Consider the following 57,671-nt stretch of genomic DNA (forward strand, 5'->3'; position numbering starts at 1 on the left):
CTAGAAGCGCTAGATGAATATATGCGTACGCTGAAAAAAGAAGGTGATTCAGTCGGCGCGAAAGTAAAAGTCGTGGCGAAAAATGTGCCTGTTGGTTTAGGTGAGCCAGTGTTTGACCGTCTGGATGCTGAGATAGCGCACTCCTTGATGAGCATTAATGCCGTAAAAGGTGTAGAGATTGGTGATGGCTTTGATGTGGTTGAGCAAAAGGGCTCTGAGCATAGAGATGAGCTAACGCCACAGGGATTTACTTCTAATCATGCAGGCGGCGTTTTAGCGGGTATTTCTACAGGGCAAGATATTATCGCATCAATTGCGCTAAAACCGACTTCAAGTATCTCGGTACCGGGGCAGAGTATTGATACCCACAACCAACCACAAGAAGTTGTGACTAAGGGTCGCCATGACCCTTGTGTTGGTATTCGTGCCATTCCAATCGCAGAAGCCATGTTGGCTATTACGCTCATGGATCACTTATTACGTCACCGTGGTCAAAACCAAGACGTCAATTTGCCGCATAAGCCAATTCCTGGTCATATCTAGCCAGTAGCGAGTAAGCTAATTTTGGCACAGTGATTGCTTTTCTTGGACAAATCAAGGAGAGCAATCATGATCACTTACCAAACCCACTCCGCAATTCGTACCACTGAGTCTGTTTCGGAGCAGCAAAGCCTTGCCCAAACTAAACGAGCTAATACCGCTGCGCAGGAGCAAGACTATGTCGCGGCTGCTAACATCGCAACCCAATCATCCCCTGTACTGGATAATAAAGCCGACGAGCCATATAAATATGAAGTGGTGGAGCGTAATCAGTCATTTCTAGAAAAAATGAGAGAAGCGGTAATGTTTAGCCGCTTAGGGGCAAATAAAGAGAAAATAGACGAATTAAAAGAGAAAATGGCAGAACTTGAAAAGCTCGCGGCTGAGGGAAAAATTTCACCTGAAGAATTAGAAGAGCGGATGGCTGCCTTACAAGAAGCGATGAGAGAAGCGGTAACTCAGGAAGAAAACAAAGCGAACAAGGACACGCTAATGAGTTAATGAGGCTTAAAATAATAAAAGCCTCAACTGAGGCTTTTATTATAGCTATAAACTAACAGCGTTTAGCTGTGATATTTTTCACACGCTTCTAGCGTATTTTCGATTAAGCTCGCGACGGTCATTGGGCCCACACCACCTGGCACTGGGGTAATAAAGCTCGCGTTTTGTTCTGCGATGTCGTATTGCACGTCACCTACCAGTTTGCCAGATTCTAAGCGATTAATGCCTACATCGATGACAATCGCGCCTTCTTTAACCCAGTCGCCTGGAATAAACTCAGGTTTACCAACCGCCACAACTAATAGATCGGCGCGACGAACGTGAGCTTCCAAGTCTTGCGTAAATTTATGGCAAACGGTTGTAGTACAACCGGCAAGTAATAGTTCTAGCGACATAGGACGACCAACGATGTTTGAAGCACCAACCACAACAGCATGCATGCCTTTATAACGCACACCGGTAGAGTCGAGTAGGGTGATGATCCCTTTTGGCGTACAAGGTCTCAGTGCTGGCATTCTTTGGGCAAGACGACCTACGTTATATGGGTGAAAGCCGTCGACGTCTTTATGAGGATCAATACGCTCTAACACTTTTTCTGCGTCTAGGCCTTCAGGTAGCGGCAATTGTACTAAGATCCCATCAACTTCAGGATCTGCATTAAGCTCATCAACAAGCGCAAGTAATTGCTCTTCGCTTGTGTCACCTGGTAAGTCGAAAGATTTAGAAACAAATCCGACTTCTTCACAGGCTTTACGCTTTGAACCAACATAAACTTGGCTCGCGGGATCCTGGCCTACTAATACCACAGCCAAGCCTGGCGCTCTTAGACCTTGCGCTAGTCTGTCTTGAACTCGTTGTGCAACAGTAGAACGAACTTGTTTCGCGATAGCTTTGCCATCAATGATGTTTGCCGTCATGATTGACCTATATTAAGGGTTAAAAAACTTGAACGATGATAGAGCCTTTAAATTCTTCTATACAAGCACTTTCATGTATTGATGAAATGATTGCTTAATAAAGATGAAAATGGGGTCGCTCTATTTGTATGTCCCTTTAGTTACAACAAAGGAGGACATTTGCCCGCTATTTTCTCAAAAAACAGCCAGCCCGCCAAGTTTGCATTGCGTAAAAGCAAAGGTTTTCATGATCGGTTCTACAAGAACCGCTCAAAAATTGTTTAAGTCAGCTGTTTTATCAACAATTTGTGGCAAAATTAGGCAGTTGAAACAAAAACTAAAAAAAATATTTGACCTACTTCGGGCAAATCACTATTATGCACCCCGTTGCCAACGAGGACTCACCGATAAAAAGGTTCTTAGTTCTCCAAGGTCACAGTCGGCGATTAGCGCAGCTTGGTAGCGCACTTGGTTTGGGTCCAAGGGGTCGCAGGTTCAAATCCTGCATCGCCGACCACTTTTAAAATAAGAATGTAGCATGAAGATGTTTACGAGTTTGCGCCCTTAGCTCAGCTGGATAGAGCAACGCCCTTCTAAGGCGTCGGTCGAAGGTTCGAATCCTTCAGGGTGCGCCATCTTATTTTAATCCACATGTAGTGGCGGCTGTAGCTCAGTTGGTAGAGCCCTGGATTGTGATTCCGGTTGTCGTGGGTTCAAGTCCCATCAGTCGCCCCATCTACATGCCAAAATTAGTCGGCGATTAGCGCAGCTTGGTAGCGCACTTGGTTTGGGTCCAAGGGGTCGCAGGTTCAAATCCTGCATCGCCGACCACTTCTACAAAATACATATGTTCGGCGATTAGCGCAGCTTGGTAGCGCACTTGGTTTGGGTCCAAGGGGTCGCAGGTTCAAATCCTGCATCGCCGACCACTTCCTCTCTAGTATTTCAGTCCTTTATTTCAAATTTACTAACTTTTAATCAATTAGCACCAATATGCCTAATTATTTAACCTGATTGCTCGACTCCGTCGTTGAATAGGTTATAATGCCGCGTCTATTAATTAACGTAGTGCCCGTAGGGCAGGCAACAAGCGTCACATGCAACGGAGAGTTTGGCAATTTAGCCGAAGGCCCATAAAAAGCATGATGGTTGTCTTGTTAGTAAGGAAGGCGCTTTGTCGCCCAAAAATGAAGATTGAGGTAAATCATGCAAGTTTCTGTTGAGACGACTCAAGGCCTTGAGCGCCGTCTGACCATCACCGTTCCCGCAGAGAACGTTGAGACTGAAGTTAAAAAACGCCTACAAAAACTGTCAAGAACACAGCGTATCGATGGCTTCCGCCCTGGTAAGGTTCCAGTGTCAATCATCACTAAGCGTTACGGCGCGGCTGTACGTCAAGAAGTTGCTGGCGATCTGATGCAGCGTAACTATATCGAAGCAATCATTGCAGAGAAAATCAACCCTGCAGGCGCACCATCTTTTGCTCCTAAGTCACTAGAAGCAGGTAAAGATCTAGAATTCGATGCAACTTTTGAAGTATACCCAGAAGTTGAACTTAAAGATCTAGACAAAATCGCGGTTGAGAAACCTGCAGTTTCTGTCACTGATGAAGACCTAGCGAACATGCTTGAAACGCTTCGTAAGCAACACGCTTCTTGGACTGAGAGTGATGCTGCAGCTGGCGAAAAAGACCGTGTAACGGTTGATTTCGTTGGTACAATCGACGGTGAAGAGTTCGAAGGCGGTAAAGCTGAAGATTTCCCTCTAGAGCTTGGTCAAGGTCGTATGATCCCAGGTTTCGAAGACGGTATCGTTGGTAAAAAAGCAGGTGAAGAAGTTGTTTCTGACGTAACTTTCCCTGAAGAATACCACGCTGAAAACCTAAAAGGTAAAGCGGCTCAATTCACAATTACTGTGAAGAAAGTTGAAGTTCAAGAGCTTCCTGAACTAACTGACGAGTTCGCAACTAAGTTTGGTGTTGCTGAAGGTGGTGTTGACGCACTTAAAGAAGAAGTTAAGAAGAACATGGAGCGTGAGCTAAACCAAGCGGTTAAAGCTAACGTGAAAGATCAAGCGATCAAAGGTCTTCTAGAAACTAACGAAGTTGAAGTGCCAAAAGCGCTAATCGACCAAGAAATCGACGCACTTCGTCAACAAGCAGCACAACGTTTTGGCGGCAACGCTCAAAACATGCCTGAGCTTCCTGCAGAGCTATTCCACGAGCAAGCGGTAACTCGCGTGAAAACTGGCCTACTACTAGGTGAAGTGATCAAAGCGAACGACATCAAAGTTGATGAAGATAAAGTTGCTGAACTAATCGATACAGTTGCTTCTGCATACGAAGATCCAAGTGAAGTAGTTGAATACTACAAAGCAAACGATCAACTAATGCAGCAAATGCGCAACGTTGCGATGGAAGAGCTAGCAGTTGAAGCTGTACTTGCTGCTGCATCTGTTTCTGATGTTGAAAAGTCATTCGACGACATCATGAATCCACAGGCTGCTCAATAAGTCTTTGAAGAAATCATTGACTTACAGCTAAGCTGAAGTTTAAATGGCTCGAGTTACTCTAATAGAGAATTCGGGCCATTTTTGTTTTTAAGCCTTGATATTGAAGCATTAAGTACTTATATCTTGAGGCATGGCTTATTTTATTAGCTATACTTATTTTACGAGTCAGGTTTCGTTGAGTATTACTGATACAGTTATATCTACTCGTTTCAATTCGCTCAAAAAAGTATTAGCCTAAACACCGATCACAGAATGTTTTTATGGACCGCGCTAAGTCCAATGAAAGTTGCAGCGAATAGGCAATAGATTCTGTGCTAATAAGGAATAAAAAACATGAATGATGGTATGATCGATCCAATCAATGCGTTAGTACCTATGGTCGTGGAGCAAACGGCTAAAGGCGAGCGTTCTTATGATATTTACTCACGACTGTTAAAAGACCGTATTATTTTCTTAACAGGTCAAGTCGAAGACCATATGGCCAATCTAATTGTGGCGCAGATGCTGTTCTTGGAATCAGAAAGCCCTGACAAAGATATATTCTTGTATATCAACTCGCCAGGTGGTTCTGTGACTGCTGGAATGTCAATCTACGACACGATGAACTTTATCAAGCCTGACGTTAGTACGGTTTGTGTTGGTCAGGCTGCGAGTATGGGAGCATTTTTGCTATCTGGCGGTGCTAAAGGTAAACGTTATTGCTTGCCGAACTCGCGTGTGATGATCCACCAACCTTTAGGTGGTTTCCAAGGTCAGGCTTCTGATTTTGAAATTCATGCTCGTGAAATCTTGGCGATCAAAGAAAAATTGAATCGCTTAATGGCGGATCACACCGGTCAACCTTATGATGTGGTTGCGCATGACACAGACCGAGACAACTTTATGACTGCAGATCAAGCGTTAGAATATGGTCTGATTGATGCGGTTCACTCTCGTCGAGAGCTTAAGTGATTATGAATTAGCCGATGAATTGAATTCATTGGCTTCTACTGTGCCAAAGCCAAATTTCTTTGGTATAGTTAAAAGAAATACGATGTTATCTAGAGATAACAGCAATTGAATGAGGTAGCTGAATGTCAGACACTCCAACAGACGGCGATAAGAATAGCAAGCTACTCTACTGCTCATTTTGCGGTAAGAGCCAGCATGAAGTTCGTAAGTTAATTGCCGGTCCATCTGTCTATATATGTGACGAGTGCGTTGAACTTTGTAACGACATTATTAGGGAAGAAATCAAAGATATTGCGCCTAAGCATGACGCGTCTGATAAATTACCTGTGCCAAAAGAGATCAGAAATCACTTAGATGATTATGTGATAGGTCAAGACCACGCTAAAAAAGTCTTGTCTGTTGCGGTTTATAATCACTACAAGCGCCTGCGTAACCAAGGTGGTAAAGGTGATGTAGAACTTGGCAAGAGTAATATTCTACTAATTGGTCCAACGGGTAGTGGTAAAACCCTTCTAGCGGAAACGCTTGCACGTTTACTTGACGTCCCATTCACCATGGCAGATGCAACGACATTAACCGAAGCCGGTTATGTGGGGGAAGATGTTGAAAACATCATTCAAAAGCTTCTGCAAAAATGTGATTACGACGTTGAGAAAGCACAGCGTGGTATTGTTTACATTGACGAAATCGACAAAATTTCAAGAAAATCTGACAACCCATCAATTACCCGTGATGTGTCAGGTGAAGGTGTACAACAAGCACTACTAAAACTGATTGAAGGCACGGTTGCATCTGTTCCGCCACAAGGTGGTAGAAAGCACCCGCAACAAGAGTTTTTACAAGTAGATACTTCTAAGATCTTGTTTATCTGTGGTGGTGCGTTTGCAGGCTTAGATAAAGTCATCGAGCAGCGCAGTACAAAAAATACCGGAATTGGGTTTGGTGCTGAAGTTAAATCTAAAGACTCTGAGCGCTCATTAAGCGAAACGTTTAAAGACGTAGAGCCTGAAGATTTAGTTAAGTACGGCTTAATTCCTGAATTTATTGGTCGTTTGCCTGTAGTTGCAACTTTGACTGAACTGGATGAAGAAGCACTAATTGAAATCCTAAATGAGCCGAAAAATGCACTCACTAAGCAATACGCGGCGCTATTTAAGATGGAAGGTGTTGACCTTGAATTCCGTGAAGATGCGCTACGAGCGATTGCTCATAAAGCGATGGAGCGTAAAACGGGTGCACGTGGTCTGCGTTCGATTGTCGAAGGCGTACTGCTTGATACTATGTATGAGCTTCCTTCACTAGAAGAAGTGAGTAAAGTCGTCATTGATGAAACGGTGATCAAAGGCGAATCAGACCCTATTATGATTTACGAAAATAACGGTAAAGAAAAGGCGGCGTCTGAATAGCTCAGTATGAGATTGAAAAAAGGAGCCTAGCGCTCCTTTTTATTTCTTAGTCCACATCAGATAGAAACCAATATAGTCAAATTGCTATAACAATAAAGGGCAATAGCGAGACAAGTTTTTAGGGTGAATATTTCATACATTTCACCACGGTAAATTGAGTGTCAAAACTAAGCTTTTTATACGTTAAATTGATCTCTACTTGATGCGGATTACTATAAACTATTGAACTTTATCTGCGTTATCCCCATATAGCTCAGTATTCCCAAAATTAATTGAAGTGCGAAGAGAACATAATGACGCTTGAAAGAACGGATCGAGTAGAAATTCCTGTGCTAGCGCTACGCGATGTAGTGGTGTATCCGCATATGGTGATCCCGCTGTTTGTAGGTCGAGAAAAATCAATAAAATGCCTAGAAGCTGCGATGGACAATGACAAGCAAATCTTTTTAGTTGCGCAAAAAGACGCCTCAGTTGATGACCCAAGCACTGATGATGTCTATCAGACTGGTACCATTGCAACGGTACTACAGTTACTCAAACTACCTGATGGCACAGTGAAAGTGCTAGTTGAAGGTACTCAACGCGCAAAAATAGATGAGTTTCTAATTACAGACGAATATTTCTTGGCGCAAGCTCAGTACATTCCATCTCAGGATGTGGATGAGCAAGAGCAAGACATATTAGTTCGCAGCGCAATTAGCCAGTTCGAAGGCTATGTGAAGCTAAATAAAAAGATCCCACCAGAAGTACTAACTTCAGTATCGGGTATCGATGAAGCTGCACGCTTAGCGGATACGATGGCTGCTCATATGCCAATTAAAGTACCTGAAAAACAAAAGGTGCTAGAAATTAACGATGTGACTGAGCGTCTCGAGTATTTGATGGCGTTGATGGAAGGCGAGATCGATTTACTTCAAGTAGAGAAGAAGATCCGCTCACGCGTTAAAAAGCAAATGGAGAAATCCCAACGAGAGTACTATCTGAATGAGCAAATGAAAGCTATTCAGAAAGAGCTTGGTGAGCTGGATGATGTTCCTGACGAATTTGAAGCCCTGAAAAAGCGTATTAGCGAAGCGAATATGCCGCAAGAAGCGGAAGAAAAAGCGCTTTCAGAGCTTAACAAACTTAAAATGATGTCACCTATGTCTGCAGAGGCGACAGTTGTGCGCTCGTACATTGAGACGATGATCAATGTACCTTGGAAAAAACGCTCAAAGGTGAAAAAAGACCTAGCTGGTGCACAAAAGATACTAGATGCCGATCATTATGGTCTTGAGAAAGTGAAAGACCGCATCATCGAATATCTAGCGGTACAGCAGCGCACCAATAAGCTTAAAGGTCCTATATTATGCTTAGTTGGTCCTCCAGGCGTTGGTAAAACCAGTTTAGGTCAATCCATCGCGCGTTCGACTGGCCGTAAGTACGTACGTATGGCGCTCGGTGGCGTACGCGACGAAGCTGAAATTCGCGGACACAGACGAACTTATATTGGCTCAATGCCGGGTAAATTGATCCAAAGCATGTCGAAAGTTGGCGTAAAGAACCCGCTTTTCTTGTTGGATGAAATCGATAAGATGTCATCGGATATGCGCGGCGATCCTGCATCGGCTCTACTAGAAGTGTTAGATCCAGAGCAAAATAGCAACTTTGCAGACCACTATTTAGAAGTGGACTACGATCTGTCTGATGTTATGTTTGTTGCGACTTCTAATAGCTTTAACATTCCAGGTCCATTATTAGACCGTATGGAAGTCATTCGTCTTTCTGGTTACACCGAGGACGAAAAGCTAAATATTGCCAAGCAGCACTTAATTCCAAAGCAAGTGAAACGCAATGGATTAAAAGAGTCTGAAATCAATATTGAAGACAGTGCGATCATTGGCATTATCCGCTACTACACGCGTGAAGCGGGTGTCCGTAATCTAGAGCGCGAAGTTTCTAAGTTATGCCGAAAAGCCGTTAAGAACATCTTGCTAGATAAAAATGTTAAGCAAGTTGTGATTAACCAAGAAAATCTTGAAGACTTCTTAGGTGTACAACGTCACGATTACGGCAAGGCGGAAGACGGCGATAGAGTTGGTCAAGTTACCGGGCTTGCATGGACGGAAGTAGGGGGTGACTTACTCACTATCGAATGTGCGGCAGTACCAGGTAAAGGCAAACTTGCTTACACCGGCTCGCTGGGCGATGTGATGCAAGAGTCAATTCAGGCGGCAATGACGGTTGTGCGCAACCGCGCTGACAAACTACGCATTAATGACGATTTCTACGAGAAACGTGATATTCATGTTCATGTTCCTGAAGGTGCAACACCGAAAGACGGTCCGAGCGCCGGTATTGCGATGGTAACGGGCTTAGTGTCAAGCCTCACTGGCAATCCAGTGCGTGCAGATGTCGCGATGACAGGTGAAATTACCTTGCGTGGTGAAGTTCTGCCTATCGGTGGTCTGAAAGAGAAATTATTGGCAGCGCACCGTGGGGGAATTAAACGAGTTTTAATACCGAAAAAGAACGAGCGCGACTTAAAAGAAATTCCTGAGAATGTTCTTGAAGGGCTTGATATTCATGCGGTGTCATGGATTGATGAGGTATTATCACTGGCGTTAGCGCACCCAATAGACAGTTTTAGTGTGGAATCGCAAAAAAACTAAGAAAAAAGCCAAAAAATTGAGTGAAAAGGCTTTTCAAATCTAAAAGGTGTGTTAAGTTAGGCACTGTATTCAAGCCTACTGGTTCGGAAGCCCCGTAATCACTAGGCTTGAGAAAGATTTCGAGAATTAGAGAGTCGCTGTGATGTCTCTAAATGAATAGCAAAAGTTACCAGTAAGAAGTAACTTTTGACAATAACTATGGAAGAGGATGATATTGTGAATAAATCTCAATTAATCGATCAAATCGCAGCTGATGCTGACATTTCTAAAGCGGCTGCTGGTCGTGCGCTAGATTCATTCATTGAGTCTGTAACGGGTGCACTAAAAGACGGTGACTCTGTTGCACTTGTAGGTTTTGGTACTTTCTCAGTGCGCGAGCGTGCTGCACGTTCTGGTCGTAACCCACAAACTGGTGAGACTATTCAAATCGCAGCAGCTAACATCCCATCTTTCAAAGCGGGTAAAGCGCTTAAAGACGCAGTAAACTAATTCAATTTGAATTAGGCGGTGCAGAGTCATCGCGAACTGCTTCAAGATAAAAGGCGTATCTGCTAAGATACGCTTTTTTTATACCATCACTAATCTGATTGGTGTAATGCTTAACCCAAATCTAGCAAACACAAAGTGCTTTAGTGCTTTGACTTAGATAAGAGAAACAATAAATGCTTGAAAAGATCAGAGAAGGCTCGCAAGGCCCGGCGGCTAAAATCGTATTAGGTTTAGTCATCTTATCTTTTGCGTTAGCAGGGATCGGTGGTTACCTAGGTCAAACCACAGAGCAGCCTGTCGCAGAAGTGAACGGAGTAAAGATTTCACAAACCAAGTTTTCTCGTGCTTACTCAAATGAACGCGCACGACTAGAGCAACAGTTTGGCGAATACTTTGCACAGATTGCAGCCGATCCTAATTATATGGCGCAAATTCGCCAAGGTGTTGTTGATCAATTAGTACAACAAGAATTACAAACTCAATTAGCTAAAGAGCTTGGTCTTCGTGTGAGCGATGAGCAGGTTAAAAAAGCGATTGTTGAAATGCCATATTTTCAAATTGGTGGAGAATTCAGTAACGACCGTTACTTACAAGTTATCCGTCAAATGAACTTCCAGCCAGATAGCTTCCGTGAATATCTTCGTGACGAGATGACTCGTGCGCAGTTAATCTCTGCAGTTGCTGGCACTGATTTTGTACTGAAAAACGAACTTCAGCAATCTATTGCGCTACAGCAACAAACTCGTGCTATCGACTATGCGGTATTAAGCAAAGAGTTGGTGAAAGATGAAGTGTCAGTATCAGATGAAGAAGTTCAGAACTATTACGACTTGAATCAAACTCAGTTTCAAGCTCCAGAATTGGTGGCGGTTAACTATATCGAGCTAAAAGCTGAAGATTTAGCGCCTGCAGAACCAGTTACTGAGGAAGCGTTAAAAACGTATTACGAAGAGCAAAAGAACCAATATCTTGAACCTGAAAGACGCCGCGTGTCACACATTCTTGTTGATGCAAGCGAAGATGCTGAAGCCGCTAAACAAAAAGCAGATGAAATTCTGGCTGAATTGAATAACGGTGCTGATTTTGCCGTTATTGCAGAAGAAAAATCTGACGACGTGGTGAGCGCTGAGCTTGGCGGTGATCTAGATTGGATTGAAAGGGACATGATGGATCCGGCGTTTGAAGATGCAGCATTTGCGCTTGCCGCGGTAGGTGATGTATCTGAAGTGGTTGAATCTGAGTTTGGTTTTCACATTATCAAGCTAACGGATATTCAACGCCAACAAGCGCAATCTTTTGAAGACGTAAAAGACAACCTTCGTGCAGAGCTTGAAAAAGCAGCTAAGATCGATGCGTTCTATCAAAAGCAAACCCGTGTAGCTGAACTTGCTTTTGAAATGGCTGACTCGCTACAAGACGCTGCTGAAGCCGCTGGCGTTGAAATCAAATCAACTGAGCTGGTAAGTCGTAATGCGCTTCCTGAGCCACTGAATTCACCAGCGATAAGCAATACTATCTTCACGCCAGAGCTGCTAGAAGACCGCGTAAACTCTGAAGTGTTAGAAGTTGCACCAGAGCATATCGTGGTGGTTCGTGTTGCTGAGCATAAAGCGGCAGCGACGAAGCCACTTGAGGAAGTCAGCGCGCAGATCAAAACGCAGTTGAGCAATGAAAAAGCGTCGACATTAATTGCAGAGAAAGCACAGTCACTATTTGAGCAACTACAAGGTGGTTCTACTTTAGCTGAGATTGCCAAAGCACAAAATATCGAAGTGAAAAGCGTGACTGAGCTTAAGCGTCGTAGCTACGACGTACCGCCAGCTATCGCAGCAGAAGCATTTAAATTGCCTCAGCCTGGTGTAGCAGAAACAGAATCTGCACTTGTAGAGCTTGGTAATGGTGACTCGGCATTTGTGGTGCTGAAGTCTGTAACCACGCCTGAAGTTGATGGCAAAGTTGATGCGCAGCAGAAGCAGTCAATCACGGCTTCTTATGCAAACAAAAACTATCTTGAGCTACTAGCAGCACTTGAAGCTAAGTCTGAAGTGAAAAGACCACAGTTACAGGTCACAGAGCAGCAATAATCGTTTTTAGATAGCAGAAAGGCGTCAACACGGCGCCTTTTTTATGCCTTGTGACAGGGATATCGGTATTATTGAATATGCTCAAGTACGGTGCTTGCAACCTCTTGTGAAGACTGATAATTCTGGCCCGTCACTATGCGGCTATCTACCTTGATAAAAGACGCATCCCGCTCTCCATATACAAAATTCCCTCCAAGCTCTTCCACTTTAGGCTGAATTTGAAAAGGAAAATGCTTGAAATACGCTCTATCTGGATTTTCAAATGCGGTAGGGTAACCGGTGATTTGTTTTCCTTTGATGAGATACTCGCCATTTTTCAAGCGCAAATTAACGATACCAGCTGTGCCGTGGCATACAGCGGCAACAACACCTTGGTTTTGTTCATATATATGCATAGCAATACGCTGTAGAGTAAGGTTTTCTGCTACTTCATACATGGCATTACTGCCGCCTACATAATAGATTGCCGCATATTGGCTAGGGTCGACTTCAGCTGGGCGCATTGTGTTGCTGAGCGCATACATATAGTCAGGTTGGTAAAGGTACTTTTTATGTTCACCGTTTGAAGTATTTATATAGCTCAGGTTTAGCGCGCCACCTTGTGTGCTGACAAAATCAACAATTAGTCCTGCTTGAGTAAATACGTCATAGGCACTGAGAAGCTCTTCGAAGCTCGTGCCAGCTGGCAGCTGACTATCGCCGTGAAAGGCCTTGCTTGACGCGACAATGAGCACTCGGCGACCTAAGTTCGTTACTTGCTCGGAAGTTAGCGTGGTTTGCTGCGCAGATTTACTGATGATTTTCCATGTGCCAGCTATTTTCTTTAGGAGTAGGTGATCGATGTACTGCACGTTTGACTTCAATATATCAATGCGGATTTTGGCCTGTGCAAGGTGATCATTCACGCTGATATTTAGAATTTTTGCGCGCCTGCCTGTGTCTTTTTTCGGACCTTTATACCAACTCAAATACTCTTTCAACGGGACTTGCCACATCGCTTGGTCTGACTTTTCTAAAATAAGCATCGCATCGGGATGAAACGCTTTTCTTATCATTTCAGGCTGGTTATTCGCGGTGCCACCGATGTAGTGGTTTAATGTAGCGGTAATTTTAGCGGTCTCATCCTCAAAAGCGATGGCGATGCTGGTTTGGATAAGTAGTAAAAATAACAATGGTACTAGTTTTGATAGGGTCATAAGCTTCTCCTGTAATGACTCAGAAGAAACATAAACTTATTTAATTAAAGCAGTCACCTAGAGTATATTTTAGGAGTCTGAGAGTATGTTCTCGGAGTGCTTAAAGCTATTTGGAGAGTACCCCGTGAGCTTCTTAAATGCGGCAAAAAATGTGGATGCAGAATTAAAACCACACTCCAGTGCAAGGTGTTCCAGCGGCATGTTGGTGCTCGAAAGCAAGTGTTTCGCATATTCAACTCTCAAGCCATTGAGATATTGTTTAAAGTTACAATGATAGTGGCGATTTACTATTTGCGATAATTTGTTGTGGCTCGTGCCTAATCGTTTGGCCAATCGGGGGAGCGTTAAATCCGGCTCAGTAAATAGCTTGCTTTCTGACATTAACGACTCAAGTTTGGCTATGAGCTGATTGTATTCATCGTCGCTTATGTGCGTATTGGCATATTTCTTTTCATTAGCAGTTGGTTTTCGTAGTAATTTGGGTGCGAAAAGGATGCTTAAATAGAGCACAAAGCTGAACGTGAGTGCTCCTGTGATGTAAGAAGTGAATGACGAAAAGAAATACGCGGCCCAAATGAGCCAGCAACCGCAGATCACAACCAAAGTTAGATGAAACTCAGCGTTGCCATTGGCGCTTTTGTCTGTAGCTAGACGATAAAAAGTATAAGAACTTATCAGTAAATAACCTAGCCAAAAATAGGATGTGCCTTTGTAACCCCACATTTGCCAAATTTCAGGGTGAAGCTGATAGGGCATAAGTATACCAAATCCAATAATAAAACCGCTTAATGCCAAAAAGTGTATTGTTAGATAACGATTTTTGGTTTCACTGTAGCTTGCAAGTACAAAATTAAGCAGGCAGGGGCCAAGCAAAAAGTAGGCACTCAAACCTATTTGCAGAATCGTTTTATCCAGCTCTGGGTTAAAGTAAAAAAGGACTGATTTGCCAATTCGAATACAAAGTAAAATGAGAAGCACCGACACCCAGCGCAGTGCTTTTGCCTCCTGAAATTTTATTAGCAGTAGGACGCTGAGAATAAAGCCATTAAACACCCCGATAAGTGAGAAGAAAAATAACAGATGGGCACTAAAATCCATTACTTATTCCCCGCGAAATTAAGCAGATAGCAGCTTCTGCATGGTTTTAGATTTTGGAGTATTGAACACACGTTCGGTTTCGCCATATTCGACGACTTTACCGCGATTTAATACCAAAATCTCATCACTCATGTGACGAACCAAACTCAAATGATGTGTGATAAGCACGTACGCAAGTCCCGTTGCTGCTTGTAGCTCTAGCAGCAGATTTACGGTTTGCGCCCGTACGGATGGGTCTAATGATGACAACGCTTCATCCAATACCAGCACTTTTGGGTCTAAAATAAGGGCCCGCGCTAAGGCAACCCGCTGTAACTGCCCGCCACTAAACATATGAGGATAATAGTCTATGTGTTCGCCAAGTAGCCCGACGCGGCTGAGTGTGATGCGGATTTTCTTATAACGCTGCTCTTCGGTGAGTTCAGTATTGTATTGTAGACAATCATCAAGCATATCCCCAATGGTGAGACCCGGGTTGAGCGAGCGAGTTGGGTCTTGAAAGATAAGGCGAATAGTACGACAGTCATGATTGCGAATACCAGCGTCTTCTACAATTTGGCCGTTTAGTAATATTTGTCCTGAGTCTGCCATGTCGGCACCGGCAAGTACTTTGGCGAGCGTACTTTTACCAGAGCCAGTCTCGCCTATGATTGCGAGGGTTTGTCCGGGAGCAAGCGCAAACGACACATCTCTGAGTACCTGCATCGAGCGGCGTCTGAGCAGCCCTTGACGAGAAGTGTAGGACTTGTTTAAGGACTGTACTTTTAAGACGGGTTGCATTTTTGCTTCACCTTAATTAACGGAAAGTGGCAAGCATAACTATGGCCATGCGAGCGACTTTGTCTTGGCGTGACGACACATTCTTTTTGTGCTTGAGGGCATCTCGGCCCCAAGCGGCATCCGATGGGTAAATGCTGTAATGGGGGAATAGTGCCTTTCAAGGCATAAAATGCTTCTTTATGGCCGAGCCCTTGACCAAAGTCAGGTAAACTCTTAACTAGCGCTTGGGTGTAGGGATGTAATGGCTGTTTAAAAATAGCCTGAGTAGGACCTGCTTCAACCATCTGTCCGCAATAGAGCACATGCATTGCGTGGGACCAGTCGGAGATCTCTTCTAGCTCATGCGAAATCATTAATATCGACATGTTCTTAAGCTGGTTTAATGCCTTGAGCAATCGAAATACTTGCGCGCGGGCGGTACTCTCAAGTGCGGTGGTTGGCTCATCGGCAATAAGTAATTTAGGGCTTCTGGCGATGGCCATCGCAATCATGATTTTTTGGCACATCCCCTCAGAAAGCTCATGTGGGTAACTGCTACAGATCTTTTTATCGTCTCGGATCCCAGCTTTGTGCAATAGCGCTCGGACCTTTTCTTTTCGTGCTTTTCTACGACCAAAAAAGCCACCTTTTAAGACGCTATCGGGAATAGATTCCGCGACTTGGTCGAAAATGGTAGCGGTTGGGTCAAGGCTTCGACTTGGCTCTTGGTAAATCATCGCAATATCTTGGCTGACGAGCTTTCTGCGCTTTTCTGAAGATAAACGCATAAGGTCAACGCCACGCCAGTGCATGCGGTCTGCGGTTACTGTCCAGCGCTGATTGAGTACCCCTACAATGGCTTTGGCGATCAGACTTTTACCAGAGCCAGACTCACCGACAAGTGCATGAACTTCGCCTTCTTTAAGGCTAAGGTTGACCTTATCAACCGCGCGAATAACACCGTCTTCGGTACGTAGTTCAATGGTGAGGTTCTTAATGTCTAGTAATTGCATTAATCTGCCTTACGTTGTTTCAGCGCTTCACGCAGTCCATCACCAACCAAGTTGGTAGACAGTACTGCCAAAAAAAGCAATACACCTGGGAGGCCTACAGTCCAAGGCGCGAGATAAATTAAACTTAAGTTTTCTTGGAGGATAGCACCCCATTCGGTCGATGGAGGCTGCGCACCGAGCTTTAAGAAACCAAGTGCCGCAATATCCAAAATAGCAGTCGACAGCGCCATGGTGAAGATAACCACGATATGCTCGTAAATGTTAGGCAGTATGCCACGGACGAGCAGTTTCCAGCGTGTTGCACCATCAAGCTTAAAGGCGATGATATAGTCTTTACTCAGCTCAGTGACCACTAAGTTTCTAATCGAGTGGATGTATTGTGGCAATAGCGCGAAGATAATCGCCCACACTGTATTCATCAAACCTGGCCCCAATATAGCAATGATGATAATGGCCAGCAATAACGAAGGAATGGCGAGCGTAATATCCAATAAGTGATTAAGAAAGCTGGATTTTAAGCCTCGACTGGCGCCAGCAAGCGTACCAAGTACGACGCCGAGCGCCGTGGTAACCAAGGCTGCAATGATAGATAAACCAAACGTGTAGGTTGCTCCATTCATTAAGCGCGATAAGATGTCTCGCCCTAAATCATCTGTACCGAGTATAAAGCGCACATCGCCATCGTCATGCCAAGAAGGTGGTAGCAACAGGGCATCAGCATGCTGCTGGTTAACACCATAGGGCGCGATCAGCGGCGCTGTTAAAGCCAACACCGTCAGAGCAACAAACAGCCATAAACCCACTAGCGCAACGTGGTTTGAGCGGAATTTACGCCATAACCTAAATAAAGGTGAGCGATTAGACTCTTCGGTAAATAGATTAAACTTTGCCATGAGCCTGATTCCTTGCGAGCGGATCGAGTATCGAGTGAATAAAATCAGACAACATGTTGGCAATGATAACAAAGAAAGACACCGCGAGCAGTCCCCCTTGGATGGCGGGGAAATCACGTTGATAGATGCTTTCAATTAACCATCGACCGATCCCAGGCCAAGAGAATATCACCTCAGTGATCATCGCAAGTGTGATGAGCGTGCTAAATTGGAGACCAATTTGTTTTATCACTGGAAGCAGCGCATTTCTCAGCGCGTGGTGGATGATAAGCTGGCTGCGATTAAGGCCTTTTGCTCTAGCTGTTTTAATATAGTTCTGGTCGAGGACTTCGAGCATAGAGTCGCGAGTAAAGCGGATCAAAACTGTCGTTGGGTACATAGCCAGCACAATTGTCGGCAGCGCTAAATGATGAAGTGCATCCCAAAATGCGGCACCACCATAGGGAAAATCTTCAAGATAAATATCAATCAGAATAAAATGAGTAACGGGCTGTATTTCATAAAGTAAGCCAATTCTACCGGACATGGGGAAAAGCCCAAGGCCCAGACAAAATGCCATAATAAGCAGCAGGGCTAACCAAAAAACTGGAATGGAAAATCCCATCAAGCTTAATGAGTTAATGAGCTTATCTGGCCACTTTTTATGATAAGCGCTGGCTATTACTCCACTTGGTACACCAATCAAGACTGCAACCGTCAAAGCATATAAACACAGCTCAAGCGTTGCTGGAAATAGATGTTTCACATGAGAAAGCACGGGCTGCCCTGATGATAAAGATAAACCCCAGTCGCCTTCAAACATACGAGTCATAAACGCGGCATATTGCACAAAGATATTTTCTTCAATACGATATTTTTCAACTAGCGCCTGCGTTTGGGCATAACTCGAGTTGACTTCACCACTGAAGTTAGTGATCAACTCACCAGGAAACAGATAATTGAGGGCGAAAGTAAAAATCGTTAGGGTAAACAACATAAAGCAAAGCAAGCTCAGTCGTCGATAAGCATATTTTGCGAACATGTTAGTCTCTCCTTGCCTCAGCGAGCGAAATACCACCAAATGGACGTAATGAGACGCCCTTGATATCAGAGCTAGTTGCTTGGAACCTTAGCCCGTGCGCAATTGGAACGAGAGGCAGTTGCTCAATGACCATTTTTTGTGCTTGCTGATAATAGTATTTTCTTTCTTCCATATTGTTGGTGTCTAACGCTTGAGTGAGCAATAAGTCAAACTCCGGATTACACCAGTTGGAAGGGTTTTTGCCACTAAATGTTGCAGTGCAGCTCAATAATGGGCTGAAGAAATTGTCTGGATCAGGTGTATCTGCTGCCCAGCCTAACAACACGCTATCATGCTCATGGCGGCCAACGCGTTCAATAAAGGTATTCCATTCGTACTCGACGATTCTGGCATTGACGCCAATATCACGTAAATCACGTTGAATAAGCTCAGCCATTTTCCGCGCGTTAGGATTGTAAATTCGCGACACCGGCATGGCCCATAAGGTCATGGAAAAACCACCCTCAAGACCAGCCTGTTTCAAATACTCTTTGGCTTTTTCAGGGTCATATGTTGGCATTTTTTGCTGTGCTTCAAATGCCCATGAAGAAGGGGGAAGCATCGAGCGGGCTAAAATTCCATTGTTGTAAAATACCGCTTGCATGATTTTTTCAAAATCTATGCTGTGCGCCAGCGCTTTGCGGACCAACGGATTATCAAATGGTGGCTTTTCGGTGTTGAATGCCCAGTAGCCTATATTCAGATTTGCGGCCTTTTCAACTTCTATGTCTTTTCTTTGCTCAAGCACGGTGAGCTGGGTAGCACTGGGGTGCGCCGTAATATCACATTCTTTAGTTAGCATTTTTGCGATGCGGCTAGTGCCATTGGTGGTGATATCGTAGACCAATTGTTCCATGTATACCGGGTGTTTCCAGTAATGCTCATGGCGATAATATCGGATCAGGTTATCACGTAAAAATTCACGGTACTTATACGGACCTGTGCCTACGGGCTTTTGATCAAAATCTTGCTTATGTTCAAGCTGTATAAGCTGATCGGCATATTCTTTAGAAAGAATGACAGCGAAGTCTGTGGCGATATTGGATAAAAAGCTACTTTCCGCGTTGAACAGATCAAAGCGAACGGTATGTTCATCCACTTTTTTTACTTGGCGGATCAGTTGGTCGAGTCCAATACTTTGAAAATAAGGATAATTTGCATCACCAACAAAGTGGTACGGATTGTAAACATCAAATAAACGGTTAAATGAGAATACCACATCATCGGCATTCATTTTTCTTGTTGGTGTGAAGTAGAGGGTATCGTGAAATTGGACATCATCCCTCAGGGTAAAAGTGAAAGATTTACCGTCTTTGCTGACCTGCCAAGACGTTGCCAACTCAGGTAAGAATTCGCCGTTTTCAGGATCAATACTGATCAAGGTGTCATAAAGCTGATTGGCAATAATATCAATCGTAGACCCTGTTGTGGTCACTTGTGGATTAAATGACACAGGGTTCGCTTCTGCACAATATACTAAGCCTTGTGACTTATCATTCACTTTATTTGGCGTCTGATCCGTACAGCCAAATAAAGCGGTACACAGCACACCAAAAAACAATTTACGCACCACTATGCCTCTTGTTTTTGGTTTTGGTCCAGTAGGTTGTATTTTTTCAAATAACCTCTAAGTTGATGATACGTCAAACCAAGGTTTTGTGCAGTTTTCTTTTGATTAAATTGACTAAATTCAAGCGCTTTTTGCAGCATTGTGATTTCATAGCCGTTGGAAAGCGATTTTAAATCACAAGGGAAGTCGAACTCGAGGGCTGGATCTGCCTGTTGTTCATTACTCGGTTGCGCCGTAGGCAACGGCTCAACTTTATGAGTGGCTGCAGTTGTTGGCTGGGCATTTGGTGCTTTGATCCGTTGGCTCGGCCTAAATGGGCTAGCAAAGGGGTCAAACACAATATCATGAACCGGAATTTGATCATTGCCATGACGATATAAACTACGTTCAACTACATTTTTGAGCTCACGGATATTGCCGGGCCACGGGTAATCAAGCAGCTTTTCGATGGCTTTGCGGGTAAAGCCGCTAAATAACTCCCATCCTAAATCCCGAGCCATATTTATCGCAAAATGTTCGGCCAATAATAAGATGTCTTCTTTTCTCGCTCTTAATGGCGGTAAGGTGATGACGTCAAATGCGAGGCGGTCCAATAAGTCGTGTCTGAACTCTCCAGCATCGGCAAGAGTGGGGAGATCTTCATTGGTAGCGCATACCAGTCGAGTATCTACTTTTACGGTTTGCTTGCCGCCAACTCGCTCGAACTCACCGTATTCAATTACACGCAAGAGCTTTTCTTGCACCATTGCAGAGGTATTAGCTAACTCATCCAAAAACAGTGTGCCACTGTTAGCGCGTTCAAATCGACCTTCATGGCGCTTGCTTGCACCAGTAAAGGCACCGCTCTCGTGACCAAATAATTCACTCTCTAAAAGGTTTTCGTTTAGGGCTGCACAGTTTAGTTTGACGTATTCCTGATCCCACCGCTCTGAGAGATAATGCAAACGTGCCGCAATTAACTCTTTACCTGTGCCACGCTCGCCAATAATAAGCACGGGCTTTTCTAAAGGAGCGAGCTGTGAAACCTTGTCTAGCACAGCTAAAAAGCTGTCAGATTGGCCTAATAAATTATCCTGTTGGCGAAAACGGCTCATATTGCCTAACTCTTAGTGGTTTTTACTAATAACTAGTGTATTTTAAAATAAGTGATAACTAAAGGCTTTTTAAAAATAAAATAACCTTATGATTTTATTATATTTTTAATTTTGTTAAAGTTGGCAAGCTATTTGATACATAGAAGTAAGCAATTTAGCTATTAACCAAAGAGGTAACCACTATGGGAATTTTTTCTCGTTTTGCAGACATAGTGAATTCTAATATTAATGCTATTTTGGATAAAGCCGAAGATCCAGAAAAAATGGTTCGCCTAATTATCCAAGAAATGGAAGATACACTAGTTGAAGTAAGATCGACCTCAGCAAAAACACTCGCTGAGAAAAAGGAGTTAACACGCCGTCTAGATCAGCTAAAAGCACAGGTAGATGATTGGCAAACCAAAGCAGAGCTTGCATTAAGTAAAGAACGTGAAGATTTAGCACGTGCTGCTTTACTTGAAAAGCAAAAGTCTGCGGAAGATGTTGCAGCCCTTGAAAAAGAGCTAGAGCATGTAGACACGCACATTGAAAAGCTGCAGCAAGAAGTCAGTACATTACAAGATAAACTGGCCGACGCAAAAGCGCGCCAAAAAGCGATTGTACTACGTCAGCGCTCAGCAGAATCTCGTTTAGAGGTGAAAAAGGCACTCGACAGCAGTAAAGTAGATGATGCCCTAAATCGCTTTGAGCGTTATGAGAGCAAAATCGATGGCCTAGAGTCGCAAATCGAATCTTACGATTTAGGTAAGAAATCTTTAGCGGATGAGATTGCTGATCTGCAAAAGAACGAAAAGATTGACGATGAGCTTGAACAGCTGAAAAAGAAAATGGCTGAAAAGTGAAAATAGTCGCACCTACTGTCAGGGTAGGTGCTAACCAACTACAATAATAACAGCCAGGTTGAAGGCAGGAGAAGATTATGTTTGACGCAGAAGTTTTAATGGCTCCGTTGATTATTTTTATGGTCATCGTGGCACCACTTTGGTTGATTTTGCACTACCGTAGCAAAAAGCAGGTAAGCCAAGGGTTAAGTGAACACGAGCATCGTCAGCTTATCGAATTAGCCAGCAAGGCAGAAAAAATGGCAGATCGTGTTGAAACGTTAGAAGCTTTACTTGATCAAGAGTCACCACAATGGAGACGCAAGTTATGAGTAGAGTAAAGCGAGAGCTATATCGTGACCCAAGTCGCGGCAAGATAGCAGGGGTATGCGCAGGTCTTAGCGATTACTTCAACATGGAGTTATGGCTTGTTAGGATTTTATTCATCACAGCCGTGCTATTATCTGGTGGCCCATTATTTATCGTCGTGTATGTGGCATGCTGGTTTATTTTAGATAAACGTGAAGTGACACCAAACCGTTCGCCTGATGCGAAAGATGAGGATAAAGTATCGGTGAAGTTTAAGGTGTGGCAAAAAGGCGAGCCGCCAAGACAGGCACTTTATGACCTAAAAGACAGATTATCACGACTTGATGGTCGCATTCAGAACATGGAACGCTACGTAACTTCCCCTGAATTTACGGTTAGCAGAGAAATTGACAAGCTATAAGGCGGTATTGGCCGCCTTGGCATTTTCTTGAGGGGCACTTTTCTACTTATGACTACGTCACGTTTTCGAACCCCATCTTCCCTAGATAAGTTAAAACAACAAGCCAAAAAAACGCTCCACCGCTCTTTTGATAAGCATATAAAGCTTGCCGTAACCGGGTTTAGTGGCAGCGGGAAAACCGCATTTATCACGGCTCTTATCAAGCATCTGACTACCCAAACGAGCACCGACAACTTACCGTTTTTAGATGTCGTGAGTGAAGGTCGTCTTGTTGCGTGTCGTCCTGAGCCGCAGAAGGCACTGGCGGTACCAACTTTTGACTATCAGCAAGCGATAACTTGTTTGTTGGAAGAGCCGCCAACATGGCCTGCGTCAACCAAACGTATCAACACCTTAACACTGGCGTTTAGGTATCATAGTGAACGCGGACTCAAACAGCACTTAGCGCAAACCCATACACTATACCTTGAACTATATGATTACCCAGGTGAATGGTTAATGGACTTGCCGCTACTTAAAATGACTTTTCCCGAGTGGTGTGAGCAGCAATTTGCATTATTAAATAAGCCTAAATACCAGCCATTTGCACAAACGTTTTTACAGCTCCTCAAGCAGTTTGATGGGACGGAAGCGGTGGATGAAAGTAAGCTGAAAATGCTTGCACAAAGTTACCATGCGCTTTTAGCGCAGTTGCAGCGGAATACTCGTTTATCTAACCTGCAACCTGGCCGAGCGTTGATCCCAGGTGACCTTGAGGGAGCGCCAATATTGCTGTTTTTCCCGGTACAAGTTCACCCAAACGACATTACCGAGCATTCACAATATCAACAGCTTGTGGAGCGTTTTGAAGCCTACAAAAAGCAAGTCGTCGCACCTTTTTACAAAGATTACTTTTGTCAGTTTGACCGCCAAGTCGTGTTAGTTGATCTATTGGGTAGCCTAAGTGATGGCTATGACACACTGAAAGAGCAAGAAGATGCGTTAAAGCAGATCCTCGCCATGTTTTCCCATGGTAAAAGTGGCTTTTTGTCTCGTTTATTTAACCCAAAAATAGATAAGGTGCTATTTGCCGCCAACAAATGTGATGGTGTCTTGAACGAGCAGCAAACCAATTTGACAAGGTTGTTAAATGAAATGCTGGTGGACAGTGCCAATGAGCTTCGCTTCAACGGGGTAACCGTGGATACGATGTCTCTTTCTTCGGTGAGAAGTGTTGAGTCAAGGGCGGTGAAAGAGGGGACGCAACATGTGCAATGTATCTACGGCAAGCCAGTCGGCGAGCAGCAGTTTATTAATTATGTACCACCAACCCCGCCTGATCACGTTCCAAAAGCGCAGGCTTGGCCCCAAAGTGGGTTTGAGTTTTTAGCGTTTGAACCGCTACCTGCGAGGCAAGGAAACTTATCGCATATCAGGCTTGATCATGCTTTGCAGTTCTTAATTGGAGATAAATTAAGATGACAGATCAGACAAAATCTTACCAAGGCTCGGGTAGGCGCTTAAACATCGATACTGAACGCCAAGATGAGTCTCAACATTTGGGTGGTGAAGGCAAAGTTCTCGGCAACGAGCTGGTTGTGAGTGAAAGCCTTGATGCTGTGCCTGAACCCGAGTTACCGAAAATTGAACGTATTTACGAATCGCCTTGGCGATTTGGGTTTAAGCAGTGCTTTTTGCTTGCGCTATTAATACTTATCATTGTGGAAACAGCACTGACCTTGATAGAGAGCTATGAGCAAAATATTCTGCTGTTTAGTCTATACACCACCGTGTTGTCTCTTGGTTTACTTGCGCTATTTAAGTTCTTATTTTCGGAAGTCATCGCACTTAGCAAGCTAAAACAACATCAGCAAATTAAGCATGATGCCCTGCGCTTATTACAGAGTGACCAAATTGGCGAGGCGCGAGCTTGGCTTGGGCCACTATTAAAAGCGCATCCAGAGCAAAAGGTTGCCGCATTTGAAGAGGCGTTACAGCCTCACCACACAGACAAAGAAGTCATCACTTTATATGAAAAAACTTTGCTCCGAGGCCAAGATGCTGAAGCTAAAAAGCTAATTCAGGAGCATGCAACAACATCGGCGCTCTTAGTTGCTTTAAGTCCACTTGCACTTGTGGATATGCTGGCGGTGCTTTGGCGCGGAGTCGTGCTGGTGGAAAAGATCAGCAAACATTATGGTATTCGATTAGCGTATCGTAGCCGCATCACCTTGTATAAAATGTTGTTGAAGCAAATGGTATTTGTTGGCGCAAGTGAACTGGTAAGCGACCTTGCTGCGACCAGTGTGGGGGCTGAATTACTTGGCAAGCTTTCTACCCGTTCGGCACAGGGCCTAAGTGCTGGGATATTCACAGCCCGCTTGGGCTATAAGGCGATGGAACTTTGTCGACCATTGCCACGCTTGGAGCACAAACAAAGTCTTTTAAAAAATGCGATTAGCTCAGTCGTTGATGTGCTATTAAGGCGTAGCAAAAAAGATTAAGCGGCAACAATTTTATACACCTCTTTAAGTAAAATTGGCTAGTCACAATAAGTGAACTAGCCGTCTCCCCATCTGGCATGCTTGTCTATTATTCTAAACTGCCCTACATATTGGTTATTACACAAAAACGACGCTAATCAATTCACTACCATGTTTATTTGGTTGGCAATAATAAAATCAGCAGGCAAGTATGAAAAAATTAAGAGATGACAGTCAGTGTATTCACGGACCCAATCATTTTGACGACCCACATGGGGCGTTAACCGCTCCTTTGTATCAAACCTCAACATTCCACTTTAAAGACGCAGCGCAAGGAGCCGCACGGTTTGCCGGTGAAGAGCCCGGCTATATCTATACTCGCTTAGGCAACCCTACGACGCGAGAGCTAGAAGAAAAAGTAGCTCGACTTGAGGGAATGGAAGATGCTGCGGCGACCGCCACTGGTATGGGGGCTGTGTCTGCATCGGTGCTGAGCTTTTTGCAGCAAGGCGACCATATGATTGCATCAAGCGCATTATATGGCTGTAGCTTCGCACTATTTGCGCATATGTTGCCTAAATTCGGTATTGAGGTGTCATTTGTAGACTTAACCGATGAGCACGCGTTACGTGATGCGGTACAGGAAAATACAAAACTATTGTTTGCCGAAACGCCGATCAACCCCAACATGACGGTATTAGATCTGACAATGTTAGGAGAGATCGCTAAACAGTACGAGCTCTTGTTTGTCGTTGACAATACCTTTATGACACCGCTTTTACAAAAGCCTGTGAATTATGGTGCTGATCTTATTGTGCACAGCGCAACCAAGTATCTAAATGGTCATGGGGATGTGGTAGCAGGGCTCGTGTGCGGTTCAAAAGAGCACATAGAACTTATCAAATTAACCGTGTTAAAAGACATTGGCGCTACAATCAGTCCGCATGATGCTTGGTTAATCAATCGAGGGTTGAAAACCTTAGCTTTGCGTGTACAACGCCACTGTCAAAGCGCACAAACGGTAGCAGAGTTCCTAGAAGCGCACCCTAAAGTAAATAAAGTCTACTACCCTGGTTTACCTTCGCATCCTGGTTACCAATTTCTTGGTGAACAAATGAAAGGGGCTGGTGGGGTAATTGCTTTTGAAATCAACGGCTCGCTAGAGCAGGGTGAACAATTTATCAATGCGACTGAGCTGTGTACGTTAGCGGTAAGTCTAGGTGATCCGGAAACGCTCATTCAACATCCGGCATCAATGACACACTCTCCTTATACACAAGAGGAAAGGTTAGCTGCGGGAATTTCTGATGGACTAATTCGGATTTCAGTGGGGCTTGAAGACGTAGAAGACATTATTGACGATCTTAAGCAGGCGTTTGATAAAATATCGCTGTAAGTTAATTTTTACAAAGGGGCTGGATTTAGCCCCTTTTTATTATGTGTGTAATTTTAGTTTTACAGGTGTGTATTTTATAGTTTACGAAAATGCTTGTTGTGCGAAATGTGATAAACGTGCGCACTATTAAACTTTCCTTCACTTTTACTTAGTATCAAAGTCACAAGTTGAAGCGCTCCGAACCATCAACAGGACGGCAATTGAAATTGCAAGATCATAAACTCGGGGTGAAGTAAGTGAGAATGTAAAATGGCTAAAGCAAGTAAATATGTATCTAAGCAGCCAGATGAAAATGGCGTTATTGCTTGGACAGATGAAGAGAACCAAATTTGGTCAGAGTTAGTTGCACGTCAGCTAGCGTGTATCGAAGGCAAAGCCTGTGATGAATATTTGGCGGGCCTTGAGAAAATTAACTTACCAAAAGACCGCATTCCACAACTAAGTGAATTAAACGAAGCACTAGCGAAAGAAACGGGTTGGCAGGTAGCACCAGTGCCGGCACTGATTGATTTTGATGAGTTCTTTCGATTACTTGCCAACAAACAGTTTCCTGTAGCGACCTTTATTCGCTCCAGAGAAGAATTTGATTACTTGCAAGAACCAGATATCTTCCATGAGATTTTTGGCCACTGTGCAATGCTAACAAACCCAGCATTCGCTGAGTTTACACACAAGTATGGTCAGCTAGGCTATGCCGCTGAGAAGAAAGATCGCGTATACCTTGCACGCTTATACTGGTTTACCGTCGAGTTCGGTTTAATGCAAACTGAGCAAGGTCTACGTATCTATGGTGGCGGTGTGCTGTCAAGCCCAGGTGAGACTCAATATGTTTACTCTGACAAACCAGAAATTAATCCGCTTAAAGTGTTAGATGTGTTACGTACACCTTATCGCATCGACATTATGCAACCTGTTTACTATACAATTAACTCAATCAACGACTTATTTGAGATCTCTAAAATGGATATCATGTCGCAGGTTGAACAAGCAAAAGAGCTAGGGTTATTTGAACCTAAGTTTCCGCCAAAAGAAAAACTAGCAAGTTAAGGAATTATCAATGTCTGATTTAAGTGCACAAAAATGTGAAGCGTGTCGTGCGGATGCGCCTAAAGTATCAGATGAAGAACTAGCGGTTCTGATCAAACAGATCCCTGATTGGGTACCTGAAGTACGCAATGGTATTATGCAGCTTGAGCGTGTTTACAAGTTTAAAAACTTTAAACATGCAATTGCGTTCACAAACAAGGTGGGCGATATGGCTGAAGAAGAAGGCCATCACCCAGGTTTACTTACCGAATGGGGTAAAGTGACGGTAACGTGGTGGAGCCACTCTATCAAAGGTCTTCATAAAAACGATTTTATTTGTGCCGCTAAAACTGACGAAGTATTCGCAGCGCAGTAGGTCGACATTTATGTCGACAAATATCGACAACCCCATGTCATATTTCGACCTACAAAATAAAAACGGCGCTAAACAAGCGCCGTTTTTATTCATCATTTAGGATAAAAGCCAAGAAAACGTTCGTCTTTTCATTTTCCAAGCAAATACAACTAGCGTTAGCAGACATAGATTAATCTATTTTTATCCCACCCTCAGGCTACGTAAACGTAGGGCTAATTATGCCATTAGTCCACAAGATAGCGGTTGCAGCAAGAATGATGACTAACAGCACTAGGCCACAAGTCACAACCGAGCTGGCATAAATAAACCCACGCTCCTCAGGAATATGCATAAGAATAGGCACGCCCGTATAAAGCAGGTAAACGGAGTACGCCAGTGCAACCATCCCAACCGATACGACAAACCAAAGCTCAGGATAAAATGCCGCAAAAGCCGACATAAACATTGGTGTTGCCGTGTAAGCCGATAACTCTAGAGTCTGTGTATAGGTCGGTGTTGAGCCAAAAGTGATGGCCATCCAGTGGGCGAGATACGCCAGAATAAAGACGCCTGCAATTAATGCGCAGTACATTGCAACACCAATTAATATTGCCGACTCATGAGTTAAATAGACAGCATCCCCAGTACCAACACTCCAGCCTAAGTAGACTGAAGAATAATACCCCATAATGCTTGGGATCAGCGCAACAAGTGCAATATGTGACAAACTGTAAAACATACTTTCGTGACGGTTATCAATTGTTTGCCACTCTTCGTGCGGGTGAGCATATAAGCCCCATAGATGATTAAAGATCATAGTTAGCCCCTCAAATATAGGTTTGTACTATTTTTGTACAATTCAATTAAGTTATGAGAGATGAGTTAATTTTTGTCAAGAAAATGTAGTTGAATAGCAATATTACTATTTTCAGAATGATCTAAAACTTCTTGGGGAATAGCCTAGTGGTGCACCTTGTAGCGAGAAGTTATGATAAAATGGCGCAAACACATTAGTCTTTTGTTGTTATGTTAGAAAAGTACACAGATTTACTTGCGCCTATTAACCAATTTTTAGGCTGTGAAACCCCGCAAGCTTGGATTGAAAAAGCAAAACAAAGCGAGCACTTACCATTGTTGCTTATCGATCATATGCATTGTGAGTTAAAAGCGGCACAAAGCGCGGCCTTCTTAATTCGTAAATATGCAATAGATGATGCGTCTGCAAAAACATTGTTAAGTTGGTTGCAACCTTACGAAGATTTTATTTATCGCAGTGTTGGTGATGGCGAGTTTTCAGGCAGTAAAAATGAATTGATTGGTGAGCTAACTGCACGACCTGAATATGCTTACAATCAAGATATTTTGAGTAAGATGGTGAGGCTTATCAAAGAAGAGCTACATCACTTCGAACAGGTGCTAGAAATCATAAGGGCACGTGATATTCCTGTTGATTACGTACAAGCATCTCGCTATGCGTCTGGAATGATTAAACACATTCGCACTTATGAACCCGCAGCTCTGGTTGATAAACTGATCATTGGTGCCTACATTGAGGCTCGTTCATGTGAGCGTTTCGCTAAACTTGCGCCACACTTAGATCAAGAAATTGCTAAGTTTTATGTGTCGCTATTGCGTTCTGAAGCCAGACATTACCAAGACTATATTGATTTGGCGCATCAAGTGGCCAACGCAACCGATCCTAAGCGCTGTGACGTAGCTGGGCGCATTCAACTATTTCAGCAAGTGGAAAACGAGCTTATCCGCTCACCGGACCTTGATTTCAAGTTCCACTCAGGTGCGCCTATTTAAGCACTAAATTTATTCAAAAGGGTGGCAAAGGAGCTGCTGTTTGCCACCGTCATCAACGACGATATATGAACTTTGTGAATACCAATCGCCAAGCACAGTGCGTACCTTACCGCCTTGGTATGTGTGCACCTTTGGTCTGTGGGTGTGGCCGTGGATCATATTGTCTACGCCATGTTTTGCGAACATGTCTGCCACTGCTTCTTCGGTGACATCTAGAATCTCGAGGGGCTTGCCTTTTTGGTTTTCAATGCTCTTACGTCTTGCATTTGCAGCGACTCTGCGACGATACCAAAGTGGCATAGCAAGCATCAGTCTTGGCCACCACCAACCGCGGCTCTTCTTACGAAACTTTTGATAGGCTTCGTCTTGTGTACACATCTCGTCGCCGTGCAAAATCACCGTTGGTGTGCCGTATAGATCTATCACCGCTTGTTCAGGTAGCAAAGTCATTTGGCATTCGTCAGCAAAGGCTTGTTTGATTAAAAAATCACGGTTACCGTGAATAAAAAAGACTTTAATGCCAAGGTGACTCAAGCTTCGCAGTTTTTGTGCAATACTTAGGGCGTAGGGGTCTTTTTCATCGTCTCCAATCCACACTTCAAAAAAATCACCCAGAATATATAAAGCGTCGACATCGGCGGTCATATGATGGTCGAGAAAAGCGAAAAATGCGTCGGTGATATCAGTGCGGTGCTCGGTTAAATGCAAGTCGGCGATAAAATAGGTTTTACCCATGGGACCTCAAAACTAATAAGGCCAGCATAAATACTGGCCTTGAATAAAAAGTAGGATATTACTCAGCAACGTATGCTTTTTCGATGATCACATCTTCAAGCGGTACGTCTTGGTGGAAACCAGAAGAACCAGTAGCAACACCTTTAATCTTATTTACCACATCCATGCCTTCAACAACTTCACCGAATACACAGTAACCCCAACCTTGCGATGTTTCGCTTGAGAAGTTAAGGAAGTCATTGTCGTTAACATTGATAAAAAATTGTGCAGTTGCAGAGTGTGGATCTGGCGTACGTGCCATTGCTAGAGTACCCACTTTGTTTGCAACACCGTTGTTTGCTTCGTTTTTGATCGGTGCTTCAACTGGCTTTTGCTCCATACCCGATGCGAATCCGCCACCTTGAACCATAAAGCCGTCGATTACACGGTGGAAAATAGTACCGTTATAAAACTCGCTGTTTACGTAGTTTAGGAAGTTAGCTACCGTTTCAGGCGCTTTGTCAGCGAAAAGATTAATACGGATTTCGCCGTGATTTGTTTCTAAAACAACCATGTTAGTGTCCATCGTGTTGAATGATAAAACCCTATTTTATATCAACTGGGCTTTTGTGAAAAAGCATTCCTTAAAAATCAGCGTAAAAAATCAAAAAACTGCCGTAATTTGTTATTAAAATCTAGAGGCGCTGCTATGCAGGTGGTATGATTAAAAGCACTTTTGTTAAAAAATGAACCGTACTTAGGAAGAAAACTACATGTTGCAGATTTTCAACACACTCACTCGCCAAAAAGCCCCTTTTAAACCGCTCAAAGAAGGCAAGGTTGATATGTACGTGTGTGGTATCACTATCTATGATTTCTGTCATGTAGGACACGCACGCACTTACGTTTCATTTGACGTAATGAACCGTTATTTACGTTATTTAGGTTATGACGTCACGTATGTGCGTAATATTACTGACGTGGATGACAAAATCATTAAACGCGCCGCGGAAAACAAAGAGTCGATTAATGATCTAACCGTTCGCATGACCAAAGCCATGCATGAAGACTTTACTGCGTTGAATATGCTACCTGCGGATATTGAGCCGACGGTAACAGGGCATATGGATGAAATCATCGAGATGATCGCGCGCTTGATTGAAAAAGGCCATGCTTACGTTGCGAAGGATGGGGATGTATTGTTTGATGTCTCAACGTTTGAGCAATATGGTCAGTTATCTCAGCAGGATTTAGAAATGCTACAAGCGGGCGCACGCGTTGAGGTAGCACAAGACAAAGATGATCCACTCGACTTTGTATTGTGGAAGAAAGCCAAAGCGGGTGAGCCTGCGTGGCAATCTCCGTGGGGCGAAGGTCGTCCGGGTTGGCACATTGAATGTAGCGCAATGAGTTCAAAGCATTTGGGTGAATTTTTTGATATTCACGGTGGGGGTTCAGATTTGCAATTCCCGCACCATGAAAACGAGATTGCCCAATCTTGCTGCGCAAATAATGGCCGTTATGTGAACACCTGGATCCACACCGGCATGGTACAAGTTAACAAAGAGAAAATGTCTAAGTCTCTTGGCAATTTCTTTACCGTACGTGAAGTGCTAAAAGCTTTTGATAGAGAAACAGTACGCTATTTCTTGATCAATGGTCATTATCGTAGCCAGCTAAACTATTCACAAGAAAACCTTGAACAAGCACGTTCGTCGCTTGAGCGTATTTACACTGCGCTACGTGGCGTTGAGCTGGTGGAAGTCGAGCTTAAAGGTAATGTTTACGCTGAACGTTTTGAGACAGCAATGAACGACGACTTTAACACGCCAGAAGCACTGCCAGTGATTTTTGAATTATCAAAAGAAGTGAATCGCTTAAAAGAGAGTGACGCAGAAGCTGCAGGTGAGCATGCATTTATTCTTGTGAAACTCGCGGAAGTCTTAGGTATTGCGCAACAAGACCCTGAATCTTTCTTACAAGGTGAACAAGACGACGACGAAGTAGCGCAAATCGAAGCATTGATTGAAAAGCGCCGCAGCGCTCGCGAAAATAAAGATTGGGCTGCAGCGGATGAAGCGCGTGATGCGCTAACTGCCTTAGGCGTTGTGTTAGAAGATAGCGCGGGCAAAACAACTTGGCGTAAAGCTTAACCTTCTTGGTACCAACACGATACGCAAATAAAAATGCCTTCACATCAATCGGTGTGAAGGCATTTTTATTTATAACACTACTATTATTTTTAAGGCGTTAATGTCGCCTTAAACTCAGGCGCTTTGCGTGCATTAGTCAACTGCTCGAAAGCATAGGCAAGCTTGATTAATTTCGCTTCGCTATAAGCCTCAGCGAAGAAAGAAATACCCAGCGGTAGCTCATGATGAAAACCCATCGGTACTGTAATGCTTGGATATCCTGCAATCGCGGCAGGAGATGACGAGGAAGCGGAGAAATTATCACCGTTAATGATATCGATACTCCAAGCTGGGGTATTCGTTGGTGCGATAAATGCGTCAAGGCGATGTTCTTGTATTATTTTATCAATGCCTTGTTGGCGGGCAAATTTTTTAACCAAAGCTTGGGCTTCTTGATATCGGTGTTCTGTGATATCGCCTTTCTTTGCTGCTTCCTCTATCAAATATTGATCAAAGTACTTAATGGTGGAGGGATGTTGCTGGTTGAATTGGATGAGCTGGTTTAGGTTTTTTACTTTTACCTGCTCTGGTGTCTTGGCAAGGTAAGCATTGAGATCATGTTTAAAGTCATAGAGCAAAATATCCAATTCGGCGGAGCCTAAAGCTTCCAGCTCAGGTAAGTCTAACCCTTCAATTATTTCTGCGCCATTTGCTTTCATGGTTGCAACGGCTTTTGCAAATACCGCTTGAACTGCTGGTGGAAACTGACCTAGATGACTGGTGATAGCAATTCGTTTGCCTTTGAAACTGGCTGCATTTAAGCCTTGGGTAAAATCAATCGGCTGTTTTGCATCGCTAACGATAGCATTGAGCAATAAGGCGGCGCCCATCACCGACTTTGCCATAGGGCCAGCGCTATCTTGGCTATGACTAATAGGAATAATGCCTTCACCAGAAACCAAACCGACAGTCGGTTTAATACCTACAACGCCATTATGTGCTGAAGGACAAACAATAGAACCGTCAGTTTCCGTACCAATGGCGAGCAGTGCAAGACCTGCGGAGACGGCAACAGCAGAGCCGGAACTTGAGCCACATGGTGTTCTGTCTAACACATACGGGTTTTTGGTTTGACCACCGAGCGTGCTGTAGCCGCTCGAGCTGAAACTTGATTTAAAGTTTGCCCATTCACTTAAATTGGCTTTGCCAAGGATGATAGCGCCGGCTTGTTCTAACTGGATGATAAGCGGTGCAGCTTGGGTTTTGACGTTGTGTTGCAGGGCGAGCGCGCCTGCGGTTGTTGCCATTGGCGCCCTGGTGTCGATATTATCTTTAACAATAACTGGCAGGCCATGAAGTGGCCCTCGGTATTTTCCCGCGCGTAGTTCGGCATCAAGCTTTTTAGCGTCTTGTAAAGCGTTGGGATTGAGCGTGATCACGGCATTGAGCATAGGGCCACTGTCGTCAAGTTGTGAAATCCTTTTTAAATAAAACTCAGTGAGTTGCGTTGCTGATAAAGTTCGATTTTGTATTTTGGTTTGTGCTTCGAGCGTGGTAAGGTCCGCAAGCGATTGACTATAAGCTGGCAACGCAAGCGCGAGACAAGTGGTTAAAGCGAGTAGGGATTTTTTCATGACGTATTTTACCAATCCGCAGTAGTATTGTTGTTATTTATTTGTCCTTTATTTAGTCACGAGCCCTGTAAAAGGTCAAGCGAGTAGCCTGAACAAAGCATGATTTAGGCGTCTTTAAAACTTGTATTTTTGCTGCTAGCCACACACACTTAACTTCACGAGATAACAAAAAATATAACCATGATAAAAGCACCAATAGATATAGACGTAGATATTCCGTGGCTTGACCAAAAGCTATTTTCATTAGGTAAATTTTCATTAGAGGTGGGAGAAGCACTCTCATTTATCGCGGTGATCGTTGCGACTTTGGTGATCTCCAAGATCCTACGACTAGCATTTAATCGTCTCGCGTCAAGACAAGGGGTGATCCAGCATACCTCAGCCTATGTGATAGGCAGGATCATTCACTACATCGTGTTATTTATTGGTCTTATTATTGCGCTGACGGCGTTAGGAATAGAGATCACTGAATTAGCGCTTGTTGCCAGTGCGCTCGGCGTTGGGATTGGCTTAGGCCTACAAGGTCTGGTGAATAACTTTGTCTCAGGTCTGGTGTTACTGCTAGAGAAAACCGTCAAAGTCGGGGACTTTGTGGAGCTGACCAACGGGGTGGTGGGGGAAGTGATAGCCATTCACATGCGCTCAACTTGGATCCGTACAAATGACAACGTCGACCTGCTTATTCCTAACTCGGAAATGGTGTCAAATACAATTACCAATTGGACAATGTCAGATAAATATCGTCGTTTCCGTATTCCTTTTTCGGTGGCCTACGGCAGCGACAAAGAGAAGGTGAAGCGTGCCGCATTGGAAGCGGCCAAAAATGTCCAATATACCTTGAATACGCCGGGGCGAGAAGCAACAGTATGGATGACAGGGTTTGGTGATAGTAGCTTGAATTTCACGCTAGGAGTTTGGGTGCAACCTGAGCAGGTAAAGCGGCCAACGGCGCTGGTTTCTGATTACCTCTGGGCTATCGATGATGCCTTTCGCAAATATCAAATCGAGATCCCGTTTCCACAGCGCGATCTTCATTTACGCAGTGGCTTTTCTATGGAAAAGCCTGATGAAAACTGAGGGTAGAATAACGGCTAGGGTGCTAGCCGTTCGTGAGTTTACTCACTGAATGATTTTAACCACTCGTTGCGGGAATGGAATTTCGATTTCCGCATTTTTAATCGCGGCAAACACCGCTTTATTCACTTCTAATTTAGTTTCGATAAGTGAAGTCGTAGGCACCCAGTAGCGGTAACTCAATATCACTGCACTGTCGGCAAATTCCTCAATCCCCACCTGCGGCTTAGGGTCTTGACTGACCTTAGCATTATCAGCGAGTACTTGATTGATAAGCGTTAATGCACTTTGATAATCAGCATCATAAGCTATTCCTATTTCACCTTTAACCAGAGAGTTTGCAAATGAGTTATGGAGAATTTCTCCCACCACATGTTTATTCGGGATAGTGATCTCTACTTTGTCTTCGTTGATGAGCGTGGTATGTCCAAGCTCAATCATTTTAACTTGGCCGTTAACCCCTTTGATGCTGATGGTATCGCCAATCACAAATGGGCGGGTAGCAATGATGGCAAGCCCTGCGCCATAGTTTGCCAGCATACCTTGCAGCGCAAGACCAGCACCTAAAGACGCGGCACCGATGGCGGCAACAAATGGTGTAATACTGATGCCAACCTTGCCAAGAGAAATAATCACAAACATGGCAATGATAAGCACTTTGATCACATTGCCAATAAAGTTGGTTAAAGCAGGATCGATATTGTGTTTTAGCATCAAGTTTTCAGTCGCTTTAGACAGCTTTCTTGATAACCACAAACCGAGAAGGAAGATGAATATCGCAGCGAGCAATTGGAAACTGTACGTCACCAGATACTCTCGAATAATGTTGTAATAGTGTTCTATTTGCTCGATTTCTTGATTGATCACAGTCGTATCCCGAGTTATTAAATTAGAGTAGCCAACCAATGATAAAACAAAGGCACCCAAAGTGCAGTTATCATGGCGGTAATTGTCATCGCCGCTGAAGCAAAAGCGCCAGCCATGGGGTGATGCTCTATCGCTGCGGCTGTGCCTATCGCATGGCAAGCAACACCAAGCGCAGTGCCTTTCGCTTGCATATGGTCAACTTTACACCAGTGCAAGATATGTAGCCCAAACACGCCACCAAATACACCAATTAGTATCACCATAATCGCTGCAATAGCGGGGATCCCCCCGAGATAATCACTAATGAGTAGAGTGATTGGTGTTGTAACCGACAGGGCCGCCATTGAAGCTGAGAGCTGTGGATCGGCTGCGAAAAACTGGCAAATAAGAAAAGCGCTTAACGTAGACAGTGAAACACCCAACCAACTGGTTAAGCACAATGCAAAAAATACCGGTTTAATTTGGTGAAATTGTTTATACAAAGGGTAAGCGAGTGCAACGACCGCTGGCTCTAACAAGTAATGAATTGGTAGCGTTGCTTGTTGATATACCTTGTAGTCGAATTTCGTGAACAGTAGAAATGCCGAAATGGCCAGAATGCAGATCAGTACAGGGTTCAATATCGGTAAGGAGATGCGCTGATATAGTTTGCGTGCACTAAAAAATAACAGCACAGTGAGCGCTGACGCCATAATCATATTAATCACGAAACTTGATGCTCTTAACGATAGGGCTTAACAATACAAGACTTATTGTTGGCACACCAACTAGCAATAACAGCAGCATAAGCCAGTGGGATTGAAACAAACTGAGATGCTCTACCAAGCCCACTCCCGCTGGAATAAAAAACAGCGCCATGTATTTTAAGATGGGCTCTGCTGCGGGGGCTAACCATTCTACTTTAATGATTTTTGTGGCGAGGAGTATGACAAGAAACACCATGCCAAGTAGGGCGGCTGGGATCTGTAAAGCACTAAGCTGAATTATCCATTTAGCGCTGAAGAGGCACGCCAAAATGATGGCAAAGCCTAGTGCAAATAGTAATATCAACTTCGCTCTGTGTACCATTAAATGTAAATCCTCAGCACTGCAATGGCGCTAACATGTATGATGCCTAATTGTACGCTCTCGTATTGCGATGACTATTATACTTTGGGCAAACAAGCATTCAACCTAGCGTTACCACTTCATGCGAGGCAAAAATGGCTTTTTATTATCATCTGCTACAGAGGCATTCTTCATTGCAATTTTGGTATTTTTAGCGGCGAGCAATTTAATTTGTGACCACGTTTCTAACCACAATAGTTTACGTGCGGGCTGGTTGTAGGCTCGATTATACACTTTCTTAATTGCTGCAATGGCATCTGGCGAGCGTGCGCTAAATTGAGAGAGTAACTCTGAGAGTCTAGCGTCAACATCATCACAGATCTCGGTAATGAGACCGTCCTTTAGTGCTTGCTGGGCGTCTATTCGCTGTGCATGGACTGTCATTAGCAATGCCTTATCCTTGTTCATTGTGGCAGGCAAAAGTAAGCTGCCGCCCATGTCAGGGCAAAGTCCCCATTTGGCTTCCATAATGGCAAACTGCGCACTGCTGTCGGCTAAACGAATATCTGCACCTAATGCAATATGACAGCCTCCGCCTAAACAATTGCCTGTGATCTTGGCGATGACAGGAACTGGCAAAGTTTGCCAGCCGAGTACGACTCTTTGTACTAAGTTAGCATTGCCAGGTAACCACTTTTTAAGTAGCTTGATGATCCCAGAAGGTTTATTCAGCACGCTTTTTACATCTAGGCCAGCACAAAAATGTGCGCCTTCACCTTGGAGAACGACAGCCCTAATTGATTTGCTTTTTCTAATTTTCTTTATCGCATTATCTAAACCAACAAACATGTCAACAGACAGCGCGTTTTGTTTTTCTGGTCGAGATAAGGTCACAAATGCGATGTTGTTCGCTTCGGAAAATGAAATCATGATGAGATGCTCCCTGCGGGTTTTATGCGATAGTTTTAGAGTAATAACTCAAAAGCGGTGTGACATTCAACTTTTACCGATAATTTGTTCGTCATTTAGCGTTATTTTCTGTTTGATTATCGCGACTAAGTATTTATGTTTTACCTCATTTTGCTATCATTGCGCCAACTTTAAAACAACAGGCTAGCGTCCATGACAGCGAGACTTTGTAGCATCGAAGAAGCCACTCACCAAGCATATGATATCTTCCTTGAGTTGGCCCCGGATAATCTTGAAGAACACGATATTAATATGTTCAACGAACATCGCGAAGATCGTGGCTTTATTGAAGAAAGTGAGCCGGACGAGAGTTGGTCGAGCATCACTGCGTATGAACAAGAAGCAGAACCAGAGCACTTCGTTCAGGTTTTGGTCGGTATCGAGTTTGATGACTCGGATCAGGTGTACGCAAAAATCTTGATTAGCAGAGATTTAGATGCGCCGTTTTGTCATATCATTTGGAAGCAATAACCGGAAAGTAGTTGTCAGTGCCGTTTTTTAGAACTTTCGCCTTATTTGCAATTGGCTTGGTTTCGCTACCAAGCTTAGCTACGGATCCATTCGAAGATTTTCACGAATATGGCAAAATGCCCGATGACGAAATTCATCAAAAACACAAGGGCGAAATGCTGTACGGCGACGTTGAATTTGGCTTTATCGTTAACAAAGGTAATACGCAAAACACGTCATTTAAGTTTAAAAGTAACCTTTACCAAGATTTCCCCAAGTGGCGTAATCAATTTAAATTTAATGGCCTTTATCGCCGCGAGCAAAATACAGAAACAGACGTCGAAGATGTCTCAGCGTCGCGCTATTTTGGCTCTGCGCAAGGTAACTATAAGCTAGGGGACGATAACGCCTCGTTCTTTATGTACGGTGACTATGAGCGTGACAGGTTTAATGGCAAGGAATATACCACGACATTTGCGCTCGGTTATGGCAATCGTGTGTATGAGGGACGAAAGAACACGGTAGATGTCGACATCGGTCCCGGTATGTCTATCTCTCGTGTGGATAACGAAATCGAGCTTGAGCCGGAAGAAGATAGAACGGAGCAAGGCCAGCTTTTGCGTATGGCATTGCAGTGGGAAAGAAACGTTTCAAAGCGTACCCGCTTTAATCAAGACGTCAGTTTTGAGCAATCGCTGTCAGGTTTAAACTCCCGATTGTTTGCTGAGTCTGCGCTAGTCACACAAGTGATTGGCGGGATTGCGCTGAAGTTTGCGTTTATTTACCGTTATAATTCGCAGCCAGAAAATGAAAAAGAAAAGGTAGACACCGAACTTGGTGCTACATTAGTTTACAGCTTTGATTAAGAAGACTATCGATGTATAAAAATACACAGTTTGCATGGGTTATATGGCTGTTTCTAGCCTTTATCGCCAGTTTTACCATATTGGCAATTTTCCTAGCTGGTAGCAATCTCGCCTTTGTTGGCTTTTTGGTGATCCTCGCGCTTGTTGCGTTTATTTTTTACGGCTTAACCATTCAAGTGAACCAAGAGCAACAAACGTTAAGCTGGTGGTTTGGACCGTCGGTGGCCAAAATGACCTTAAAGTTTGACGATATTGATTATGTTCAGCCTGTGACTAATTCTCTACGCCATGGTATTGGCATGCGGATCAGCACAGACGGTTGGGTATACACAGTTGCTGGATTCAAGGCACTCGAAGTGGTGATGAAGGATGGCACTAAATATCGCTTAGGTACCAATGACCAAGCCAACTTGGTTACGGCAATGGAAAGTAAACTTAAACAAGAAAAAAGCGCTGAATGATCAGCGCTTTCTATTAGTAATTCGACTAATCTTAGTGGTCGTGACCACAACCGCCTTCGCCATGAACATGGCCGTGGGCAACTTCTTCAGCTGTAGCTTCACGTACTTCAAGCACTTCAACGTCAAAATTCAGTGTGATCCCAGAAAGCGGGTGGTTCGCGTCAACAATGACTTCTTCGTCTTCGATACCAATGATCACAACGATTTGGTCGCCTTCATCAGTGGTAGCTCTAAATTGCATACCCACTTCGATTTCCATGTCTTCAAACATTGATTTAGGAACAGCTTGAGTCAGTTCGTCAAAGCGCTCACCATAACCTTCTTGTGGCTCTATGGTCACACTGAAAGTGTCACCAGCTTGTTTGCCTTGTAGGGCATCATCAAGACCTGGGATCAGATAGCCTGAGCCAAGCATCGCTATCACAGGCTCATCATCAAATGTGCTATCAATCGTGTTGTTGTCTTTGTCTTGAACTGAGTAGTGGATTGTCACTACCGAGTTAGGGCCAATAATCATATAAGATCCCGTTAGTTGTCTTCTAAAGAATAAGGTAGAGGTTGAATAGTAAGACTCACCTCTGGTGAATTTTTTGCTCTTAGCACCGCGTCTAGTGGTGTGTCATTTGGCATCACAGCTAGCGCATAATAACGGCCGCTGCTAGCATCAAAGGTTTGTTGAATAACCTTGCCACCACGACGCCAGTTGTCTTCAATCTGCAGTTCAATGTCTGCCTCTTCGATGCGCTCTGCCGTATTACCTGTCACTATGTACATGGCACGTTTGTTTTTACCAAGATAGCGCATACGAGCTACGGTTTCTTGACCAGTATAGCAACCTTTCTTAAAGCTGATCCCGTTAAGGGCTTGAAGGTTAACCATTTGTGGTACAAATTCGTCCACGTGTTCTGCATCAAGGCTTGGCTCTCCTGCTAAAATGCTGGCCGCAATAAACGGTGCTGGATTGCTTTGTTGTTCCACGTCCGCTGGTAAATCTGCGCCTTCGAACGCGATGAAAACAAAGCGCTCGTCTGCGAGTTTTAGCAGCTTGCCGTTGGCAACATCAATAGCGCTTGCGTCAGACGAAAGCTCAACGCCAAAGGCAGTAGCAAGCGCTTTACTGTCTTGAGTCATTAAGCCAAAGACTTCGCAGTCAGCAAAGTCAATGTCAACTTTGGCAAAAACGCCGTACTTTTTTAGCTCACGAAGTGATGCTTCAGCTTCGGCTACACCAGCAAGCATTAAGTAGTCGTCTTGATAGCGAGTTAAGCGCGACACAGACCAAAGTTTGCCTTTAGGGCTACAATGCCCAGACCACATAAAATTATCTTCTTTGATAAGGTTAATGTCTTGAGTAACCTGACCGTGCAAATAGCTAAGTTTATCTTGTCCTGAAATGCGAATAACCTTGAACGGAAGCGCATAAGCACGAGCAATTGACATAATGTTGATCCCTATTAAAGTGTTTTCGTAATGTTACCGTAAAATCATAAGTGGAGATAGGGACGGACGATTTCAATGTGCCATTTCTATAAGTTTTATGGCATATGTCCTGCACAGTGGGTATAATTTTCTCAATAGTTTATGAGGGGTTAATCAGTTTATGGTTGAGTTACTGCCTAAAGCTCGAGTTAAATGGGCTTGCCGTCGTGGCATGTTAGAGCTGGACGTTATTTTAGAGCCGTTTGTTGAGCAGGCTTATGACGCGCTATCCGACGAAGGTAAGTACGTGTTTCAGCGTCTAGTTACCTGTGAGGATCCAGATTTATTTGCTTGGTTTATGGGTCATGAAGAATGTCCAGATCCAGAGCTAAAACGCATGGTTAAGTTAATCCTTGATCGGATCCGCGTATAGAATCGACTTTCAACACAATCTTCAGAACCACACCTTCTTTGTGGTTCTTTTTTCTTGCCTCACTTTTATCCTTTTTCTGCTGTTTCCAGCGCTGTGGTGGTTAGTCGCAATCGTATTTGCCGTGACGGGTTATTGCAGTTGGCAAACTGTTCTATCTCGTACACCAAAGGCGGGTACTGTACTCTTGATCCCGAAGGAAAACTTCATTGAAATACAGTCGAAAACGATAAATTTCAAAGGGCAGCTTATTGGTGCGACCATATGGTTTGATAGTCAAATAGCGCTAAAAATCATGGATGCGAACCAAGCTAAGCAGCAGATATTTTTGACTCGACGGGCAATACCAGAAGCGGACTGGCGTTTACTTTGTCGCACCGTACTGCAAGCCAATTAGAAAAAGCAACGAGAGCATGGCGATAAAAATCAGCACATACTCTACATGCAAATATTATTATTTTGTCGGTGACAAAACGGTCGGTGTGGAGTTTTCAGCCATGTCAGGGAAGTCAATGGTGTAGTGCAGTCCGCGACTTTCTTTACGTTCTAACGCGCTGCGAATAATAAGTTCAGCTACTTGTACTAAGTTACGTAATTCGAGCAGGTTGTTACTCACTCTAAAGTTGGCGTAATAATCGTGGATCTCTTGCTGCAATAACTCAACGCGGCGTAGCGCACGTTCTAACCGTTTAGTTGAGCGAACAATGCCAACATAATCCCACATAAACAATCTAAGTTCATGCCAGTTGTGGGTGATAACTACTTCTTCATCCGAGTCGCTGACACGGCTTTCGTCCCAATCTGGTAACTTAGATGGCTCAGGACGATTATCGATTTTAGCTAAAATATCTTTTGCGGCAGCGTGGGCAAACACAATGCATTCTAACAACGAGTTACTCGCCATGCGGTTTGCGCCGTGTAGACCTGTGTAAGCCACTTCGCCAATTGCATATAAATTGTCGATGTCAGTACGACCGTTAAAGTCAGTCATAACACCACCGCAAGTATAATGCGCCGCTGGCACTACGGGGATTGGCTCTTTGGTGATATCTAAACCAACACTTAAGCACTTAGCATAAATCGTAGGGAAGTGCTCAATGATGAACTCTTTGTCTTTATGTGAGATATCCAGATAGACGCAATTTGCACCCAATCGCTTCATCTCATAGTCAATGGCACGGGCGACTACATCGCGAGGGGCAAGTTCTTCGCGTTCATCGAAGTCAGGCATAAAGCGTGTGCCGTCAGGACGTTTAAGCAGCGCGCCTTCACCGCGCATGGCTTCGGTTATTAAAAAGTTTTGTAGCTCAGGGTGGTATAAGCTGGTCGGGTGAAATTGGTTAAACTCCATGTTGGCTACACGGCAACCCGCACGCCACGCCATTGCGATGCCGTCACCTGAAGAAACATCTGGATTTGAGGTATACAAGTAAACTTTACTTGCGCCACCCGTTGCTAAAGCGACAAACTTAGCCGAGATGCTCTCAACTCTATCTGCTTTGCGATTGTAGACGTAAACACCTTTAATATCGCTTGAGTCACCATATTTATCTTTAATGAGATCGATGGCGTTGTATTGCTCTAATATATTAATTTTTGGGTGTAACTGTACTTGGCTAATTAATGTGGTTTGAACGGCTTTACCCGTTGCATCAGCTGCGTGCAATATACGACGATGTGAATGCCCACCTTCGCGGGTTAAATGAAAGCGCTCTTTCCCTTTGCTATCCACTTCCATATCAAATGGTACGCCTTGCTCAATCAGCCACTTCAAGCAATTTTTTGCATTTGAGGCGGTATAGTGCACCGCATCGCGGTCACATAAGCCAGCGCCTGCCGCAAGTGTGTCTTCGACATGTGATTCGATACTGTCATTTTTCTTATCGAATACTGCGGCAATGCCACCTTGAGCATAAAGTGTGGAGCCTTCTTTTAACGCCCCTTTGCTTATCACGGTAACTTTACAGTGGTTTGCTAAAGAGAGCGCAAGAGAGAGTCCAGCAGCGCCACTGCCAATAATGACTACATCAGTATTGTGGTGAGTCGTATTTTTCATATTCGAAGATCTTTACTGTTTTTGCGTTTAATTCTGCTATTTATACCACATCTGCTATCATAGAAGGCAGAGAGTTTGTTCCGTTTAATGAGAATCATTTAGAACATTTTGTGTGACTGCTAATGGAATAATGCTAAAAAGCAGCCAAGAAACTAGTACGCAAAGATGGATGAATTCGTTTATTTTAAAAAAAAATACAAAAAAACAGAACTTTTTATTCAGTACTAAGTCAGAGTAGCTGTGAATGATGGCAACTAGATACGATTTAGAAAAGCAAAAAGAGGAGTACCGGCTCGAATGAGCGAGCAGGATTTAGATCTAGATATAGTTAAACGCGTTCAACAGGGAGATAAAAACGCATTCAACCTGTTAGTTGCCAAGTATCAAAATAAAGTCGCAGCGCTGATTTCTCGTTATGTAGCGAATCAAGGCGATGTGGCAGATGTGGCACAGGAAACGTTCATTAAAGCTTATCGAGCGTTGCCTAACTTTAGGGGCGAGAGCGCATTTTATACTTGGTTGTATAGAATCGCGGTTAACTGTTCAAAAAATTATTTGGTGGCACTTGGTCGAAAGCCGCCAGCAAACGACGTAGATGCGGAAGAAGCCGAGTTTTATGATGGTGCAGACCAATTAAGATCGAACGCTTCACCGGAAAATCTATTGTTAAGCGACGAAGTGAAAGCAGTGATTTTCAAAACTATCGAGCGCTTGCCTGACGATTTAAAAACCGCAATTACTTTGCGTGAAATCGAAGGTATGAGCTACGAGGAAATAGCTGTCATTATGGATTGTCCGGTTGGTACAGTTCGTTCGAGAATTTTTCGCGCAAGGGAAGCGATAGATAACAATTTGAACCCATTAATAGGTGAGTCTTAATATGGCACAAGCTGAAAAACAAGTGACAGAAGATTTAACGACATCGCAAATTTTTGACGGTGATCTGTCACTCAACGCTGAAACTGATGTTCGTTTAGACGAACAAAAGTTTGCTCGGTATGCCTTGATTGGTGATGTAATGCGTAGTCAAAAGCAAGACACACCTTGCATTGATATCACCAGCAGCTTTGCAGCGGCACTTGAACAAGAGCAAACGTATAGTGATCCGGCCGTTGGGCAAGTGAAAGAAACGACGCCGAAGAGCAATGTGATTGAGCTAAGTGCATGGCGTAAGCCGTTTGCACAAGTGGCTATCGCGGCAAGTGTGTCATTGTTTGCTGTGCTTGGGGTTAATACGTTAAGCACTGACGCGACTTTACCTGCGGGCGATACGTTACAGTTGCAATCAACTCCTTTTGCCGGAGGCGTTTCTCCTGTAAGCTTATCAACTGAGCCTGCGCTTGAATCAGCGGCTAAAGGCATTAGAGAGTTACAGCAGCAACGTATTGGTGCATTGGTGCTAGAGCATCAAAGACAGTCACGTATGGCGTATGCGCTGCAGCAATCTGGTGAAAACAACACCGCTAAAAAGCAAGAGGAAAAAGAGCAATAAATGAGAGCACTGTTAGTTGTAGTAAGTGTATTTTTCTCTAGTTGGCTGTGGGCAAATGAAAGCGTATCAGCCAAACAACTGCTAAAAGACATGGCCGAAGCGGTGCATCATAGAAACTTTGATGCATCGTTTGTCGTGGTGAAAGGAAAATCTATGGAGCCTTACCGTTGGCTTCATGGTAACCAAGATGGGACTGAATTTGAGCTTTTAAGTTTGCTCAATGGCGCTGGACTTGAAATGATCCGCATTGGTGACAAAGTAACTTATTTTGAACCAAAGTCTGAGCCTTACACCATCCAAACAGATTCGATAGCAGGTCCAATTCCCGAAGTTTTATTCAAAAATATCGACAGCCTCAAAGAAAGCTATGATTTTGTCTTAGGTGGTAAAGGTCGGATCGTTGACAGACCTGCTCAGCTTGTCAGGTTAGAAGCAAAGGACGACGCTAAATACAACTATTGGTTGTGGATCGATACCGAGTCATCTCTGTTGCTAAAATCCGCTTACGTAAACCAACAAGGCGAGTTGTTAGAACAGCTTCAGCTTACCCATATCAGAGTGACTGAAACCCCTGCTGAACAATTGTTAGAACTTTCCCAAAAACAGTTTCCTGAAGCCGTATCTGGGTTGTTGAAGACACTTGAGAATGGCACAAAAAACAATTGGCAAATTGGTTGGTTACCTCAGGGCTTTGAGCTGCTAAAATCTGACAGACATAAGTTAGATTTAAACAATGAGCTGGCAGACTACTACTTGTTTTCCGACGGCCTTGTCGATATTTCGGTATTTGTACAACGTCCTTTACCGGGCCAGCGCCCAAGTGGAGCGCTTTCGTCAGGTGCGACAACGGTGTACGTACACAACACAGGTGCGTTTGACGTATCTGTAGTTGGAAATATTCCAGCAATGACCGCAAAAGCAATCGCTGAGTCTGTGAAAAGACCTTTATGATAGAACAAACTCTGACAGTTGCCGCCATAAAAGGCGCAACTGTCTACTTAGAAGCACAGCCAAAGCCCGCCTGTGAAGGTTGTAACGGCAAATGCGGCTCCCAAGTATTCGCCAAACTCTTTGGCACCCACAAAAAACAATTCCCTGTAGATTTGACGGAATCTGTCGAAATTGGCCAAAAAATTAAGTTGGCATTAGACGACTCTAATGTGGTGAAACATGCGTTTTATGTTTACATGATGCCATTACTTTTTGCTTTTGCCGGCATGTTTATCGCAGCCCTCGTACTTGGTCTCAATGAACCTTTGCAGATACTTATTGCATTTACGAGTGCAGCACTCGGTTTATTTTTCGCCAGAGTCCAAGGGGATAAACTCAAACATCAGGTAAAAGTGATAAAAATTTACCCAATTAGCCTACCAATAACGCAAATAGATGGTGATTGTACTAAATAAAATGTAAAATCGAGGCCTTAATCTCTATTTGTGACTAACAGAAGTATTGAATCCAGTATATGAAGCATATCCGTAACTTTTCTATTATTGCCCACATTGACCATGGAAAATCGACGCTATCAGACCGCTTAATCCAAGTTTGTGGAGGTTTAACAGACCGCGAAATGCAGCAGCAGGTACTGGATTCGATGGACATCGAACGTGAGCGCGGCATTACCATCAAAGCACAGAGTGTAACGCTTAACTATCAAGCAAAAGATGGTGAAACCTACCAGCTAAACTTTATCGACACACCGGGACACGTTGACTTCACTTATGAAGTTTCACGCTCTCTAGCCGCTTGTGAAGGTGCGCTATTGGTTGTTGATGCGGGTCAAGGTGTAGAAGCACAAACACTAGCGAACTGTTACACCGCACTTGAGATGGACTTGGAAGTTATTCCGGTTCTGAACAAAATTGACTTACCACAGGCTGATCCACTTCGCGTTGCCGAAGAAATTGAAGATATCGTTGGTATTGAAGCATTAGAAGCAGTTCGTTGTAGTGCGAAAACGGGGATCGGCATTGATGAAGTGCTCGAAGTGATCGTACGTGATATTCCACCGCCAGAAGGTGAGCCAAATGCGCCACTACAGGCACTGATTATCGATTCATGGTTTGACCCGTACCAAGGCGTAGTGTCATTGGTGCGTATTAAAAACGGTGAATTAAGAGCGGGCGAAAAGATTAAGATCATGTCTACAGAGCAAGCTCACCAAGTAGATAAGGTTGGTATCTTTACTCCTAAGCAGACTAATACCGGGGTGTTGAAAACAGGTGAAGTAGGTTTTGTTATCGCAGGTATCAAAGACATCCATGGTGCACCAGTTGGTGATACCATTACCATGGCTCGTGATTCTGCAACAGACCGTTTGCCTGGTTTCCAAAAGGTGAAGCCTCAGGTATACGCGGGAATGTTCCCAATTTCATCTGATGACTATGAAAACTTCCGCGATGCGCTTAATAAATTGAGCCTCAACGATGCATCACTATTCTTCGAGCCTGAAAACTCAACAGCACTAGGCTTTGGTTTCCGTTGTGGTTTCTTAGGTATGCTCCATATGGAGATTATTCAAGAGCGCCTTGAACGTGAATACGACATGGATCTGATCACCACAGCTCCAACGGTAATTTATGAAGTAGAAACAAAGCACGGTGTGGTGAGAATCGATAATCCGTCTGATTTACCGCCAGTAAACGACATTATTGAAATTCGTGAACCAATCGTTGAAGCAAATATTCTCGTTCCGCAAGAATATTTAGGAAACGTGATCACGCTGTGTGTTGAAAAGCGTGGTATGCAGACCAAGATGACCTATCACGGTAAGCAAGTTGCGTTAACCTATGAACTGCCGATGTCGGAAGTGGTAATGGACTTCTTTGATAAGTTGAAGTCTACCAGCCGTGGTTTTGCATCACTCGATTACAACTTCAAGCGTTTTGAAGCATCAGACATGGTGCGTGTGGATATTCTGATCAATGGTGACCGCGTTGATGCGCTTGCAATAATTGTTCACCGCGATGGTTCACAAACGCGTGGCCGTCAGTTAGCTGAAGCGCTGAGAGAATTGATCCCTCGCCAAATGTTTGATATTGCTATTCAAGCTGCAATTGGTAATCACGTCATTGCGCGTAGTACAGTTAAGCAGTTACGTAAAAACGTAATCGCAAAATGTTATGGTGGTGACGTGAGCCGTAAGAAAAAGCTACTGCAAAAGCAAAAAGAAGGTAAGAAGCGTATGAAGCAACTTGGTAACGTTGAAGTGCCACAAGACGCATTCTTAGCAATATTGAAAGTAGGTAAGTAACAGGAAATACAAATGGCAGGTTATTTTTCAATTTTATTGGTGCTACTCACGGTCGGTTCAGGCCTTATTTGGTTGATCGATCATTTGGTGTATGCACCAAAAAGACAAGCTAGGCTTGCTATTGCGCAAGGTGCGTCTGACACTCAGTTGGATGCCGACATCATTGCGGAAATCGCACCTGAACCTGCCATTGTTGAAAACGCGAAATCAATTTTTCCTATGATTGCCGCAATCACGATTTTCCGTTCGTTTATTTTTGAACCGTTTCAAATTCCATCCGGCTCAATGATGCCAACCTTATTGGATGGCGATTTTATTCTCGTGGAAAAATATGCTTACGGGATTAAAGACCCAGTGTGGCGTAGCAAAATCGTTGAAACGGGTACCCCTGAGCGCGGTGATATTGCGGTGTTCAAGTTTCCGCTAGATGAGAGAATTGACTTCATCAAACGTATTGTTGGTTTACCGGGCGACCATATTGTTTATCGCAATCGTCAGCTTTACATTAAACCTAAGTGTGAAGACGGGCAGAGCGAAGCAAACGGGTTGACGTGTGGCGAATATAACAAGATTGATGTAGACATTGTAAATCGTGACGAGTTTACGCAAGGTCCAATGCAGTTAGTGCGTCTAACCGAGCATTTGCCAAACGTAGAACATGATATTTTAATTAATCCTGAAGTGTTAGAGTTAACAGATCGCTACTATCAACAACCAGGTACTCGCCGCGATGAGTGGGTAGTACCAGAGGGAAGTTATTTTGCGATGGGTGATAACCGTAATAACAGCCAAGATAGTCGTATGTGGGGTTTTGTACCTGATGAAAACTTGGTTGGAAGAGCGGTATTTATTTGGTTAAGTTTTGATTTTGATAATGGCCCAGACAGCATTTTGCCAGGGTGGGTTCCAACTGGTGTTCGTTTTGAACGCCTAGGTAGTATTCAGTAAAAATGAAAAGAAACGTAGAAGAACTTTATAATAAAATAGGGTACAACTTCTCTGATAAGGCGCTGCTTGAGCAGGCTTTGACGCATCGCAGTCACAAAGGCCAGCACAACGAGCGTCTCGAATTTTTGGGCGACTCTATTTTAAGCTTTGTGATTGCAAATGCTTTGTATCACAAGTTTCCAAAAGCGCGTGAAGGTGATTTAAGCCGCATGCGTTCAACGTTAGTGCGTGGTCAAACGCTGGCGGAATTCGGTGTGGAATTCGCGCTTGGTGATTATCTGCGCCTAGGTCCAGGTGAGCTGAAGAGCGGCGGGTTTCGCCGTGAGTCAACGCTCGCAGATGCAGTAGAGGCCATAATTGGTGCCGTTTTCTTAGACTCTGACATCGACGTGTGTAGAGATTTGGTACTAAGTTGGTACGAATCACGCTTAACTGCGATTTCACCTGGTCATAACCAAAAAGACCCGAAGACGCTGCTGCAGGAGTATCTACAAGCTCGAAAATTACCTTTACCGGGCTACACTGTAATAGATACCAAAGGGCAAGCTCACAACCAAACATTCACGGTCGAATGTATAGTGGAAGGGATGGAAAGTATAATTTCAGTAGGCAGCTCGCGACGTAAAGCTGAGCAAAAAGCTGCCGAAAAAGCGCTTAAGATATTAAAGAATGACGCTTGATACACATTGCGGCATGATTGCCATTGTCGGTAGACCTAATGTAGGTAAATCGACACTATTAAATAAATTGGTTGAGCAAAAGGTAAGTATTACCTCGCGTAAACCTCAAACTACTCGTCACCGCATCATGGGGATCCATACAGAGGGTAACTATCAGGCGGTGTACGTTGATACGCCAGGACTTCATATTGAAGAAAAGCGTGCAATTAACCGCTTAATGAACCGAGCAGCATCAAGCTCAATCGGCGATGTTGAACTGGTTATTTTTGTCGTAGAAGGGACGCATTGGACGCCTGATGACGAAATGGTACTGGCTAAAGTTAAAGACAGTGGTCGTCCTATCTTGGTGGTGATGAATAAAACCGATCAGGTAAAAGATAAAGACTTGTTGATGCCACATATTCAGTGGTTGAGTGAACAGGGGGATTTTATCGGGATCGTACCTATCTCTGCGAAGCAAGGTAAGAACGTTGAAATGATCAGAGAAGAAGTGCACAAGCGTTTGCCTGCGTGTGAATTCTATTTCCCTGAAGATTATGTTACCGATCGTTCAATGCGTTTTATGGCGGCAGAGATCGTGCGTGAAAAGTTGATGCGCTTTATGGGCGATGAGTTACCGTACTCGGTGACGGTAGAGATCGAACAGTTTAAGTGGCAAGACAACGGCGTTTGGCAGATCAACGCGTTGATCCTTGTTGAGCGCGAATCGCAAAAACGCATGGTGATCGGCAACAAAGGCGAAAAGCTCAAAGTTATCGGTCGCGAAGCGCGTAAAGATCTTGAGAACATGCTAGACAACAAAGTCTATCTCGAATGCTGGGTTAAAGTGAAATCTGGCTGGGCAGACGACGAACGTGCTCTTCGTAGCTTAGGGTACGGAGAAGACTGATTGGATAGCGACTTTCGACAGGCCTATCTGTTACATCGCAGACCTTACAGCGATTCTCAGGTACTGCTTGACGTGCTGGTCGAAGGCGTTGGACAACTTAAAATGCTTGCCCGAGTCAAGGGCAAGCAATCCCTCAAACATAATGCCCAGCTGCGGCCATTTTCATTACTTTTACTGCAATATGCAGGCAGATACGATTTTAAATACCTAAACCGTTTTGAACCCACAGATAATCAAATCCAACTCGTTGGGCGGCAGTTATATTGTGGTTTGTATCTCAATGAATTAACGCAACGCGTGGTACCAACCAACGAACCGCTAGAGCAGATCTTTGCGCTCTATCAGCTACATTTAATGCGTTTGGCCCAAGATGAAGATGTGGAACCTATCTTACGTAGCTTTGAGTTGCAATTGTTAGGTGAGCTGGGTTTCGGGGTGGAACTGGAATTTGACGCTGAAGGTAATCCAGTGCGGCCAAAAGCCACGTATAAGTACGTATCTGAGTACGGTTTTATTGCAGTCGGTCGTGAACCTGATACGATACCGGGCAGTATGTTATTGGCCATTGCCAATCAAGATTTCCAAGACCTTGCCGTGAGAAGGGCGGCTAAGCTATTAACACGAAAATTAATGGCACCGCTGGTTGGTAAGCAAGGGCTGAAAAGTAGAGAACTATTTATTTCAAAGAAATAATACCAATTTAATCAAAAGTATAAATCGATAAATTGGTATCGCAGTAATAAGTGGGTGATCCACTTGCTACGTCATATTATCAAGGGATAAACGATGAAAGATATTTTACTTGGCGTCAACGTAGACCATATTGCAACGCTTCGTCAGGCGCGTGGCACTAGCTATCCTGATCCAGCACATGCAGCTGCAGTAGCTGAGCACGCAGGTGCCGACGGCATTACTATTCACTTACGTGAAGACCGTCGCCACATTCAAGATCGCGATGTTTACGTGATGGCAAAAACCATCCAAACACGTATGAATCTAGAAATCGCAGTAACTGACGAAATGCTCGACATTGCTTGCGAAGTAAAACCTGAATATGTTTGCCTAGTGCCAGAAAAGCGCGAAGAGTTAACCACGGAAGGTGGCTTAGACGTTGCGGGTAATCTTGATAGGATCACAGCGGCAACTCAGCGCCTAGCTGATGCGGGTATTAAAGTAAGCTTGTTCATCGACGCGGATAAAAAGCAGCTAGATGCCGCAAAGCAAAGCGGTGCGCCTTACATTGAAATCCACACTGGTGCTTATGCTGATGCTGAGAACGACATCGAAATGAGCGCTGAGCTTGAACGCATTCGTGAAGGCGTTCAGTATGCTCATGGCCTAGGTCTTATCGTTAACGCTGGTCATGGTTTGCATTACCATAACGTTAAACCGATTGCACAAATGCCAGAAATCTACGAACTTAACATTGGTCATGCCATTATTGCTCGAGCGGCAATTGATGGGCTGGAAAAGGCAGTACGAGATATGAAGCGTTTGATGTTAGAGGCGAGACAAGCATAACGTTTAGTGGTAAAGAAAACGAAAGGGCTGTGTAGCCCTTTCTTTTTGCCTTGTAATCGAGTTAATACAGTTGGTATCAAAATGAAAAAAATGGTGTTGGTCTTTGCAAGTTGTGCCCTTGCACCACAACTTAGCGAAGCGACAGAGAACAACGAATTTGAAATCATCACTACTACGGCATCCAGATTGGCTGAGACGGCAGGAGAGCGTCCTGTAAGCCTCTCTTTGCTAACAGAAGCTCAATTAGATGATACAGGCGTCACGCATATCGAAAAGGCGTTGAGGCTCGTTGCTGGCGCAAATGTACAACATGGTAATGGTCAAGAGTATCTACCTGCATTGCGCTCACAAGTGCTCTCTGGTGCAGGCGCATGTGGCGGCATTTTAATGGCTGAAGATGGTATTGCACTCAGAGCCGCAGGCTTTTGTAATATCAATGAACTCTTTGAATCGCACTTTGAAGCGGCTGATCGTATAGAAGTGCTAAAAGGGCCAAACAGCGTATTGTATGGCTCTAATGCGGTGCATGGAGTGGTTAATGTGATTACTTCAAACAGCATTCAAAAGACACCTAGGATTGCATTAGATATCGGCTCCTATGGTTATAGCCGAACTCGGATACAAGCTGGCGATAAAGCCCTTGGCTTGGGCGCAGCGTTAACCCTTACAAAAGATACGGGTTATCGTGAGGATGAAAGCGTTGAGCAACAAAAGTTGAGCGTCAAACACCAATATGAAGGTGAGAAGGTTGGTGTCGTATCTGGAATGACATACACCCACTTAGATCAGCAAACTGCGGGTTATGTAACCGGAGTGGACAGCTATAAAAATAAGCAATTGGCAAAGCAAAACGAAAACCCTGAAGCATTTAGAAAGGCAGAGTCATTTAGAGCTTGGACAGAAGTAACCGGGCACTTTGATGATAGTAACACCGTACTGATAAAACCTTATGTACGCTGGCAAGAGATGGAATTTGTTAAGCATTTCTTGCCGGGTAAGCCGTTTGAAGAAAATGGTCAAACTGGTGTGGGGCTGCAAACGCTTATACACACTGAATTAAGTGACTCAATACAACTAGATTGGGGAATGGATGCGGAATATACCCAAGGCGAGATGTTGCAGTATCAGCCTACGCCGACTGAAGGCTCTGCATTTTTGGGCTTAACTATTCCTACAGGAAAGCATTACGACTATGAAGTAGATGCAAGGCAACTCGCGCCTTTTGCAAATCTCAGTTGGCGACAGGGTAACTGGTTAGTTGAACTGGGCGGTCGTTTTGAGTCAATGAAGTACGATTATCGCAACTTTTTGCCTACTGGGCGCACCAAAGAAGATGGCTCGGTGTGTGCAATGGGAGGATGTCGTTATAGTCGCCCAGCCAGTGGCAGAGATAGCTTTGCTTATTTTTCACCAAAATTTGGCCTAAGCTATGCGTTCACTGAGCGACATATTGCCTATGCTAACGTGTCTCAAGGCTATCGCGCACCACAAACTGCCGAGCTTTACCAATTGCAGCGAGAGCAGGTAAAAGCATCGCTAGAGGAAGAAAAGGCGGACAATATCGAGCTTGGCCTAAAAGGGAGTGCAGATAGTCTTGGCTATCAGGTCGCGATTTATGACATGGAAAAAGAAAATTTGATCTTCCGAGATAGTGACTTTTTCTATATCAACGATGGTCGCTCAAGACACCGAGGTGTGGAGTTGGAGCTGAGTTATTCATTCTTAGCACATTGGCAACTAGATCTCGCCGCAACGCGTGCTAAGCATACCTATGAACAAGATAATATTCTTGGTGGCATCAATATTAACGGCAACGATCTAGATTCAGCACCAAGGAGCGTCATTAACGCCCAATTACACTGGCAAGCACGGGATAATCTCAGTTGGTCTTTAGCTTGGCACCATGTAGGAGAGTATTTTACTGACCCCGAAAATCTTCATCGTTATTCTGGTCACGATTTACTGAGCTTACGAGGAAAGTGGCAGGTAAATCCGCATTTGGCGTTGACGATGAGAGTGAAAAATCTAACCGACGAACGTTATGCTGAGCGTGCCGATTACACTTCATTTAGTGGTGACAGGTACTTTCCGGGAAGACCAAGAAACATTCTAGTGTCACTGGACTACCGCTGGTAATACATGAATAAGGGAGCAGAAAGCTCCCTTTGTGAAACTATCGTGATATTTAGTCGTCTAGTGAGCGAAGTAGTGCATTGATCCCAACTTTTTCGCGGGTTTGCTGATCTACTTTTTTCACAATAATTGCTGCATACAGGCTATGAGAGCCATCTTTACTTGGTAGCGATCCTGGTACTACCACTGCACCGGCTGGTACGCGGCCATAATGGGTTTCGCCTGTTTCACGGTCGTAAATACGAGTACTTTGTGAAATATAGACACCCATGGAGATAACCGCGCCTTCTTCAACAATCACACCTTCTACGATTTCAGAACGTGCGCCGATAAAACAGTTGTCTTCAATAATCGTTGGATTGGCTTGTAGCGGCTCTAAAACGCCACCAATGCCCACACCACCAGATAGATGTACGTTTTTACCGATCTGTGCACACGAGCCTACGGTCGCCCAAGTGTCTACCATAGTGCCTTCATCAACATATGCACCAATATTAACGTAAGACGGCATAAGTACCACGTTCTTACCGACAAAGCTGCCTTGACGCGCTACCGCGTTTGGTACTACGCGCATACCACCTTGTTGGAACTGCTCTGGCGTATACTCTGAGAATTTTAATGGTACCTTGTCGTAAAACTGGTTAACGCCATCGTTCATTGGTTGGTTGTCACGAATTCTAAAAGACAGGAGTACCGCCTTTTTCAACCATTGATGTACAACCCACTCACCACTAATTTTTTCAGCAACACGCGCTGCACCTGAATCTAGCATTTCCAATGCGTTGACAATCGCTTGTTTTACTTCGTCTGATACCGTGGTTGGAGTAATGGTATCGCGGTTTTCCCACGCGGTTTCAATAGTCGTTTTTAAATCAGACATAAATTCCTCGTTAATCTGTTTCAGCATTTAATTTTTTGAGTAGGGCGCGATGAAGCTCTGCTTTTTGTACTTCATCTAGAGCCTTGTAATCTTTGTTTGAGACGACGAAAAAGTCTTCTGCGCGTTCGCCGACGGTTGTAATGCGCGCGGCATGAATATGTAGTGAATAGGCCTGAAATACCTCAGCAATTTTAGTCAGTAACCCCGGAATATCAATGGCCTGAATTTCAATAAGGCTACGGTTTGCTCTAGCATGAGGGCGCAAGATAATTTTTGGCCTAATATTAAAATCTTTAAACTTCTGTGAGCGATTCTTTTTGACTCTGATTTTCTTTTTTGGGTCTTTTAAGAGCGTCTCTAAGCCTCTCCTGATCCCCGCTGCACGACTGGTGCTGAGTGGGTCGCCATTCACTTCTAGGATAACAAAACTAAAGACAACATAGCCATCTTTTGTGGTCATGACCTGAGCATGCTGGATCTGTGCTTTTTTAGAACCAATTACACTGACTAGTTTGGCGAATAGCGCCGACTCATAAGGACTGTATACGAATACTTGCGTCCCGCCATGCATGGGCTTGTTAGAGACGATCACGCTTGGCTGACTTAAATCATCAGACTGTAATAAGTGCTCAGTATGCCAAGAGATCTGCTGTTCACTAAAGGCAGTAAAATAATTGGCCTTAAAGCGTGACCAAATAAGGTCAATGTACTCTTCGAAGTAGCCCAAATTAATCAGTCGTTGCTTGGCTTGGCGTTTCTTATCACGGATCTGGTCGCGCATATCCATTGGGTTTTCAAGACCCAAGCGCAATGCCCGTTGAGTATGTAGATATAGCTCGCGTAAGAGGGTGTTTTTCCAGTCGTTCCAGAGGTTGTCGTTGGTGGCACGAATGTCGGCAACCGTTAAGCAATAGAGATAATCTAGCTGACGTTCGTTTTTCACTTTTTGTGCAAATTCTGCAATAACATCGGGGTCGTTAATATCTTTACGCTGGGCTGTGACAGACATCAGGAGGTGATTTTGCACCAGCCAAGCTACCAATTTAGCGTCGGAAGCGGTAAAACCGTGCATTTTGGTAAATGCCATGGCGTCAACGGCACCAAGCTCGGAATGGTCGCCACCTCGACCTTTGGCAATATCGTGAAAGATCCCAGCCAAGTAGAGTAGCTCTGGTTTGTCCATGCGGGCAACAATCTCAGAACAAATCGGGAATTCACTAATATGCTCTTTATCGAAATAGCGGTAGATGTTATTGATGAGTTTATGGGTATGCTCATCTACCGTGTAGGCGTGAAACAGATCGAACTGCATTTGTCCAAAAATATTACGCCACTGCGGTAAATAGGCAGCGATGATCCCGTGTTTGTGCATCAGAGTAAACGCTCGTCCCATGCCATTAGGGTGTTTCAATAACCTTAAAAAAGCGTCACGACAGCCTGCGTAATCTTGCAAATCGCCTAATAAACGGCGTCTGACTTGGCGCATAGTACGTATGGTACTGGGGTCAATCTGATTAATTTTAGGGTTGTCTGCAATATGTTCAAAGAGGACAAACAAATTCTCTCGACGGAAAAAGACCGAGGGGTTTTTAACGCGAATTTTATTGCCAATACGCTCAAAGTTTCTGTCAAGTGGCACGGCTTCTTGTTCCAACTGCTCAGGAAGAATACTTTGTTCGAAATAGGAAAGCAGCATCTGGTTCATTTCGCGCACTCGGCTCATGATCCTAAATAAGCGTTTCATCATACGCTCGACCGAGGCTTTACCTTCAGAGCCAAAACCGAGGAGCTCTGCGGCATGTGGTTGATGGTCAAACAGTAAGCGGTTCTCACTGCGACCAGCGGCTAAGTGCAGCGCAAAGCGAATGTTCCACAGGTTTTCGATGCACTCTAACAGCTCTTGATATTCTTCATGGGTCAAATAACCGTGATTGATTAACTCTTCCAAAGTTTCAGCGCGGAAGTGTTTTTTAGCGACCCAAAAAATGGTTTGCAGGTCGCGCAGGCCACCGGGGTTTTCTTTAATATTAGGCTCAAGGTTGTAGGCGGTACCATGGCATTTTTTATGGCGAATATTCTGCTCATTGACCTTAGCGATAAAAAAGTCACTAGATTGCCAAATTGGGGTTTCAACAATATGTCGTTTGAGGCGTTCATATTCAATATGGTTACCACAAATGAGGCGGCTTTCCAGCAGGCTTGTGGCAAAGTGAACGTCATTTTGTTTTTGTTCTAGGACTTGTTCATGGGTTCTTACGCTATGACCAATATCTAGACCTAAGTCCCATAAATAAGTGACAAAACGCTCTAAGCAGCTGGTCACTTCTTCACAGGGAACGGATTTGGTCAGCACCAAAAAATCGATATCAGAGAACGGGTGTAACTCACCACGGCCATAACCACCAATGGCGATTAACGACAAGTCTGGTTGGTGCGCTAGCCCAG

General features: G+C 44.0%; 57 protein-coding genes and 5 tRNA genes (2 of these 62 only partly in view). 40 read left to right on the plus strand and 22 right to left on the minus strand.

The window, feature by feature from the left end; all coding sequences use genetic code 11:
• Window positions 1–543, plus strand: partial view of a chorismate synthase gene (gene aroC / locus L1271_RS02370; protein WP_010606720.1) — the final stretch only. It extends 555 nt beyond the left edge of the window; 543 of the gene's 1,098 nt are visible here — the last part of the coding sequence; its start codon lies beyond the left edge, outside the window; the stop codon is at window positions 541–543.
• A gap of 66 nt (window positions 544–609) precedes the next feature.
• Window positions 610–1,041 (plus strand): hypothetical protein, encoded by a 432-nt coding sequence (locus L1271_RS02375; protein ID WP_010606721.1) that lies wholly within the window; start codon window positions 610–612, stop codon window positions 1,039–1,041.
• 62 nt (window positions 1,042–1,103) lie between these two features.
• Here L1271_RS02375 and folD read toward each other — a convergent pair whose 3' ends face one another.
• Complete coding sequence (gene folD, locus L1271_RS02380; RefSeq protein WP_102057141.1) at window positions 1,104–1,958, minus strand: bifunctional methylenetetrahydrofolate dehydrogenase/methenyltetrahydrofolate cyclohydrolase FolD; 855 nt, start codon at window positions 1,956–1,958, stop codon at window positions 1,104–1,106.
• Between the two features lie 419 nt (window positions 1,959–2,377).
• Here folD and L1271_RS02385 point away from each other — a divergent pair.
• The 11 genes from L1271_RS02385 (at window position 2,378) to L1271_RS02435 (ending at window position 12,029) form a co-directional block, all read left to right on the plus strand.
• Window positions 2,378–2,454: transfer RNA gene (locus tag L1271_RS02385), tRNA-Pro, on the plus strand.
• A 41-nt stretch (window positions 2,455–2,495) separates the two neighbouring features.
• A tRNA-Arg gene (locus tag L1271_RS02390) sits at window positions 2,496–2,572 on the plus strand.
• 24 nt (window positions 2,573–2,596) lie between these two features.
• Window positions 2,597–2,672, plus strand: a tRNA-His gene (locus L1271_RS02395).
• Between the two features lie 19 nt (window positions 2,673–2,691).
• A tRNA-Pro gene (locus L1271_RS02400) sits at window positions 2,692–2,768 on the plus strand.
• 21 nt (window positions 2,769–2,789) lie between these two features.
• Window positions 2,790–2,866: transfer RNA gene (locus L1271_RS02405), tRNA-Pro, on the plus strand.
• A gap of 277 nt (window positions 2,867–3,143) precedes the next feature.
• Window positions 3,144–4,448: a trigger factor gene (gene tig / locus L1271_RS02410; RefSeq protein WP_010606723.1), complete on the plus strand. Its 1,305-nt coding sequence runs from the start codon at window positions 3,144–3,146 to the stop codon at window positions 4,446–4,448.
• 333 nt (window positions 4,449–4,781) lie between these two features.
• Window positions 4,782–5,399: an ATP-dependent Clp endopeptidase proteolytic subunit ClpP gene (gene clpP / locus L1271_RS02415; protein ID WP_010606724.1), complete on the plus strand. Its 618-nt coding sequence runs from the start codon at window positions 4,782–4,784 to the stop codon at window positions 5,397–5,399.
• Between the two features lie 122 nt (window positions 5,400–5,521).
• On the plus strand, window positions 5,522–6,805 hold the full coding sequence (gene clpX, locus L1271_RS02420) for an ATP-dependent protease ATP-binding subunit ClpX (protein ID WP_010606725.1): 1,284 nt from the start codon (window positions 5,522–5,524) through the stop codon (window positions 6,803–6,805).
• 293 nt (window positions 6,806–7,098) lie between these two features.
• Window positions 7,099–9,456, plus strand: a complete 2,358-nt coding sequence (gene lon / locus L1271_RS02425) for an endopeptidase La (protein WP_017216125.1) — start codon at window positions 7,099–7,101, stop codon at window positions 9,454–9,456.
• A gap of 216 nt (window positions 9,457–9,672) precedes the next feature.
• A complete protein-coding gene (gene hupB, locus L1271_RS02430; protein WP_010371157.1) occupies window positions 9,673–9,945 on the plus strand; it encodes a nucleoid-associated protein HU-beta in 273 nt (90 codons plus the stop codon).
• Between the two features lie 173 nt (window positions 9,946–10,118).
• Window positions 10,119–12,029 carry a SurA N-terminal domain-containing protein gene (locus L1271_RS02435; RefSeq protein ID WP_235366671.1) on the plus strand — a complete coding sequence of 637 codons (1,911 nt, stop codon included), beginning with the start codon at window positions 10,119–10,121 and terminating at the stop codon, window positions 12,027–12,029.
• Window positions 12,030–12,097: 68 nt separating this feature from the next.
• Here the strand turns inward: L1271_RS02435 and L1271_RS02440 are convergent, their stop codons facing one another.
• From L1271_RS02440 to pspF, 8 genes are all read right to left on the minus strand, one after another.
• Entirely contained in the window at window positions 12,098–13,225 is a 1,128-nt protein-coding gene (locus L1271_RS02440) for a nuclear transport factor 2 family protein (RefSeq protein ID WP_235366672.1), read from the minus strand.
• A gap of 69 nt (window positions 13,226–13,294) precedes the next feature.
• Window positions 13,295–14,323: a helix-turn-helix domain-containing protein gene (locus tag L1271_RS02445; protein ID WP_102057137.1), complete on the minus strand. Its 1,029-nt coding sequence runs from the start codon at window positions 14,321–14,323 to the stop codon at window positions 13,295–13,297.
• Between the two features lie 18 nt (window positions 14,324–14,341).
• Window positions 14,342–15,103, minus strand: coding sequence for an ATP-binding cassette domain-containing protein (locus L1271_RS02450; RefSeq protein ID WP_102057136.1), 762 nt, complete (start codon window positions 15,101–15,103; stop codon window positions 14,342–14,344).
• Window positions 15,088–16,095 carry a peptide ABC transporter ATP-binding protein gene (locus L1271_RS02455; RefSeq protein ID WP_010606731.1) on the minus strand — a complete coding sequence of 336 codons (1,008 nt, stop codon included), beginning with the start codon at window positions 16,093–16,095 and terminating at the stop codon, window positions 15,088–15,090. The genes L1271_RS02450 and L1271_RS02455 overlap by 16 nt, the downstream gene beginning before the upstream one ends.
• Window positions 16,095–16,988, minus strand: coding sequence for an ABC transporter permease subunit (locus tag L1271_RS02460; protein WP_010371175.1), 894 nt, complete (start codon window positions 16,986–16,988; stop codon window positions 16,095–16,097). Before L1271_RS02460 ends, L1271_RS02455 begins: the two co-directional genes overlap by 1 nt.
• On the minus strand, window positions 16,975–18,009 hold the full coding sequence (locus L1271_RS02465) for an ABC transporter permease (protein ID WP_102057135.1): 1,035 nt from the start codon (window positions 18,007–18,009) through the stop codon (window positions 16,975–16,977). The genes L1271_RS02460 and L1271_RS02465 overlap by 14 nt, the downstream gene beginning before the upstream one ends.
• 1 nt (window position 18,010) lies before the next feature.
• Window positions 18,011–19,618 carry an ABC transporter substrate-binding protein gene (locus L1271_RS02470; RefSeq protein WP_442793307.1) on the minus strand — a complete coding sequence of 536 codons (1,608 nt, stop codon included), beginning with the start codon at window positions 19,616–19,618 and terminating at the stop codon, window positions 18,011–18,013.
• Between the two features lie 2 nt (window positions 19,619–19,620).
• Entirely contained in the window at window positions 19,621–20,712 is a 1,092-nt protein-coding gene (gene pspF, locus L1271_RS02475; RefSeq protein WP_102057133.1) for a phage shock protein operon transcriptional activator, read from the minus strand.
• A gap of 182 nt (window positions 20,713–20,894) precedes the next feature.
• Between pspF and pspA the strand changes: the two genes are divergently transcribed.
• From pspA to L1271_RS02515, 8 genes are all read left to right on the plus strand, one after another.
• Window positions 20,895–21,554: a phage shock protein PspA gene (pspA, locus tag L1271_RS02480; RefSeq protein ID WP_010371188.1), complete on the plus strand. Its 660-nt coding sequence runs from the start codon at window positions 20,895–20,897 to the stop codon at window positions 21,552–21,554.
• 77 nt (window positions 21,555–21,631) lie between these two features.
• Window positions 21,632–21,865, plus strand: a complete 234-nt coding sequence (pspB, locus tag L1271_RS02485) for an envelope stress response membrane protein PspB (protein WP_010371190.1) — start codon at window positions 21,632–21,634, stop codon at window positions 21,863–21,865.
• The gene (gene pspC, locus L1271_RS02490; RefSeq protein ID WP_010606736.1) at window positions 21,862–22,263 is read left to right on the plus strand and encodes an envelope stress response membrane protein PspC; all 402 of its coding nucleotides are present in this window, start codon (window positions 21,862–21,864) and stop codon (window positions 22,261–22,263) included. Before pspB ends, pspC begins: the two co-directional genes overlap by 4 nt.
• A 48-nt stretch (window positions 22,264–22,311) precedes the next feature.
• Entirely contained in the window at window positions 22,312–23,724 is a 1,413-nt protein-coding gene (locus L1271_RS02495; RefSeq protein WP_102057132.1) for a YcjX family protein, read from the plus strand.
• The gene (locus L1271_RS02500) at window positions 23,721–24,746 is read left to right on the plus strand and encodes a TIGR01620 family protein (protein ID WP_102057131.1); all 1,026 of its coding nucleotides are present in this window, start codon (window positions 23,721–23,723) and stop codon (window positions 24,744–24,746) included. Before L1271_RS02495 ends, L1271_RS02500 begins: the two co-directional genes overlap by 4 nt.
• A gap of 190 nt (window positions 24,747–24,936) precedes the next feature.
• Window positions 24,937–26,121, plus strand: a complete 1,185-nt coding sequence (locus tag L1271_RS02505; RefSeq protein ID WP_235366673.1) for a trans-sulfuration enzyme family protein — start codon at window positions 24,937–24,939, stop codon at window positions 26,119–26,121.
• Window positions 26,122–26,370: 249 nt separating this feature from the next.
• Window positions 26,371–27,168 carry a phenylalanine 4-monooxygenase gene (phhA, locus tag L1271_RS02510; RefSeq protein ID WP_010371198.1) on the plus strand — a complete coding sequence of 266 codons (798 nt, stop codon included), beginning with the start codon at window positions 26,371–26,373 and terminating at the stop codon, window positions 27,166–27,168.
• A gap of 10 nt (window positions 27,169–27,178) precedes the next feature.
• Window positions 27,179–27,523, plus strand: coding sequence for a 4a-hydroxytetrahydrobiopterin dehydratase (locus L1271_RS02515; protein WP_235366674.1), 345 nt, complete (start codon window positions 27,179–27,181; stop codon window positions 27,521–27,523).
• Window positions 27,524–27,719: 196 nt separating this feature from the next.
• On the opposite strand, the gene L1271_RS02520 is transcribed toward L1271_RS02515, so the two are convergent.
• Entirely contained in the window at window positions 27,720–28,319 is a 600-nt protein-coding gene (locus tag L1271_RS02520) for a Yip1 family protein (protein WP_010606742.1), read from the minus strand.
• Between the two features lie 209 nt (window positions 28,320–28,528).
• On the opposite strand from L1271_RS02520, the gene miaE reads away from it, so the two are divergent.
• Window positions 28,529–29,311: a tRNA isopentenyl-2-thiomethyl-A-37 hydroxylase MiaE gene (gene miaE, locus L1271_RS02525; RefSeq protein ID WP_235366675.1), complete on the plus strand. Its 783-nt coding sequence runs from the start codon at window positions 28,529–28,531 to the stop codon at window positions 29,309–29,311.
• A gap of 9 nt (window positions 29,312–29,320) precedes the next feature.
• Here miaE and L1271_RS02530 read toward each other — a convergent pair whose 3' ends face one another.
• Together L1271_RS02530 and L1271_RS02535 are read right to left on the minus strand one after the other, a co-directional pair.
• The gene (locus L1271_RS02530; RefSeq protein WP_235366676.1) at window positions 29,321–30,046 is read right to left on the minus strand and encodes a UDP-2,3-diacylglucosamine diphosphatase; all 726 of its coding nucleotides are present in this window, start codon (window positions 30,044–30,046) and stop codon (window positions 29,321–29,323) included.
• Between the two features lie 58 nt (window positions 30,047–30,104).
• A complete protein-coding gene (locus tag L1271_RS02535; RefSeq protein WP_010371206.1) occupies window positions 30,105–30,599 on the minus strand; it encodes a peptidylprolyl isomerase in 495 nt (164 codons plus the stop codon).
• A 199-nt stretch (window positions 30,600–30,798) separates the two neighbouring features.
• Here L1271_RS02535 and cysS point away from each other — a divergent pair, with 199 nt between their 5' ends.
• Window positions 30,799–32,178 (plus strand): cysteine--tRNA ligase, encoded by a 1,380-nt coding sequence (gene cysS, locus L1271_RS02540; protein ID WP_102057128.1) that lies wholly within the window; start codon window positions 30,799–30,801, stop codon window positions 32,176–32,178.
• A gap of 89 nt (window positions 32,179–32,267) precedes the next feature.
• Here the strand turns inward: cysS and L1271_RS02545 are convergent, their stop codons facing one another.
• Entirely contained in the window at window positions 32,268–33,791 is a 1,524-nt protein-coding gene (locus tag L1271_RS02545) for an amidase (RefSeq protein ID WP_102057127.1), read from the minus strand.
• Window positions 33,792–33,971: 180 nt separating this feature from the next.
• On the opposite strand from L1271_RS02545, the gene L1271_RS02550 reads away from it, so the two are divergent.
• The gene (locus tag L1271_RS02550; protein WP_069018601.1) at window positions 33,972–34,868 is read left to right on the plus strand and encodes a mechanosensitive ion channel family protein; all 897 of its coding nucleotides are present in this window, start codon (window positions 33,972–33,974) and stop codon (window positions 34,866–34,868) included.
• Window positions 34,869–34,910: 42 nt separating this feature from the next.
• Here the strand turns inward: L1271_RS02550 and L1271_RS02555 are convergent, their stop codons facing one another.
• The 4 genes from L1271_RS02555 to L1271_RS02570 all read right to left on the minus strand — a co-directional run bounded on the left by L1271_RS02555 (window position 34,911) and on the right by L1271_RS02570 (window position 37,709).
• Window positions 34,911–35,732, minus strand: coding sequence for a mechanosensitive ion channel family protein (locus L1271_RS02555; RefSeq protein ID WP_069018686.1), 822 nt, complete (start codon window positions 35,730–35,732; stop codon window positions 34,911–34,913).
• Between the two features lie 17 nt (window positions 35,733–35,749).
• Window positions 35,750–36,430 (minus strand): LrgB family protein, encoded by a 681-nt coding sequence (locus L1271_RS02560; RefSeq protein ID WP_211200811.1) that lies wholly within the window; start codon window positions 36,428–36,430, stop codon window positions 35,750–35,752.
• A 1-nt stretch (window position 36,431) separates the two neighbouring features.
• Entirely contained in the window at window positions 36,432–36,800 is a 369-nt protein-coding gene (locus L1271_RS02565; RefSeq protein ID WP_235366677.1) for a CidA/LrgA family protein, read from the minus strand.
• A 111-nt stretch (window positions 36,801–36,911) separates the two neighbouring features.
• The gene (locus L1271_RS02570) at window positions 36,912–37,709 is read right to left on the minus strand and encodes a crotonase/enoyl-CoA hydratase family protein (RefSeq protein ID WP_102057124.1); all 798 of its coding nucleotides are present in this window, start codon (window positions 37,707–37,709) and stop codon (window positions 36,912–36,914) included.
• A 192-nt stretch (window positions 37,710–37,901) separates the two neighbouring features.
• Between L1271_RS02570 and L1271_RS02575 the strand changes: the two genes are divergently transcribed.
• From L1271_RS02575 to L1271_RS02585, 3 genes are read left to right on the plus strand one after another with little or no spacing between them, the layout of a single operon-like run.
• Window positions 37,902–38,219 (plus strand): DUF440 family protein, encoded by a 318-nt coding sequence (locus tag L1271_RS02575; RefSeq protein WP_010371248.1) that lies wholly within the window; start codon window positions 37,902–37,904, stop codon window positions 38,217–38,219.
• Window positions 38,220–38,236: 17 nt separating this feature from the next.
• A complete protein-coding gene (locus L1271_RS02580) occupies window positions 38,237–39,064 on the plus strand; it encodes a DUF481 domain-containing protein (protein ID WP_102057122.1) in 828 nt (275 codons plus the stop codon).
• 11 nt (window positions 39,065–39,075) lie between these two features.
• Complete coding sequence (locus L1271_RS02585) at window positions 39,076–39,525, plus strand: hypothetical protein (RefSeq protein ID WP_010606754.1); 450 nt, start codon at window positions 39,076–39,078, stop codon at window positions 39,523–39,525.
• 31 nt (window positions 39,526–39,556) lie between these two features.
• On the opposite strand, the gene L1271_RS02590 is transcribed toward L1271_RS02585, so the two are convergent.
• Complete coding sequence (locus tag L1271_RS02590) at window positions 39,557–40,042, minus strand: FKBP-type peptidyl-prolyl cis-trans isomerase (protein WP_010371256.1); 486 nt, start codon at window positions 40,040–40,042, stop codon at window positions 39,557–39,559.
• Window positions 40,043–40,053: 11 nt separating this feature from the next.
• Entirely contained in the window at window positions 40,054–40,965 is a 912-nt protein-coding gene (gene ygfZ / locus L1271_RS02595) for a tRNA-modifying protein YgfZ (protein ID WP_235366678.1), read from the minus strand.
• 160 nt (window positions 40,966–41,125) lie between these two features.
• On the opposite strand from ygfZ, the gene L1271_RS02600 reads away from it, so the two are divergent.
• Both L1271_RS02600 and L1271_RS02605 read left to right on the plus strand, forming a co-directional pair.
• On the plus strand, window positions 41,126–41,377 hold the full coding sequence (locus tag L1271_RS02600) for an FAD assembly factor SdhE (RefSeq protein WP_010371260.1): 252 nt from the start codon (window positions 41,126–41,128) through the stop codon (window positions 41,375–41,377).
• A 40-nt stretch (window positions 41,378–41,417) separates the two neighbouring features.
• A complete protein-coding gene (locus L1271_RS02605; RefSeq protein WP_323054427.1) occupies window positions 41,418–41,771 on the plus strand; it encodes a protein YgfX in 354 nt (117 codons plus the stop codon).
• Window positions 41,772–41,828: 57 nt separating this feature from the next.
• Here L1271_RS02605 and nadB read toward each other — a convergent pair whose 3' ends face one another.
• Complete coding sequence (nadB, locus tag L1271_RS02610; RefSeq protein WP_102057120.1) at window positions 41,829–43,430, minus strand: L-aspartate oxidase; 1,602 nt, start codon at window positions 43,428–43,430, stop codon at window positions 41,829–41,831.
• Window positions 43,431–43,727: 297 nt separating this feature from the next.
• Here nadB and rpoE point away from each other — a divergent pair, with 297 nt between their 5' ends.
• From rpoE to L1271_RS02665, 11 genes are all read left to right on the plus strand, one after another.
• Complete coding sequence (gene rpoE, locus L1271_RS02615; RefSeq protein ID WP_010371267.1) at window positions 43,728–44,309, plus strand: RNA polymerase sigma factor RpoE; 582 nt, start codon at window positions 43,728–43,730, stop codon at window positions 44,307–44,309.
• A 1-nt stretch (window position 44,310) separates the two neighbouring features.
• The gene (locus tag L1271_RS02620; RefSeq protein ID WP_102057119.1) at window positions 44,311–44,922 is read left to right on the plus strand and encodes a sigma-E factor negative regulatory protein; all 612 of its coding nucleotides are present in this window, start codon (window positions 44,311–44,313) and stop codon (window positions 44,920–44,922) included.
• On the plus strand, window positions 44,923–45,873 hold the full coding sequence (locus L1271_RS02625; protein WP_010606760.1) for a MucB/RseB C-terminal domain-containing protein: 951 nt from the start codon (window positions 44,923–44,925) through the stop codon (window positions 45,871–45,873).
• Window positions 45,870–46,328 carry a SoxR reducing system RseC family protein gene (locus L1271_RS02630; protein ID WP_010606761.1) on the plus strand — a complete coding sequence of 153 codons (459 nt, stop codon included), beginning with the start codon at window positions 45,870–45,872 and terminating at the stop codon, window positions 46,326–46,328. Before L1271_RS02625 ends, L1271_RS02630 begins: the two co-directional genes overlap by 4 nt.
• A gap of 59 nt (window positions 46,329–46,387) precedes the next feature.
• A complete protein-coding gene (lepA, locus tag L1271_RS02635; protein WP_235366679.1) occupies window positions 46,388–48,175 on the plus strand; it encodes a translation elongation factor 4 in 1,788 nt (595 codons plus the stop codon).
• Between the two features lie 12 nt (window positions 48,176–48,187).
• Window positions 48,188–49,123 (plus strand): signal peptidase I, encoded by a 936-nt coding sequence (gene lepB / locus L1271_RS02640; RefSeq protein ID WP_010371286.1) that lies wholly within the window; start codon window positions 48,188–48,190, stop codon window positions 49,121–49,123.
• 2 nt (window positions 49,124–49,125) lie between these two features.
• A complete protein-coding gene (gene rnc / locus L1271_RS02645; protein WP_010371291.1) occupies window positions 49,126–49,803 on the plus strand; it encodes a ribonuclease III in 678 nt (225 codons plus the stop codon).
• On the plus strand, window positions 49,793–50,692 hold the full coding sequence (gene era, locus L1271_RS02650) for a GTPase Era (protein WP_211866560.1): 900 nt from the start codon (window positions 49,793–49,795) through the stop codon (window positions 50,690–50,692). Before rnc ends, era begins: the two co-directional genes overlap by 11 nt.
• Window positions 50,693–51,385, plus strand: coding sequence for a DNA repair protein RecO (recO, locus tag L1271_RS02655; protein ID WP_235366680.1), 693 nt, complete (start codon window positions 50,693–50,695; stop codon window positions 51,383–51,385). It begins immediately after the preceding gene.
• Between the two features lie 93 nt (window positions 51,386–51,478).
• Complete coding sequence (gene pdxJ / locus L1271_RS02660) at window positions 51,479–52,213, plus strand: pyridoxine 5'-phosphate synthase (protein ID WP_010606764.1); 735 nt, start codon at window positions 51,479–51,481, stop codon at window positions 52,211–52,213.
• An 81-nt stretch (window positions 52,214–52,294) separates the two neighbouring features.
• Window positions 52,295–54,349, plus strand: coding sequence for a TonB-dependent receptor (locus L1271_RS02665; RefSeq protein WP_235366681.1), 2,055 nt, complete (start codon window positions 52,295–52,297; stop codon window positions 54,347–54,349).
• A gap of 49 nt (window positions 54,350–54,398) precedes the next feature.
• Here L1271_RS02665 and dapD read toward each other — a convergent pair whose 3' ends face one another.
• Together dapD and glnD are read right to left on the minus strand one after the other, a co-directional pair.
• Entirely contained in the window at window positions 54,399–55,226 is an 828-nt protein-coding gene (gene dapD, locus L1271_RS02670) for a 2,3,4,5-tetrahydropyridine-2,6-dicarboxylate N-succinyltransferase (protein ID WP_235366682.1), read from the minus strand.
• Between the two features lie 10 nt (window positions 55,227–55,236).
• A protein-coding gene (glnD, locus tag L1271_RS02675) for a [protein-PII] uridylyltransferase (protein WP_102057114.1) crosses the window boundary here: on the minus strand, window positions 55,237–57,671 show its 3' portion. Its footprint extends 184 nt past the window's final position; the window shows 2,435 of its 2,619 coding nt (coding positions 185–2,619); its start codon lies off the right edge, out of view; the stop codon is at window positions 55,237–55,239.

The organism is Pseudoalteromonas sp. OF5H-5 (assembly GCF_021530695.1).
GTDB lineage: Bacteria > Pseudomonadota > Gammaproteobacteria > Enterobacterales > Alteromonadaceae > Pseudoalteromonas.

Coding starts and splice junctions, on each gene's coding strand:
- L1271_RS02375 (WP_010606721.1), top strand. CDS start 610: ATGATCACTTACCAAACCCACTCCGCAATTCGTACCACTGAGTCTGTT.
- folD (WP_102057141.1), bottom strand. CDS start 1,958: ATGACGGCAAACATCATTGATGGCAAAGCTATCGCGAAACAAGTTCGT.
- tig (WP_010606723.1), top strand. CDS start 3,144: ATGCAAGTTTCTGTTGAGACGACTCAAGGCCTTGAGCGCCGTCTGACC.
- clpP (WP_010606724.1), top strand. CDS start 4,782: ATGAATGATGGTATGATCGATCCAATCAATGCGTTAGTACCTATGGTC.
- clpX (WP_010606725.1), top strand. CDS start 5,522: ATGTCAGACACTCCAACAGACGGCGATAAGAATAGCAAGCTACTCTAC.
- lon (WP_017216125.1), top strand. CDS start 7,099: ATGACGCTTGAAAGAACGGATCGAGTAGAAATTCCTGTGCTAGCGCTA.
- L1271_RS02435 (WP_235366671.1), top strand. CDS start 10,119: ATGCTTGAAAAGATCAGAGAAGGCTCGCAAGGCCCGGCGGCTAAAATC.
- L1271_RS02440 (WP_235366672.1), bottom strand. CDS start 13,225: ATGACCCTATCAAAACTAGTACCATTGTTATTTTTACTACTTATCCAA.
- L1271_RS02445 (WP_102057137.1), bottom strand. CDS start 14,323: ATGGATTTTAGTGCCCATCTGTTATTTTTCTTCTCACTTATCGGGGTG.
- L1271_RS02450 (WP_102057136.1), bottom strand. CDS start 15,103: ATGCAACCCGTCTTAAAAGTACAGTCCTTAAACAAGTCCTACACTTCT.
- L1271_RS02455 (WP_010606731.1), bottom strand. CDS start 16,095: ATGCAATTACTAGACATTAAGAACCTCACCATTGAACTACGTACCGAA.
- L1271_RS02460 (WP_010371175.1), bottom strand. CDS start 16,988: ATGGCAAAGTTTAATCTATTTACCGAAGAGTCTAATCGCTCACCTTTA.
- L1271_RS02465 (WP_102057135.1), bottom strand. CDS start 18,009: ATGTTCGCAAAATATGCTTATCGACGACTGAGCTTGCTTTGCTTTATG.
- pspF (WP_102057133.1), bottom strand. CDS start 20,712: ATGAGCCGTTTTCGCCAACAGGATAATTTATTAGGCCAATCTGACAGC.
- pspA (WP_010371188.1), top strand. CDS start 20,895: ATGGGAATTTTTTCTCGTTTTGCAGACATAGTGAATTCTAATATTAAT.
- pspB (WP_010371190.1), top strand. CDS start 21,632: ATGTTTGACGCAGAAGTTTTAATGGCTCCGTTGATTATTTTTATGGTC.
- pspC (WP_010606736.1), top strand. CDS start 21,862: ATGAGTAGAGTAAAGCGAGAGCTATATCGTGACCCAAGTCGCGGCAAG.
- L1271_RS02495 (WP_102057132.1), top strand. CDS start 22,312: ATGACTACGTCACGTTTTCGAACCCCATCTTCCCTAGATAAGTTAAAA.
- L1271_RS02500 (WP_102057131.1), top strand. CDS start 23,721: ATGACAGATCAGACAAAATCTTACCAAGGCTCGGGTAGGCGCTTAAAC.
- L1271_RS02505 (WP_235366673.1), top strand. CDS start 24,937: ATGAAAAAATTAAGAGATGACAGTCAGTGTATTCACGGACCCAATCAT.
- phhA (WP_010371198.1), top strand. CDS start 26,371: ATGGCTAAAGCAAGTAAATATGTATCTAAGCAGCCAGATGAAAATGGC.
- L1271_RS02515 (WP_235366674.1), top strand. CDS start 27,179: ATGTCTGATTTAAGTGCACAAAAATGTGAAGCGTGTCGTGCGGATGCG.
- L1271_RS02520 (WP_010606742.1), bottom strand. CDS start 28,319: ATGATCTTTAATCATCTATGGGGCTTATATGCTCACCCGCACGAAGAG.
- miaE (WP_235366675.1), top strand. CDS start 28,529: ATGTTAGAAAAGTACACAGATTTACTTGCGCCTATTAACCAATTTTTA.
- L1271_RS02530 (WP_235366676.1), bottom strand. CDS start 30,046: ATGGGTAAAACCTATTTTATCGCCGACTTGCATTTAACCGAGCACCGC.
- L1271_RS02535 (WP_010371206.1), bottom strand. CDS start 30,599: ATGGTTGTTTTAGAAACAAATCACGGCGAAATCCGTATTAATCTTTTC.
- cysS (WP_102057128.1), top strand. CDS start 30,799: ATGTTGCAGATTTTCAACACACTCACTCGCCAAAAAGCCCCTTTTAAA.
- L1271_RS02545 (WP_102057127.1), bottom strand. CDS start 33,791: ATGAAAAAATCCCTACTCGCTTTAACCACTTGTCTCGCGCTTGCGTTG.
- L1271_RS02550 (WP_069018601.1), top strand. CDS start 33,972: ATGATAAAAGCACCAATAGATATAGACGTAGATATTCCGTGGCTTGAC.
- L1271_RS02560 (WP_211200811.1), bottom strand. CDS start 36,430: ATGATTATGGCGTCAGCGCTCACTGTGCTGTTATTTTTTAGTGCACGC.
- L1271_RS02565 (WP_235366677.1), bottom strand. CDS start 36,800: ATGGTACACAGAGCGAAGTTGATATTACTATTTGCACTAGGCTTTGCC.
- L1271_RS02570 (WP_102057124.1), bottom strand. CDS start 37,709: ATGATTTCATTTTCCGAAGCGAACAACATCGCATTTGTGACCTTATCT.
- L1271_RS02575 (WP_010371248.1), top strand. CDS start 37,902: ATGACAGCGAGACTTTGTAGCATCGAAGAAGCCACTCACCAAGCATAT.
- L1271_RS02585 (WP_010606754.1), top strand. CDS start 39,076: ATGTATAAAAATACACAGTTTGCATGGGTTATATGGCTGTTTCTAGCC.
- L1271_RS02590 (WP_010371256.1), bottom strand. CDS start 40,042: ATGATTATTGGCCCTAACTCGGTAGTGACAATCCACTACTCAGTTCAA.
- ygfZ (WP_235366678.1), bottom strand. CDS start 40,965: ATGTCAATTGCTCGTGCTTATGCGCTTCCGTTCAAGGTTATTCGCATT.
- L1271_RS02600 (WP_010371260.1), top strand. CDS start 41,126: ATGGTTGAGTTACTGCCTAAAGCTCGAGTTAAATGGGCTTGCCGTCGT.
- nadB (WP_102057120.1), bottom strand. CDS start 43,430: ATGAAAAATACGACTCACCACAATACTGATGTAGTCATTATTGGCAGT.
- rpoE (WP_010371267.1), top strand. CDS start 43,728: ATGAGCGAGCAGGATTTAGATCTAGATATAGTTAAACGCGTTCAACAG.
- L1271_RS02620 (WP_102057119.1), top strand. CDS start 44,311: ATGGCACAAGCTGAAAAACAAGTGACAGAAGATTTAACGACATCGCAA.
- L1271_RS02625 (WP_010606760.1), top strand. CDS start 44,923: ATGAGAGCACTGTTAGTTGTAGTAAGTGTATTTTTCTCTAGTTGGCTG.
- L1271_RS02630 (WP_010606761.1), top strand. CDS start 45,870: ATGATAGAACAAACTCTGACAGTTGCCGCCATAAAAGGCGCAACTGTC.
- lepA (WP_235366679.1), top strand. CDS start 46,388: ATGAAGCATATCCGTAACTTTTCTATTATTGCCCACATTGACCATGGA.
- lepB (WP_010371286.1), top strand. CDS start 48,188: ATGGCAGGTTATTTTTCAATTTTATTGGTGCTACTCACGGTCGGTTCA.
- rnc (WP_010371291.1), top strand. CDS start 49,126: ATGAAAAGAAACGTAGAAGAACTTTATAATAAAATAGGGTACAACTTC.
- era (WP_211866560.1), top strand. CDS start 49,793: ATGACGCTTGATACACATTGCGGCATGATTGCCATTGTCGGTAGACCT.
- pdxJ (WP_010606764.1), top strand. CDS start 51,479: ATGAAAGATATTTTACTTGGCGTCAACGTAGACCATATTGCAACGCTT.
- L1271_RS02665 (WP_235366681.1), top strand. CDS start 52,295: ATGAAAAAAATGGTGTTGGTCTTTGCAAGTTGTGCCCTTGCACCACAA.
- dapD (WP_235366682.1), bottom strand. CDS start 55,226: ATGTCTGATTTAAAAACGACTATTGAAACCGCGTGGGAAAACCGCGAT.